The organism is Enterobacter cloacae complex sp. 277I4, assembly GCF_050031465.1.
Taxonomy (GTDB): Bacteria; Pseudomonadota; Gammaproteobacteria; order Enterobacterales; family Enterobacteriaceae; genus Enterobacter; species Enterobacter cloacae.
Genome location: NZ_JBLGWC010000001.1, coordinates 2,339,908 through 2,397,578, shown reverse-complemented (window position 1 = coordinate 2,397,578; position 57,671 = coordinate 2,339,908). Strand labels below are relative to the sequence as shown.

55 protein-coding genes and 1 pseudogene (2 of these 56 only partly in view) are annotated in these 57,671 nt (G+C 52.3%); 12 read left to right on the top strand and 44 right to left on the bottom strand.

Going from position 1 to position 57,671, the window contains the following annotated elements:
* The 5 genes in view from paaE to paaA are tightly spaced (at most 12 nt apart) and all read right to left on the bottom strand, a layout consistent with a single transcriptional unit that may run on beyond the window.
* On the bottom strand, positions 1–18 hold the 5' end (the start) of the coding sequence (gene paaE / locus ACQG19_RS11780) for a 1,2-phenylacetyl-CoA epoxidase subunit PaaE (protein ID WP_038419322.1). 1,053 nt of this gene lie to the left of the window's left edge; only the first 18 of its 1,071 coding nucleotides appear in the window; its start codon is at positions 16–18; the stop codon falls past the left edge of the window.
* A gap of 7 nt (positions 19–25) precedes the next feature.
* A complete protein-coding gene (gene paaD / locus ACQG19_RS11775; RefSeq protein ID WP_038980517.1) occupies positions 26–523 on the bottom strand; it encodes a 1,2-phenylacetyl-CoA epoxidase subunit PaaD in 498 nt (165 codons plus the stop codon).
* An 11-nt stretch (positions 524–534) separates the two neighbouring features.
* A complete protein-coding gene (paaC, locus tag ACQG19_RS11770) occupies positions 535–1,281 on the bottom strand; it encodes a 1,2-phenylacetyl-CoA epoxidase subunit PaaC (protein WP_023621630.1) in 747 nt (248 codons plus the stop codon).
* 8 nt (positions 1,282–1,289) lie between these two features.
* Positions 1,290–1,577 carry a 1,2-phenylacetyl-CoA epoxidase subunit PaaB gene (paaB, locus tag ACQG19_RS11765; protein ID WP_003857353.1) on the bottom strand — a complete coding sequence of 96 codons (288 nt, stop codon included), beginning with the start codon at positions 1,575–1,577 and terminating at the stop codon, positions 1,290–1,292.
* Positions 1,578–1,589: 12 nt separating this feature from the next.
* The gene (paaA, locus tag ACQG19_RS11760) at positions 1,590–2,519 is read right to left on the bottom strand and encodes a 1,2-phenylacetyl-CoA epoxidase subunit PaaA (protein WP_246931869.1); all 930 of its coding nucleotides are present in this window, start codon (positions 2,517–2,519) and stop codon (positions 1,590–1,592) included.
* A 284-nt stretch (positions 2,520–2,803) separates the two neighbouring features.
* On the opposite strand from paaA, the gene paaZ reads away from it, so the two are divergent.
* The 4 genes from paaZ to ACQG19_RS11740 all read left to right on the top strand — a co-directional run bounded on the left by paaZ (position 2,804) and on the right by ACQG19_RS11740 (position 11,102).
* On the top strand, positions 2,804–4,846 hold the full coding sequence (paaZ, locus tag ACQG19_RS11755; RefSeq protein ID WP_246931872.1) for a phenylacetic acid degradation bifunctional protein PaaZ: 2,043 nt from the start codon (positions 2,804–2,806) through the stop codon (positions 4,844–4,846).
* Between the two features lie 659 nt (positions 4,847–5,505).
* On the top strand, positions 5,506–7,782 hold the full coding sequence (gene tynA / locus ACQG19_RS11750) for a primary-amine oxidase (RefSeq protein ID WP_246931875.1): 2,277 nt from the start codon (positions 5,506–5,508) through the stop codon (positions 7,780–7,782).
* Between the two features lie 166 nt (positions 7,783–7,948).
* Positions 7,949–9,922, top strand: a complete 1,974-nt coding sequence (locus ACQG19_RS11745; protein ID WP_047352532.1) for an alkyl/aryl-sulfatase — start codon at positions 7,949–7,951, stop codon at positions 9,920–9,922.
* A 73-nt stretch (positions 9,923–9,995) separates the two neighbouring features.
* Positions 9,996–11,102, top strand: a complete 1,107-nt coding sequence (locus tag ACQG19_RS11740) for a GGDEF domain-containing protein (RefSeq protein WP_029882837.1) — start codon at positions 9,996–9,998, stop codon at positions 11,100–11,102.
* A gap of 94 nt (positions 11,103–11,196) precedes the next feature.
* On the opposite strand, the gene ACQG19_RS11735 is transcribed toward ACQG19_RS11740, so the two are convergent.
* Complete coding sequence (locus ACQG19_RS11735; protein WP_047023970.1) at positions 11,197–12,696, bottom strand: aldehyde dehydrogenase family protein; 1,500 nt, start codon at positions 12,694–12,696, stop codon at positions 11,197–11,199.
* 241 nt (positions 12,697–12,937) lie between these two features.
* Here ACQG19_RS11735 and feaR point away from each other — a divergent pair, with 241 nt between their 5' ends.
* Positions 12,938–13,846 carry a transcriptional regulator FeaR gene (gene feaR / locus ACQG19_RS11730; RefSeq protein ID WP_029882835.1) on the top strand — a complete coding sequence of 303 codons (909 nt, stop codon included), beginning with the start codon at positions 12,938–12,940 and terminating at the stop codon, positions 13,844–13,846.
* Here the strand turns inward: feaR and ACQG19_RS11725 are convergent, their stop codons facing one another.
* Genes ACQG19_RS11725 through ACQG19_RS11715 form a run of 3 tightly spaced genes read right to left on the bottom strand, consistent with a single transcriptional unit; the run spans position 13,847 to position 16,999 of the window.
* Entirely contained in the window at positions 13,847–14,164 is a 318-nt protein-coding gene (locus ACQG19_RS11725) for a YdbL family protein (protein WP_028028066.1), read from the bottom strand. It abuts the gene before it with no gap.
* Positions 14,165–14,171: 7 nt separating this feature from the next.
* A complete protein-coding gene (locus tag ACQG19_RS11720; protein ID WP_020688201.1) occupies positions 14,172–14,363 on the bottom strand; it encodes a YnbE family lipoprotein in 192 nt (63 codons plus the stop codon).
* Entirely contained in the window at positions 14,360–16,999 is a 2,640-nt protein-coding gene (locus tag ACQG19_RS11715; RefSeq protein ID WP_246931878.1) for a YdbH family protein, read from the bottom strand. Before ACQG19_RS11715 ends, ACQG19_RS11720 begins: the two co-directional genes overlap by 4 nt.
* A 210-nt stretch (positions 17,000–17,209) precedes the next feature.
* Between ACQG19_RS11715 and ACQG19_RS11710 the strand changes: the two genes are divergently transcribed.
* Positions 17,210–18,199 (top strand): 2-hydroxyacid dehydrogenase, encoded by a 990-nt coding sequence (locus tag ACQG19_RS11710; protein ID WP_013096773.1) that lies wholly within the window; start codon positions 17,210–17,212, stop codon positions 18,197–18,199.
* 39 nt (positions 18,200–18,238) lie between these two features.
* On the opposite strand, the gene ACQG19_RS11705 is transcribed toward ACQG19_RS11710, so the two are convergent.
* From ACQG19_RS11705 to dcp, 5 genes are all read right to left on the bottom strand, one after another.
* Positions 18,239–19,447 (bottom strand): MFS transporter, encoded by a 1,209-nt coding sequence (locus ACQG19_RS11705; RefSeq protein WP_161669801.1) that lies wholly within the window; start codon positions 19,445–19,447, stop codon positions 18,239–18,241.
* Between the two features lie 200 nt (positions 19,448–19,647).
* Entirely contained in the window at positions 19,648–22,230 is a 2,583-nt protein-coding gene (locus ACQG19_RS11700) for a bifunctional diguanylate cyclase/phosphodiesterase (RefSeq protein ID WP_426725914.1), read from the bottom strand.
* A 210-nt stretch (positions 22,231–22,440) separates the two neighbouring features.
* Complete coding sequence (gene asd, locus ACQG19_RS11695) at positions 22,441–23,559, bottom strand: aspartate-semialdehyde dehydrogenase (protein WP_058650370.1); 1,119 nt, start codon at positions 23,557–23,559, stop codon at positions 22,441–22,443.
* 330 nt (positions 23,560–23,889) lie between these two features.
* Complete coding sequence (locus ACQG19_RS11690; protein ID WP_058679416.1) at positions 23,890–24,693, bottom strand: DUF6694 family lipoprotein; 804 nt, start codon at positions 24,691–24,693, stop codon at positions 23,890–23,892.
* 222 nt (positions 24,694–24,915) lie between these two features.
* Complete coding sequence (gene dcp / locus ACQG19_RS11685; RefSeq protein ID WP_246931885.1) at positions 24,916–26,949, bottom strand: peptidyl-dipeptidase Dcp; 2,034 nt, start codon at positions 26,947–26,949, stop codon at positions 24,916–24,918.
* A gap of 143 nt (positions 26,950–27,092) precedes the next feature.
* Between dcp and ydfG the strand changes: the two genes are divergently transcribed.
* Together ydfG and ACQG19_RS11675 are read left to right on the top strand one after the other, a co-directional pair.
* Positions 27,093–27,839, top strand: coding sequence for a bifunctional NADP-dependent 3-hydroxy acid dehydrogenase/3-hydroxypropionate dehydrogenase YdfG (gene ydfG, locus ACQG19_RS11680; protein ID WP_020688209.1), 747 nt, complete (start codon positions 27,093–27,095; stop codon positions 27,837–27,839).
* Positions 27,840–27,930: 91 nt separating this feature from the next.
* Positions 27,931–28,617 (top strand): GntR family transcriptional regulator, encoded by a 687-nt coding sequence (locus ACQG19_RS11675; protein ID WP_246931886.1) that lies wholly within the window; start codon positions 27,931–27,933, stop codon positions 28,615–28,617.
* 32 nt (positions 28,618–28,649) lie between these two features.
* On the opposite strand, the gene ACQG19_RS11670 is transcribed toward ACQG19_RS11675, so the two are convergent.
* A complete protein-coding gene (locus tag ACQG19_RS11670) occupies positions 28,650–29,081 on the bottom strand; it encodes a universal stress protein (RefSeq protein WP_038419309.1) in 432 nt (143 codons plus the stop codon).
* 289 nt (positions 29,082–29,370) lie between these two features.
* Between ACQG19_RS11670 and ydfZ the strand changes: the two genes are divergently transcribed.
* Entirely contained in the window at positions 29,371–29,574 is a 204-nt protein-coding gene (gene ydfZ / locus ACQG19_RS11665; protein ID WP_013096785.1) for a putative selenium delivery protein YdfZ, read from the top strand.
* Positions 29,575–29,616: 42 nt separating this feature from the next.
* Here ydfZ and ACQG19_RS11660 read toward each other — a convergent pair whose 3' ends face one another.
* From ACQG19_RS11660 to ACQG19_RS11635, 6 genes and pseudogenes are all read right to left on the bottom strand, one after another.
* The gene (locus tag ACQG19_RS11660) at positions 29,617–31,080 is read right to left on the bottom strand and encodes a mannitol dehydrogenase family protein (RefSeq protein WP_246931888.1); all 1,464 of its coding nucleotides are present in this window, start codon (positions 31,078–31,080) and stop codon (positions 29,617–29,619) included.
* A gap of 224 nt (positions 31,081–31,304) precedes the next feature.
* On the bottom strand, positions 31,305–32,843 hold the full coding sequence (locus ACQG19_RS11655) for an MFS transporter (protein ID WP_246931890.1): 1,539 nt from the start codon (positions 32,841–32,843) through the stop codon (positions 31,305–31,307).
* Positions 32,844–32,870: 27 nt separating this feature from the next.
* The gene (gene uxaC, locus ACQG19_RS11650; RefSeq protein WP_058650374.1) at positions 32,871–34,277 is read right to left on the bottom strand and encodes a glucuronate isomerase; all 1,407 of its coding nucleotides are present in this window, start codon (positions 34,275–34,277) and stop codon (positions 32,871–32,873) included.
* Positions 34,274–35,581, bottom strand: a pseudogene (locus ACQG19_RS11645) (MFS transporter); the annotation flags it as partial. The gene uxaC and the pseudogene ACQG19_RS11645, both read right to left, overlap by 4 nt.
* A 141-nt stretch (positions 35,582–35,722) precedes the next feature.
* Positions 35,723–36,040 carry a hypothetical protein gene (locus ACQG19_RS11640; protein ID WP_426725913.1) on the bottom strand — a complete coding sequence of 106 codons (318 nt, stop codon included), beginning with the start codon at positions 36,038–36,040 and terminating at the stop codon, positions 35,723–35,725.
* A complete protein-coding gene (locus tag ACQG19_RS11635) occupies positions 36,040–36,279 on the bottom strand; it encodes a hypothetical protein (RefSeq protein ID WP_426725912.1) in 240 nt (79 codons plus the stop codon). The genes ACQG19_RS11640 and ACQG19_RS11635 overlap by 1 nt, the downstream gene beginning before the upstream one ends.
* 113 nt (positions 36,280–36,392) lie before the next feature.
* Here ACQG19_RS11635 and ACQG19_RS11630 point away from each other — a divergent pair, with 113 nt between their 5' ends.
* From ACQG19_RS11630 to ACQG19_RS11620, 3 genes are read left to right on the top strand one after another with little or no spacing between them, the layout of a single operon-like run.
* Positions 36,393–36,755, top strand: coding sequence for a GtrA family protein (locus tag ACQG19_RS11630; RefSeq protein WP_426725911.1), 363 nt, complete (start codon positions 36,393–36,395; stop codon positions 36,753–36,755).
* Complete coding sequence (locus ACQG19_RS11625; RefSeq protein ID WP_426725910.1) at positions 36,752–37,684, top strand: glycosyltransferase family 2 protein; 933 nt, start codon at positions 36,752–36,754, stop codon at positions 37,682–37,684. Before ACQG19_RS11630 ends, ACQG19_RS11625 begins: the two co-directional genes overlap by 4 nt.
* The gene (locus ACQG19_RS11620) at positions 37,671–39,029 is read left to right on the top strand and encodes a hypothetical protein (RefSeq protein WP_426725909.1); all 1,359 of its coding nucleotides are present in this window, start codon (positions 37,671–37,673) and stop codon (positions 39,027–39,029) included. The genes ACQG19_RS11625 and ACQG19_RS11620 overlap by 14 nt, the downstream gene beginning before the upstream one ends.
* Before the next feature lie 31 nt (positions 39,030–39,060).
* On the opposite strand, the gene ACQG19_RS11615 is transcribed toward ACQG19_RS11620, so the two are convergent.
* The 23 genes from ACQG19_RS11615 to ACQG19_RS11505 form a co-directional block, all read right to left on the bottom strand.
* Positions 39,061–41,451 carry a glycosyl hydrolase family 28-related protein gene (locus tag ACQG19_RS11615; RefSeq protein ID WP_426725908.1) on the bottom strand — a complete coding sequence of 797 codons (2,391 nt, stop codon included), beginning with the start codon at positions 41,449–41,451 and terminating at the stop codon, positions 39,061–39,063.
* An 8-nt stretch (positions 41,452–41,459) separates the two neighbouring features.
* Positions 41,460–42,461: a gp53-like domain-containing protein gene (locus ACQG19_RS11610; protein WP_426725907.1), complete on the bottom strand. Its 1,002-nt coding sequence runs from the start codon at positions 42,459–42,461 to the stop codon at positions 41,460–41,462.
* 1 nt (position 42,462) lies between these two features.
* Complete coding sequence (locus ACQG19_RS11605) at positions 42,463–43,050, bottom strand: DUF2612 domain-containing protein (protein ID WP_426725906.1); 588 nt, start codon at positions 43,048–43,050, stop codon at positions 42,463–42,465.
* The gene (locus ACQG19_RS11600) at positions 43,047–44,279 is read right to left on the bottom strand and encodes a baseplate J/gp47 family protein (RefSeq protein WP_426725905.1); all 1,233 of its coding nucleotides are present in this window, start codon (positions 44,277–44,279) and stop codon (positions 43,047–43,049) included. Before ACQG19_RS11600 ends, ACQG19_RS11605 begins: the two co-directional genes overlap by 4 nt.
* Positions 44,280–44,287: 8 nt before the next feature.
* Entirely contained in the window at positions 44,288–44,644 is a 357-nt protein-coding gene (locus ACQG19_RS11595) for a hypothetical protein (protein ID WP_044157974.1), read from the bottom strand.
* Between the two features lie 36 nt (positions 44,645–44,680).
* The gene (locus ACQG19_RS11590; protein ID WP_426725904.1) at positions 44,681–45,382 is read right to left on the bottom strand and encodes a Gp138 family membrane-puncturing spike protein; all 702 of its coding nucleotides are present in this window, start codon (positions 45,380–45,382) and stop codon (positions 44,681–44,683) included.
* Positions 45,382–46,236 (bottom strand): hypothetical protein, encoded by an 855-nt coding sequence (locus ACQG19_RS11585; RefSeq protein WP_426725903.1) that lies wholly within the window; start codon positions 46,234–46,236, stop codon positions 45,382–45,384. Before ACQG19_RS11585 ends, ACQG19_RS11590 begins: the two co-directional genes overlap by 1 nt.
* Positions 46,233–46,538, bottom strand: a complete 306-nt coding sequence (locus ACQG19_RS11580; protein WP_062676956.1) for a phage baseplate plug family protein — start codon at positions 46,536–46,538, stop codon at positions 46,233–46,235. Before ACQG19_RS11580 ends, ACQG19_RS11585 begins: the two co-directional genes overlap by 4 nt.
* On the bottom strand, positions 46,538–47,341 hold the full coding sequence (locus tag ACQG19_RS11575; protein WP_426725902.1) for a hypothetical protein: 804 nt from the start codon (positions 47,339–47,341) through the stop codon (positions 46,538–46,540). The genes ACQG19_RS11580 and ACQG19_RS11575 overlap by 1 nt, the downstream gene beginning before the upstream one ends.
* 1 nt (position 47,342) lies before the next feature.
* Positions 47,343–49,121 carry a hypothetical protein gene (locus ACQG19_RS11570; protein ID WP_426725901.1) on the bottom strand — a complete coding sequence of 593 codons (1,779 nt, stop codon included), beginning with the start codon at positions 49,119–49,121 and terminating at the stop codon, positions 47,343–47,345.
* A gap of 211 nt (positions 49,122–49,332) precedes the next feature.
* On the bottom strand, positions 49,333–49,737 hold the full coding sequence (locus ACQG19_RS11565) for a hypothetical protein (RefSeq protein ID WP_115181344.1): 405 nt from the start codon (positions 49,735–49,737) through the stop codon (positions 49,333–49,335).
* Positions 49,738–49,745: 8 nt separating this feature from the next.
* Positions 49,746–50,186, bottom strand: coding sequence for a phage tail fiber protein (locus tag ACQG19_RS11560; protein ID WP_234015586.1), 441 nt, complete (start codon positions 50,184–50,186; stop codon positions 49,746–49,748).
* Positions 50,187–50,197: 11 nt separating this feature from the next.
* Complete coding sequence (locus ACQG19_RS11555; protein WP_426725900.1) at positions 50,198–51,676, bottom strand: DUF3383 domain-containing protein; 1,479 nt, start codon at positions 51,674–51,676, stop codon at positions 50,198–50,200.
* Positions 51,677–51,679: 3 nt separating this feature from the next.
* Positions 51,680–52,228, bottom strand: a complete 549-nt coding sequence (locus ACQG19_RS11550; protein WP_072205311.1) for a phage neck terminator protein — start codon at positions 52,226–52,228, stop codon at positions 51,680–51,682.
* On the bottom strand, positions 52,225–52,593 hold the full coding sequence (locus ACQG19_RS11545; RefSeq protein WP_426725899.1) for a hypothetical protein: 369 nt from the start codon (positions 52,591–52,593) through the stop codon (positions 52,225–52,227). Before ACQG19_RS11545 ends, ACQG19_RS11550 begins: the two co-directional genes overlap by 4 nt.
* Positions 52,590–53,042 (bottom strand): hypothetical protein, encoded by a 453-nt coding sequence (locus ACQG19_RS11540; RefSeq protein ID WP_062676983.1) that lies wholly within the window; start codon positions 53,040–53,042, stop codon positions 52,590–52,592. Before ACQG19_RS11540 ends, ACQG19_RS11545 begins: the two co-directional genes overlap by 4 nt.
* Positions 53,043–53,044: 2 nt before the next feature.
* The gene (locus ACQG19_RS11535) at positions 53,045–53,488 is read right to left on the bottom strand and encodes a DUF4054 domain-containing protein (protein WP_426725898.1); all 444 of its coding nucleotides are present in this window, start codon (positions 53,486–53,488) and stop codon (positions 53,045–53,047) included.
* Positions 53,489–53,490: 2 nt separating this feature from the next.
* A complete protein-coding gene (locus tag ACQG19_RS11530) occupies positions 53,491–53,817 on the bottom strand; it encodes a hypothetical protein (protein WP_013098045.1) in 327 nt (108 codons plus the stop codon).
* Positions 53,818–53,820: 3 nt separating this feature from the next.
* Complete coding sequence (locus tag ACQG19_RS11525; protein WP_235123277.1) at positions 53,821–54,858, bottom strand: DUF2184 domain-containing protein; 1,038 nt, start codon at positions 54,856–54,858, stop codon at positions 53,821–53,823.
* A complete protein-coding gene (locus tag ACQG19_RS11520; protein ID WP_044157985.1) occupies positions 54,858–55,340 on the bottom strand; it encodes a structural cement protein Gp24 in 483 nt (160 codons plus the stop codon). Before ACQG19_RS11520 ends, ACQG19_RS11525 begins: the two co-directional genes overlap by 1 nt.
* A gap of 1 nt (position 55,341) precedes the next feature.
* Positions 55,342–56,529: a DUF2213 domain-containing protein gene (locus ACQG19_RS11515; RefSeq protein ID WP_426725897.1), complete on the bottom strand. Its 1,188-nt coding sequence runs from the start codon at positions 56,527–56,529 to the stop codon at positions 55,342–55,344.
* A 56-nt stretch (positions 56,530–56,585) separates the two neighbouring features.
* Positions 56,586–57,191, bottom strand: coding sequence for a hypothetical protein (locus ACQG19_RS11510; RefSeq protein WP_246932167.1), 606 nt, complete (start codon positions 57,189–57,191; stop codon positions 56,586–56,588).
* A 135-nt stretch (positions 57,192–57,326) separates the two neighbouring features.
* A protein-coding gene (locus ACQG19_RS11505) for a phage minor head protein (RefSeq protein WP_426725993.1) crosses the window boundary here: on the bottom strand, positions 57,327–57,671 show its 3' end. 351 nt of this gene lie beyond the right edge of the window; only the last 345 of its 696 coding nucleotides appear in the window; its start codon lies off the right edge, out of view; its stop codon occupies positions 57,327–57,329.

Genomic DNA, 57,671 nt, shown 5'->3' with positions numbered 1-57,671 from the left:
TGAATGAAACGTTGTCATGGCAACCTCAAATACATTTGAAATAGTCGAAGGGTTCGCGGCAGGTATTACAGCGATACAGCGCCTTACAGGCCGTAGAACCAAACTCACTGATAAGCGAGGTGTCGGTGCTGGCGCAGCGCGGGCAGCTCACCTCAGCGGGAACGTGGATATGACAGCTGTGCCCCACGGGTGGGCTGATGCCATACGCGCGCAGACGTTCACGCGCATCGGCGGTCATCCAGTCGGTCGTCCAGGCGGGTTCCAGCTGCAGCACAATGTGCACCGGCGTATAACCGTGCGCCGTCAGGGTGTCGCGGATGGCGCCAAGCAGGTGTTCCGTCGCCGGGCAGCCTGAATAGGTTGGCGTAAAGCCAATCACCCAGCCTTCGCCCTGCGCGGTGACGCTGCGCACCATGCCTAAATCGGTGATGGTGAGCACCGGCACTTCCGGGTCCGGGATCTGGCTTAACAGGGACCAGATGTGCGGAACCTGTGGGGGGGCGATGTCGACAAGACGTTGCATGGCGTTCTCCTTTACCACTGCTGACCGGGATACGCGCGCTGGAGATACTGCATCTCTGCCAGCATCGGGCCCAGATGCTCGGTATGCAGCCCGCGTTTTCCGCCGGTGCGATAGGCCGTCTCATCGGGCACGCGCAGGGTGGCTTCACGCAGTCCGGCAAACACTTCGTGTTCCCATGGCTGGCGCAGGGTGCGCGGATCAACCGCAACGCCGGACTCAATCAGTTCAAGCTCAACGTCATCCGCCTCGAACAACTCGGCCGTAAAGCGCCACAGGTTGTCGATGGCCTGCTGCATTTTTTGCGACGAGATTTCGGTACCGTCTCCCAGGCGCACCAGCCAGCCGCGGCTAAAGCGCAGGTGATAACGCGCCTCTTTAATCGCCTTGGCGGCGATAGCGGCAAGCTGACTGTCGCTGCTGTGGATCAGCCGCTCGTAGAGGGCAACATTCCACGCGTCCATCAGATACTGGCGGGCGATCGTGTCGGCGAAGTTGCCGTTCGGCTGTTCTGCCAACAGTAAATTGTGAAACTGACGCTCATCGCGGCCGAAGGCCAGGGTGTCTTCATCGCCCTGACCTTCCCGCTCAGCCGCGCAGGCGAGGAAGTTGCGCGCCTGCCCCAGCAGATCGAGACCGATGTTGGCGAGCGCAAGGTCGATTTCCAGCTCCGGCGCGTGTCCGCACCAGGCTCCGAGGCGCTGCGAGAGCACCAGACCGTTGTCGCCCAGACGCAGGGCGTATGCAGATACTGTTTTCATCCCTGACCTCACATATGCTCGATGCCATCAGGGATGGTGTAAAACGTCGGGTGGCGATAGACCTTGCTTTCCGCCGGGTCGAAGAACTCGCCGCTCTCTTCCGGCTGAGAGGCAACGATCTCGCTCGCCTTCACCACCCAGATCGAGCAACCTTCGCTGCGGCGAGTATAGGCGTCCCGCGCGTTTTCCAGCGCCATGCGATCGTCAGCGGCATGCAGACTGCCAACATGGCGGTGGGATAACCCTTGTTTGCTGCGTACGAACACTTCGTACAGCGGCCAGTAGACATTGCTCATCGTGATTTCCTCTTATGCGGCCTGACGGGCGCGTTGTTTTTCTGCATGCGCCAGTGCGGCTTCACGCACCCACGCCCCCTCTTCCCAGGCTTTGCGCTTGGCGGCCAGGCGTTCGTGGTTGCAAATCCCGCGTCCGTTGATCACCTCGTCAAACTCCTGCCAGTCAATCTCACCGAAGCGGTAGTGGCCGGTTTCCTCGTCAAAGCACAGGTCGGGATCGGGTACCGTCATCCCCAACATCTCCACCTGCGGGATGGTGTTGTCGACGAAGCGCTGACGCAGTTCATCATTGCCAAAGCGTTTAATTTTCCAGGCGAGACTGCGGGCGCTGTTCGGCGAGTTGTCGTCGTTTGGTCCGAACATCATCAGGGCGGGCCACCAGAAACGGTTGATGGCGTCCTGCAGCATCTGCCGCTGGGCGTCGCTTCCCTGCGCCAGCGCCATGCAGGCTTCAAACCCCTGACGCTGGTGGAAGCTCTCTTCTTTACAGATTTTCACCATCGCGCGGGCGTATGGCCCGTAAGAGGTCCGGCACAGCGCCACCTGATTGACGATGGCGGCACCGTCCACCAGCCAGCCAATTACGCCGATATCGGCCCAGCTCAGCGTCGGATAGTTAAAGATGGAGGAGTATTTCATCTTGCCGTCGAGCATTTTCTGGTAGATGTCTTCCCGCGCGCAGCCCAGCGTTTCAGCCGCGCTGTAGAGATACAGCCCGTGCCCGGCTTCGTCCTGCACTTTCGCCAGCAGGATCGCTTTGCGGCGTAGCGTCGGGGCGCGGGTGATCCAGTTCCCTTCCGGCAGCATGCCGACAATTTCAGAGTGGGCGTGCTGACCAATCTGGCGGATCAACGTCTTGCGATAGGCTTCCGGCATCCAGTCCTGAGGCTCAATCGCCGTCTCCTGCGCTATGCGCTGCTCAAAGCGTTGTTCTTGCGTCACGTCATCACCTATATGATTCGTTAGTTTGCAACTTAAAGCGTAATTGTGAATCACTTTGTTTTTTAAAAGTTACACAAAGGTTAAATATACCCCCAAGAAATGTTTCCTGATTTTGTGATGTCGCTCGCAGGGCTTTTGCGCAAAGGCCGCCACATGAGGGCTACAACCGCCGCACACCTTCCCTTGAGATCACATTGTTAACAATTCATTAAAACTCAGCTTGATTTTTATGATTCATGATCAAACTATTGATAGTGAAATAACGAAACATGTGGAGATAAGAGATGCAGCAGTTAGCCAGTTTCTTGTCCGGTGTCTGGCAGTCTGGCCGGGGCCGCGAACGTACTATTCATCACGCCATCAGCGGTGAAGCGCTTTGGAGCGTGACCAGCGAAGGGCTGGACATGGCGGCGGCACGTCGCTATGCCATTACCCATGGCGGTGAAGCGCTCCGCGCCATGACCTTTATCGAACGCGCGGCAATGCTGAAAGCGGTGGCGAAGCACCTGCTCAGCCTGAAAGAGACGTTTTATGCTCTCTCAGCCCAGACCGGCGCGACAAAGGCCGACAGCTGGGTAGATATTGAAGGTGGGATTGGCACGCTGTTCACCTATGCCAGTCTGGGGAGCCGTGAATTACCGGACGACACGCTGTGGCCCGAAGACGAACTGATCCCGCTGTCGAAAGAAGGCGGCTTTGCGGCGCGCCATGTGCTGACGTCAAAATCGGGCGTGGCGGTGCATATTAACGCCTTCAACTTCCCCTGCTGGGGAATGCTGGAAAAACTCGCCCCCACGTGGCTTGCCGGGATGCCGGCGATCATCAAACCCGCTACCGCCACCGCGCAGGTGACGCAGGCGATGGTGAAAGCGATCGTGGACAGCGGTCTGGTGCCGGACGGCGCCATCAGCCTGATCTGCGGCGGTGCGGGCGATCTGCTGGACCATCTCGACAGCCAGGATGTGGTGACGTTTACCGGCTCCGCCAGCACCGGCCAGACCCTGCGTGTTCACCCGAATATTGTGGCAAACGCGATCCCGTTCACCATGGAAGCCGACTCCCTGAACTGCTGCGTGCTGGGAGAAGACGTGACGCCGGAACAGCCCGAGTTCGCCCTGTTCATTCGCGAGGTTGTACGTGAGATGACCGCCAAGGCCGGACAGAAATGTACCGCCATCCGCCGCATTATCGTGCCGCAACACCAGATTGACGCGGTAAGTCAGGCGCTGATCGCCCGGCTGGAAAAGGTGGTGGTGGGCGACCCGGCGCAGGAAGGCGTGAAAATGGGTTCCCTGGTCAACAACGAACAGCGTGCGGACGTGCAGGAGAAAGTGGATCAGCTTGTGGCCGCAGGCTGCCAGGTTCGCCTGGGCGGAAAAGCCGATCTGCAGGCCGCCGGAGCGTTTTACCCGCCAACCCTGCTCTTTTGCCCGCAGCCGGATGAGACCCCGGCGGTGCACGCCACCGAAGCGTTCGGCCCGGTGGCGACTCTCATGCCATATCGCCACGCAGACCATGCGATGCAGCTTGCCCGCGCGGGCGGCGGTAGCCTGGCCGGGACGCTGGTCACGGCGGATCCCGCGCTCGCCCGTCAGTTTATTTCTGGTGCAGCGCGGGCACACGGTCGCATTCAGATCCTCAATGAAGAGTCAGCAAAAGAGTCTACCGGCCACGGTTCTCCGCTTCCGCAGCTCGTGCACGGCGGTCCCGGACGTGCAGGCGGCGGCGAGGAACTGGGTGGCCTGCGTGCGGTCAAACACTATATGCAGCGCACCGCCATTCAGGGCAGCCCGACCATGCTGGCCGCCATCGGCAAACAGTGGGTACGCGGCGCGACGGTACATGAAGATCGCGTTCATCCGTTCCGCAAATACTTCGAGGAATTGCAGCCGGGCGACAGCCTGCTGACGCCGCGCCGAACCCTGACGGAAGCCGATATCGTTAACTTTGCCTGCCTGAGCGGGGATCATTTCTATGCTCACATGGACAAAATTGGCGCAGCGGAGTCGATCTTTGGCGAGCGGGTGGTACACGGTTACTTCCTGATTTCCGCTGCCGCCGGGCTGTTTGTTGATGCAGGTGTGGGGCCGGTAATTGCCAACTACGGCATGGAAAACCTGCGCTTTATCGAGCCGGTGAAACCGGGCGATACCATCCAGGTGCGCCTGACCTGCAAACGTAAGACCCTGAAGAAACAGCGTACGGCGGATGAAAAACCCAGCGGCGTGGTCGAATGGGCGGTTGAGATTTTCAATCAGCACCAGCAGGCGGTAGCGCTGTACTCCATTCTGACGCTGGTGGCTCGCCAGCAGGGTGATTTCAGCTAACGTCCCCTCACCCTCTCGACAATGGCTGAGGGCTCCCCGGTAATTTGTAAGCAGAAGCAATAACGCTGCTTTCAGAAAGACTGAGGGCTCTCAGCGATACCCTGGTCCGGCTGTAAATCGCTGAGGCGTTTCCTGCAGGCCGGGGCGAGGCGCAGGGATGCGCCGAGAGGGCGGCTTTACAGGGACGTTACATCCGCCCGTCCCCGATAAGCCGGAAGGAATAAGCCGAAGGCACCGCGAAGCGGCGATTTACCGCCGGGAGCCCGGGTCGCCAGGGTGGTGGCGACTGAGCCGCCCTGGCACGTTCACAAGTCATGCCGTTACAGAGTAGCAAGGAACATAAAGTGAACGGAATGACCTCTACAGCCATATGTTCCCCCTCACCCCAACCCTCTCCCTCAAGGGAGAGGGGGTCCTCCGTGCAGGCATTATTTTATGGGGATCCCCCAACCCGATGGGAGAGGGAATTGTTCACTGCGCGTATCAATTTGTGGAGCCTCATCAGTGCGCCTGGATAGATGAAAAGGCTCGGCATGTGATTTATTCCCGGTCTTTTTTTAACCTGGCAAGACTGACAAATAACCTGGCAGATGCAGGCAAACGCTTTTTCCACGCGCCTGTCAGGATAAGACTCACAACACAACAAGATGAGGTCTACGATGAGAAGCAATTCTTCATTTTCTGCCCGTAGAACGGCACTGGCTCTGGCCGTTGCGCTCTGCTGTGCCTGGCAATCTCCCGTTTTCGCTCACGGCAGTGAGGCGCATATGGTCCCAATGGGCAAAACGCTGGCAGATTTTGGCGCAGAGGTACAATGGGATGATTACGCACAGATGTTCACCATTGCGAAAGACGGTGCGTTCGTAAAGGTTAAGCCAGGCGCTAACACCGCCATCGTTAATGGCAAACCCCTTGCGCTGTCGGTGCCGGTGGTGATGAAAGACAATAAAGCCTTTATCTCTGACACCTTTATCAATGATGTCTTCCAGTCCGGCCTCGACCAGACGTTCCAGGTTGAGAAACGCCCCCATCCGCTAAATGCGTTAACGGCGGATGAGATTAAGCAAGCCGTGGCCATCGTCAAAGCCTCAAAGGATTTTAAACCGAACACCCGCTTCACCCAGATTGCCCTGGCCGAGCCCGAGAAAGCCAAAGTGTGGGACTTTGTGCTGAACGGCACAGCGGTGGATGCCCCGCGTCAGGCGAATATCACCATGCTGGACGGCAAACACGTCATCGAAAGTCGTGTAGACCTGAAGGATAAGAAAATCCTGCGCTGGGAGGCCGTAAAGGATGCGCACGGCATGGTGCTGCTGGATGATTTCGCCACCGTGCAGCAAATCATCAACGAGAGCCCGGAATTTGCTGAGGTGCTGAAAAAACGCGGCATCAGCGATACGAAGAACGTGATCACGACCCCGCTGACCGTCGGCTATTTTGACGGCAAAGACGGCCTGAAGCAGGAAGACCGTCTGCTGAAGGTGGTGAGCTATCTGGATGTGGGCGACGGTAACTACTGGGCACACCCGATTGAGAATCTGGTGGCGGTGGTTGATCTCGAACAGAAGAAGATCCAGAAAATTGAAGAAGGCGCGGTTGTTCCTGTGCCCATGACTCCGCGTCCGTATGATGGCCGTGACCGCATCGAAACGCCGAAAAAACCGCTTGAGATCATCGAACCGGAAGGCAAGAACTACACCATTACCGGCGACATGGTGCACTGGCAGAACTGGAATTTCCACCTGAGCCTGGACTCCCGCGTTGGGCCGATGATCTCGACCGTCACGTACAACGACAACGGTAAGAAACGCCAGGTCATGTATCAGGGCTCCCTGGGCGGGATGATCGTCCCTTACGGCGATCCGGATGTGGGCTGGTACTTTAAAGCCTATCTCGATTCGGGCGACTATGGCATGGGCACCCTGACCTCCCCGCTGGTGCGCGGCAAAGATGTGCCGTCCAACGCCGTGATGCTTAATGAAACCATCCCGGATTACACCGGTACGCCGATGGAGATCCCACGTGCCATCGCCATTTTCGAGCGCTACGCCGGGCCTGAATATAAGCATCAGGAGATGGGCAAGCCAAACGTCAGCACCGAACGCCGTGAACTGGTGGTGCGCTGGGTAAGCACCGTTGGCAACTACGATTACATCTTCGACTGGGTATTCCACGAAAACGGCACCATCGGCATTGATGCCGGAGCCACCGGGATTGAAGCCGTGAAAGGCGTGCAGGCCAAAACGATGCATGACGCCACTGCCAAAGACGACACCCGATACGGCACCTTAATCGATCACAACATCGTCGGTACCACCCACCAGCACATCTATAACTTCCGTCTCGATATGGATGTGGATGGCATCGACAATAAACTGGTGGCGATGGATCCGCAGGTGAAACCGAACACGGCTGGCGGCCCGCGTACCAGTACCATGCAGGTCAATCAGTACGATATCGATACAGAACAGCAGGCGGCGCAGAAATTCGATCCGGGTACCATTCGCCTGCTGAGCAACACCCGCAAAGAGAACCGTATGGGGAACCCGGTCTCGTACCAGATCATCCCTTATGCGGGCGGCACGCACCCGGTAGCCACGGGCGCGAAGTTTGCACCGGACGAGTGGATCTACCATCGCCTGAGCTTTATGGATAAACAGCTGTGGGTGACGCGTTACCATCCTGACGAAATGTACCCGGAAGGGAAATTCCCGAACCGCTCCACGCACGATACGGGGCTGGGTCAGTACAGCAAAGACAATGAGTCACTCACTCATCAGGACGATGTGGTCTGGATGACCACCGGAACCACGCACGTTGCCCGCGCGGAAGAGTGGCCCATCATGCCAACGGAATGGGTGCATACATTGCTTAAGCCGTGGAACTTCTTTGACGAAACGCCAACGCTTGGCAGAAAAAAAGACGAACAGAAATAATCACCGACCGGGCGTAATGCCCGGTTTTTTATTCATTTATTTGCCGAATCTCTCAGCCTGATTATAGTTATTTAACCACTCATTCTAATGACATCTTTTCAAACATTTTCAGCCAGGACACGACGTTTAATCACCGTAACGTAGTACTTTCTCTGAGAGGTTTTAGATGAAATTGAATTTGATTGTCAGAAGTCTTGCTCTGGCTGGGCTTCTCGTTTCCGTCAGTCCCTCTTATTCCGCCGAAGCCCCAAAGGACGCGACCGCGGCGACGCAACAGGCGAATAATGCCCTTTTCAACCAACTCCCTTTCTCCGATAACACCGACTTCACCAATGCACATAAAGGGTTTATTGCCCCACTGCCGCAGGAGATTATCAAAGGGGAGCAAGGGAATGTTATCTGGGATCCGCAACAGTACGCCTTTATTAAAGAGGGTGATAAAGCACCGGATTCCGTTAATCCCAGTTTATGGCGTCAATCTCAGCTGATTAATATCAGTGGTCTGTTCGAAGTGACCGACGGGGTATATCAGATCCGCAACCTCGATCTGTCGAATATGACGATTATCGAAGGTAAAGAAGGAATTACCGTGGTCGATCCGCTGGTATCAGCAGAAACCGCAAAAGTCGGCATGGATCTGTATTACAAAAACCGGGGTAAAAAGCCGGTGGTCGCCATCATTTATACCCACAGCCATGTGGATCATTACGGCGGCGTTCGCGGCGTGGTGGATGAAGCTGACGTGAAATCCGGGAAAGTGAAAGTCTATGCCCCGTCCGGGTTTATGGAAGCCGCGGTGGCTGAAAATATCATGGCGGGCAATGTCATGAGCCGTCGCGCCAGTTACATGTATGGCAACCTGCTGAAACCCGATGCCAAAGGACAGGTGGGTGCAGGGCTGGGTACCACGACCTCTGCCGGTACCGTTACCCTGATCGCACCGACCAACATCATTGAGAAAGATGGCCAGAAAGAGGTTATCGACGGGCTGACCTATGATTTTATGCTGGCACCGGGCTCAGAAGCGCCTTCAGAGATGCTCTGGTATATCGAAGAGAAAAAGGTCATTGAATCTGCCGAGGATGTCACTCACACGCTGCATAACACCTATTCGCTGCGCGGCGCAAAAATCCGTGAACCGCTGCCCTGGTCGAAGTATATCAACCAGGCAATTGTCCGCTGGGGTGACAAAGCAGAAATCATCATGGCACAGCACCACTGGCCAACCTGGGGCAACGATAATGTGGTCAAGCTGCTGAAGAGTCAGCGCGATCTTTACCGTTACATTAACGATCAGACGCTGCGCATGGCGAACGAAGGTCTGACGCGCGATGAAATTGCCGCGAATTTCACCCTCCCTGACTCGCTGGCCCATACCTGGGCTAACCGGGGCTACTATGGTTCAGTCAGTCACGACGTAAAAGCCACCTATGTCCTTTATCTGGGCTGGTTTGACGGCAACCCGGCAACGCTCGATGAGCTTCCTCCTGTTGATGCCGCGAAGAAATTCGTGGAGTACATGGGAGGTGCTGACGCCATTCTGAGTAAAGCCAAAACCGACTACGACCAGGGCAACTACCGCTGGGTGGCACAGGTGGTCAGTAAAGTGGTCTTTGCCGATCCGAACAACCAGGCCGCGCGTAACCTGGAAGCGGATGCGCTGGAGCAGCTCGGCTATCAGGCTGAATCCGGGCCGTGGCGTAACTTCTACCTCACCGGTGCGCAGGAATTGCGTAACGGCGTCGTGAAAGGCCCAACGCCAAACACGGCAAGCCCTGATACCGTTCGGGCGATGACGCCGGAAATGTTCTTCGACTATCTGGCTGTGCATATTAATGGTCAAAAAGCCGGGGACGCAAAATCGGTATTTAATATCGATCTGGGCAGCGATGGCGGTAAATATAAGCTTGAGCTGGAAAACGGCGTGTTGAATCACACGGCCAATGCCGAAGCGAAAGACGCCGATGCGACGCTCACGCTGAACAGAGACACGCTTAACAAGATCATCCTCAAGGAAATCACGCTGAAACAGGCGCAGGACAGTGGCGATGTCAAAATCAGCGGTGACAGTACCAAACTTGATGCCATGCTTGGCTACATGGATAAGTTTGATTTCTGGTTTAATATTGTGACGCCGTAACATCGCGGATTTACGGGCGGTTTACCCGCCCGCTTTTATTTCTCTTTCTCCCTGGACGGGGTAAACATCATAAATGGAAAAAAGAAAAAACCTCCCCCCCGAAAGAGCCACCTGGCCTACACGTCAGGCCATGGTGCATCACGGGCTGGCGATGAACCTGCCCTGGCTGGCCTTTGTGAACGTCAGCTTTGCCCTGATGATCCTGCTGCGCCACATCCTGCTGGAAAACAGCGCGGTGCTGTACCCCGGTTCACAACACCTGACCCGGATTGTCGATGCCTCAATGCTGGGCATTATTATACTGTCCGCTGCATTAATTCTGATGGCCTGGCGCCGTATCGCCGGGATAAGCGTAGTGCTGTTTGTCTGCAGTGCCTTCTGGTCGATGTGCAGTTACTGGTTCATTACCGCCCTGCACCTTCCCCACGTCTGGCCGCTTTGCGTGATTTTATTGCTCTCCGGTTTGACGGCGCTCTATTTTTACCCGGAGGGATTACTCTCGTTTGTGCTCCCGCTCTGGCTCACCCTGCCGGTCGCCAGCTGGGTGCTGAATGATGGCCTTAATCTTCGCTTTGTCACCATCTGGAGCGTATTCACGCTGATTATGCTTTGCGGGCGGTTTATCCTGTTAAGCTGGTTTGACGAGGCCTGGCGGCGGAATCAGCAAAACCAGCTGTTGATCTCCAGGCTCGATGCGCTGGCGCACCAGGATCCCCTCACCAAAACCGCCAATCGCCGGATGATGGAAGTGGTGCTGGAGAATGCCGTTGAGCAGAATAAAGCCTTCTCGCTGATCATGCTGGATATCGATTATTTCAAGCTTTACAACGATACCTACGGACATCAGGCCGGTGACGACTGTCTGACACGCGTGGCGCAGGTGCTGAAGCAGGCCGTGCGCACCCCGGACGATGTGGTGTCACGCTACGGCGGAGAAGAATTTGTGGTGATCCTGTTTAATTGCCCGGAGAACGTTGCACAGCAGGTTGCCCGCCGCATTCAGGACGGCCTGCGCGCGGCGGCGATACCGCACGGTGCGTCCAAAGTCAGTGAGCATGTGACCGTCAGCATGGGGATTGCAGGAATTGCACCGGGCCTGGCGGGCCCGGAACTGATCGCCCGCGCCGATGCGGCGCTGTACCGCGCGAAAGAGGCCGGGCGGGATCGGTGGTCGTTGTAAATGTCGGGTGGCGGCTACGCCTTACCCGACCTACAAAACCGACCTGTTCCTCGATCCCGTAGGCCGGGTAAGCGCAGCGCCACCCGGCTTGTTTTTAATAGCGCACGCACACCGATTTGGTTTCACACCAGCCGTCCAGCCAGTCCGGGCCGAAGTCGCGTCCGGTGCCGGACTGCTTCATGCCGCCGAACGGCAGGTTGGCGTCAATCAGCGTATGGCTGTTCACCCAGACGGTGCCCGCCTGCAATCTGTCGGTATACTCCAGCGCCTTACTGATATTCTGCGTCCAGACGCTGGCGGTCAGGCCATATTCGGTATCGTTGGCAAGGGTTAACGCCTCTTCGCCGTCGGCTACGCGTACCAGGTTGACCACCGGGCCGAACACCTCTTCGCGGGTCAGCCGGAGTCCAGGATCCGGGTTGACCACCAGCGTCGGCGAGATGTAATACCCTTTGCCGTCCGGGCCACGGTTACCGGTGATCAGCTCTGCATTGCGCGATTTTGCTTCATCCAGGAAGGTCTGCACCTTGTCGCAGTGAGCGCGGGACACCAGCGGGTTGATAAACGCCTCCGGCGACATGCCCGGCCCCACGCTCAGGGATTTCACCGCCTGCTCAAACCCGCTGACCAGCGTGTCAAAAAGCGGCGCTTCTATATAGATACGCGAGCTCGCGGCGCAGACCTGGCCCTGATTAAGGAAGCTGCCGGTCATCAGCCCCTCAATCACCCACGCCGGATCGGCGTCTTTCAGCACGATGGCCGGGTTTTTGCCGCCCAGCTCCAGCGTCACGCCGGTCAGCGTGTCCGCCGCCGCGCGGGCAATCTGTTTCCCCGTCGCCGTGGAGCCGGTGAAGCTCACTTTGGCAATATGCGGATGCGAGGTCAGCGCTGCACCGCACACCGCGCCGCTTCCGGTCACCACGTTAAACACACCGTCAGGGATACCTGCTTCGCTCGCCAGTTCCGCCACCCGCAGCATGGTCAACGGCGTGGTTTCTGACGGCTTAATGACGATAGAGCAACCCGCTGCCAGCGCAGGCATCACCTTCCACATGCCGATCATCAGCGGGAAGTTCCACGGCACAATCCCGGCCACCACGCCCACCGGCTCTTTACGCGTCCACGCCTGATAGCGTGCGCCTTGCGGCAAGGGAATGGAGAGATCGAGCGTTTTGCCGGTTATTTTGGTGGTCAACCCGGCGGTATAGCGCATCCAGTTCAGGGTGCAACCCACTTCAAAGAGACGGGAAATATTGATGGATTTCCCCTGCTCCAGCGTTTCAAGCTGGGCCAGCTCCTCGCTGTGCTGCTCCACCAGGTCGGCAAAGCGCAGCAGGATGCGCTCGCGCTCTGCCGGTAATTTCCCGGCCCAGGTGCGGGCGACAAAGGCTCGCCAGCCGGACATCACCGCGCGGTCGACATCATCGACGCTGGCATCTGCCGTAGAGGCGATAACCTCCCCGGTGGCAGGGTTATAAATATTCAACCGTTTTTCACTCTCCGACGCGGCCTGCCTCCCCTCAATCCACAGCCCGTGATGTCGGTCCAGAAACTGCTGTACGCCTGGCTGGATGGCGACCTGTGATTCAGACATAGGGTACTCCTTCGTTATTATTCGTAGGGTGTTACTGCAGTCTAAGAGGCCTTTCGCATTCCCGCTTTTGTCTGTGTGACATTCGCTTTGCCACCTGTGACAGGTGCCGCAATTCGTGATAATTCCGCCTTATAACGCTGTTACCGGTGAGTGTTCTTTCCTATAGTCAGCCTCATGACTCTGACAAAACGCAACACAAATGCAACAATGTGAAAACATTGATGGCGCAGCGAGATAAACGATGGCATGTGTAAGCGAACAGGAACGGTATCAGCAGTGGCTGGCGCAAATTAACCATGTCTGCGGGCGCTTTAACGCGCGTCCTTTAGAGGGGGAATTCTTCGGCGAGCTGGAAACCAGCTACGCCCGAAGCCTGAAGTTAAGCACCGTCACCGCAGGCGGGGTTAACCTGTTCCGCTCCCGTCAGGAGATCGCTCAGAGCAATGATGCCTGGTTTTATACCGTGTTCCAGCTTGAAGGCAGCGCGCAGATTGAGCAGGACGATCGCCGTGCGGTGCTGAACGCCGGCGACATTACGCTTCTCGATGCCGCGCGTCCCTGCTCCATCAACTGGCAGCAAAAATCCCGTCAGATTTCCCTGCTGGTTCCCCGTCAGATTATTGAGCAACAGTGTCGTTTTCAGGAGGTAAGCTGCGCCCTCGCGCTCTCCCGCTCGTTGCCAACCGTACAGCTAAGCCATCGCCTGCTACTGGAGAGCATGGGAAATGCCAACCTGAGTGACCGGGAGAGCGAAGCCGCGTTGGAAGCGATGATCTGCCTCCTCCGCCCGGCGTTTCAGCAGCGCGACGCGGTGCAGCCGCGTAAGGAGCGCCAGTTCAGGAACGTTCTGTCACTGATTGATGACCATATTCAGTCGGAATCCCTGCGTCCGGAATGGATTGCCGCAGAGAGCGGCATGTCGGTGCGCAGCCTGTACCGCATGTTTGCCGATAAGGGGCTGGTGGTAGCGCAGTACATCAAAAATCGTCGGCTGGATCTGTGCGCGCAGGTGTTACGCTCCGCCAGCGACGAGGAAAAGCTGGCGGGAATTGGCTACAGCTGGGGATTTGCCGACCATAGCCATTTTTCAACGGCGTTTAAGCAGCGTTTTGGCGTCTCACCGGGCGAGTACCGCAAGCGCTTTCGCTGATTACTTCTTCAGCCATTTTCCGTTAATGCCCTTCACGTATTCTCCCGGCTGCGCGCGGGCCACCAGCTTTTGCCCGGCCATCTTCGCCACTTCATCAACCGGCAGGTTATTGCTGTCCGCCAGCTTCTGGTAGCTTTCCGTACGCGCCGCGTTGATGCGGCTCACCAGCGCCAGCGTTTCGGGGTCTTGTTTCACCGGGGCAAGATACCCGCTCAGGGTTTCCCCGACCCGCCCCTGCGCCCGGGCCTCGTTTAAGGTCAGGGTTGCCGCCTGCACGTTCATGCCCAGCGCCAGTAACATCAGAGCTAATCGTTTCATGGCGTCCTCAGAACAGATCGCTGCGCGATTTCAGCAGGGTTTCAACGTCTTTATCGACTTTAATGTGGATCTCATGTTCGATTTTGACGTTCATATTGATGGTGATCGGCTCCTTCGGCGCAGCGACTTCAATGCGCGGCGTACAGCCGGTCAAGAGCGCGGCAACGGCGACGGTGAGTACACCAGCCCTCATTTTCATTGTTGTTCCTCACTTTCCTTGCCAGTCGAACTGCGGATACCAGGTAGCGCCGCGTGTTGCTCAAACCAGGTTTGTAGATTGTCTCCAAAGCGCAGGCTACGCCAGAGAGTAAAGACGTTCTCGTCATGGGTGTAGTTAAGATTCACGGAGCTGCTTTTGCCATCAACCCGGCTGGTGCCTTTGAGGGTCGCCTGCATGGTTAATTCACCCAGATTATCTAAATTGAGTCTTGTCCACGACTGTGAAATTTCCATATAGCGGAGCCAGTTAATCGCTGCCCCTGCAACCATATTATCGTTAACGATGGCATCAGCGGTGTCTTTATCAATACGCAGCGTCATCGGCCCCGGGTTGGTTAGCCAGCCATCTTTAATGATCCATTTTTCATTGTCCAGCCAGAACGGTAGCGCCCCGCTTATCGGGCCAGACAGGGCAAACTGCTTAGGATTAATGGCGCTGATCAGCTCGCTGGAGGAGATATTGTCCACGCGCAGCAGCGCCGGGTCATGCTGCGGCATTCTGAGCTGCTGCATGGTGATTTTCCCGCCGAGGGTCTCCACCTTGACGTTGGTCAGCAGCAGCGGGTTTTCCTCGCTCCACGGATAGTCACCCTGCAGGTCTGCGGTAATGTTGCGCGCGGTCACCAGGTTTTCCACTTCGCCAATGCGCAGCGTAACGGGGCCGCGCGTGCCCAGCGACCAGGTGCCCTCGCTAAAACGGAACGGCAGCACAAAATCCACGCCGTTGATCTGGTTGTCTGGCATCCAGGCGCTACCGGATTTCAGCACGCCGTGGCCGCCAGCCTCAAAGCCCTGATCGGCAGCGGCAGAGAAGGCCACCTGCGCATAGAGCTCACCGTCGCGCAGCGTCATTTTCCAGTCTGGCGGGATCAGTGGCTGGAACACGGTAAGGGATTGTTTTGGCCACCAGGCCTGACCGCGAAGGCGTTCCCCGTCCCAGCGACCGTTGACCTGCACCGGGCCGATGGCCTCGGCATGCAGATCGCCTTTAAACTGGAATATCGTCGGGTCTGTTCCGTCAACGCTGAAGGTCAGCACCGACGGGGGCAACACGCTGCCGCCCGCAAAACGGGTCTCTCCGGCATTGAGCGACAGCGCACCGCTAAATGTCGGCGTGACAGGGTCACGAACCCAGCGTACCGGTTTATCCAGTACCAGACGCGGTTTACTGACTTCCATGGTGCCGTACTGCAGCTTGTCAAAGCCGGTTGAGAGCGCGGTCAGCTCGATGAGTTTGTCGCGCCATTCGCCTTTTCCGGCCACATCCCAGCGCGCGTTCATTGGCGTAAACCCGCCTTTGCCCCAGTAGCGCCACTGCCACAGGCCGTTATCGGGTAAAAAGTCGTTGGCCTGGCCGTCCAGGTGGAGTTCAAAATCCCCCATCTCGTTCTCATGGGCGCGCAGAATCGCCTGCAGACGACCATCCACGCCCTTCTGCGTGAGCTTCACGCCCGCCAGCGGCCAGCGAATTTCGTCGATATCCAGCGAATCAATAATGCGTCCGCGCGAACGCAGCAGCGCGCCCGGCTCAAAGGCAAGCTGCGGATCGTTCAGGCTGCCGGTCAGTCTGGCCGGGAGTCTGGCGTAAAGCACCAGATCGTCCTGTTTGGCCTCGCCGCTCAGGTGAAGCGGCATGTCGCTGTTTTCCAGGCTGAGCCTGCCCGGCCCGAGATTCAGCACGGCGTTACCTTTCCCGGCATCGCCCTGAGTCAGAACGTTGAGGCGTCCGGTAAAGGTGGCTTTTTCCAGCCCCTGCTGCCAGTTATCCACCCGGAGACCCACGCGGCCGCTCATCGGCATGCCGGACAGGTTCCAGTTCCAGCGTCCGTCGCTGATATTCAGCTGTTGTGCCGTGATCTGCCACGGTAAATCGAGCAGCGGATCGGGGTTGTCCCGCGCCATCACCAGCAGTTGCCCCTGATTCTCCTGCCAGTCCAGATCGGCATCGACCAGCGAGGTGAGCTGTGGCACGTTAAAAGTCGCGACCGCATGGCCTTTCACCGGCACGCCATCCGGCACCAGCGGCAGGGTAAACTCACCCACCAGTTTTACGGGCGGCACCTGGCCGGGGAGTTGTACATCAAGCTGACTGACCGAGAGAGTCTGGCCGCGTAGCTGCCCTTGGAAACTGACCTGCTCACCGTTGTAGGTCACCGCCTGTACCGCAGGCGTCAGTGAGGCATGCAGTTCCCCTTCCCACTGTTGCCAGGGAGACAGGGTAAGACGGCGGATAGTGAGCCAGGTATTTGGCAGCACCGACTGCCACTGTGCCAGGGTTTTTGGCGCAACGGTTGAGGGGGCTGACTGGGGAATTTTACTGAGGCACACCGTGTTAAGTTCAAGCGCACCAATATCCAGATTCCAGCGGCTGGGGTGCGACAGCGTGGCGTTTTCAACCCTGGCAATCTCGCAATCCTCAACCAGATAGCGCAGATTGGGGATCACCAGCGCGTGACGGGTCAGTTTGGGGCTTTCCTCAAAGGCGATACGTGTACCGACAGGCAACCAGATACCGGCGAGGGTCGGTACCCACTGGGCGAGCGTCATTAGCAGCGTCAGCGGCAATAAAATCAACAGCAATAAGAGCGCAATCGCGGCTTTGTATTTACCCTTCATGGGCAGTTAATATCCTGATTTAGCGAGAGAATTAAGCCGACAGTGCCGATCATTGTCGCATGTTTAGTCAATCAGTTGAAGTAAATGCCAGTTTTAAGAATAGATGCTCTAAAATAATTGATAGAACTTATTGATTTAAATAATATTTTATAAATTGTAAGATTATTTTAATCATGCTAACGTGGATGTAAAATCACTGGAGAAAGTCTTATGAAACTCGCGGTATATAGCACAAAGCAGTACGACAAAAAGTATCTGCAACATGTTAACGAGGCTTACGGGTTCGATCTTGAATTTTTCGACTTTCTGCTGACCGAAAAAACCGCTAAAACGGCGCACGGCTGTGAAGGCGTCTGCATCTTCGTGAACGATGACGGTAGTCGTCCGGTACTGGAAGAGCTGAAAAAGCACGGCGTAAAGTATATCGCCCTGCGCTGCGCGGGCTTCAATAACGTCGATCTTGATGCGGCGAAAGAGCTGGGGCTGAAGGTGGTTCGCGTTCCGGCCTACTCCCCGGAAGCGGTCGCGGAACATGCTGTGGGTATGATGATGTCCCTGAACCGTCGTATTCACCGCGCTTATCAGCGTACCCGAGATGCGAACTTCTCGCTGGAAGGACTGACCGGCTTTACCATGTACGGTAAAACCGCAGGCGTGATCGGTACCGGTAAAATCGGCGTGGCCGCCCTGCGTATTCTGAAAGGCTTTGGTATGCGCCTGCTGGCGTTTGACCCGTACCCAAGCGCCGCCGCGCTGGAGCTGGGCGTGGAATATGTCGATCTCCCGACCCTGTTCTCCCAGTCTGACGTGATCTCCCTGCACTGCCCGCTCACACCGGAAAACTACCACCTGTTAAATCAGACCGCGTTTGAGCAGATGAAAGACGGCGTGATGATCATCAACACCAGCCGCGGCGGGTTGATTGACTCTCAGGCGGCAATTGAAGCGCTGAAAACCCAGAAAATTGGCGCGCTGGGGATGGACGTGTATGAGAACGAACGCGATCTGTTCTTTGAAGACAAGTCTAACGACGTCATTCAGGACGACGTGTTCCGTCGCCTGTCAGCCTGCCATAACGTGCTGTTTACCGGGCACCAGGCATTCCTGACCGCAGAGGCGCTGATCAGCATTTCCGAAACCACGCTGGGGAATTTACAGCAGCTGGAAAACGGCGAAGCGTGTCCTAACGAGATAGTCTAAGCCTGGCATGCCGGGTGGCGGTTGCGCCCGGCACATACGCTACGCCCCGTCCGGGGCGTTATCGGTCTGCCAGGTCCGGTTCGGGAAGCGCCACCAGAGCAGGACCGCCGCCAGGGCAATGGCGCTCAGCACACTGAAGGCCGTCGCAAAAGAGTAGTGTCCGGCGATCGTCCCGGTTAAGGCAGGGCTCATCGATGCGCCAACCCCCTGCATCAGCATGACCACGCTCTGCCCGGCATTAACGTGCCCGCTCCCACGCAAAAGCACTACGATAAATGACGGCACCACCACGCCCAGGATCCCGGCGGCAAGACCATCAAGAATTTGTACCGGGATCATCATAAACGGTGCATCGGTAGACGCAGCCAGCGCCGCGCGTACCGGCATGATTAACAGCGCCAGCATGATTAAACGCCAGTAACCATCGCGTTCGATTCTCCTGGAGGCCAGGATAGCCACCGGGATCATCACCGCCTGCGAAATAATCACCGTCGCCGCAGCAAACACGCCGGGATTAACGCTGGCCGGTGTGGCAGCGACCCGCATGCTGAGCATCGGCAACAGGGCCGCATTCGCCAGATGGAACAACAGCAGCGTCAGCCCGGTCACAAACAGGGCTCTGTTTTTCATCAGTACCGCAAAACCCGGCACCGGCTGATGTTCTGACGCGTTCAGGCCGCGCGCCGCCTCGTTGTCAATATCCTTGTTGCGTATCGCCAACAGCGAACAGAGCGTTAACAGCGTTGTACAGGTCATCAGCAGGAAGATGCCCCCAATGCCCCAGTACCACGCAATGCACCCGGCGATCAGTGCCGTGAGGAAATTTCCACCGTGATTGAACGCCTCATTTTTGCCCATCTGCGCGCTAAACCCGCTCTGCCCCGTCAGCCCCAGAGTGATCCCGGTGATAAGTGGCCCCACGAACGCCGCGCAGATCCCGGTGACAATTTGCGAGAGCGCGACAACGCCACTCTGCTGGCTAAACCAGAGCAGCAGCGTACTCAGGGTGATCAGCAAACAGAGCAGCGCCAGAACGGAACGTTTGTTTTTGGTGGTGTCGGTGATGAACCCCGCCGGCAGCGTGGCCAGAAGTCCTGCCAGACCTCCGGCGGTCATCAGTAAGCCGATGTCATCCGGCGTCCAGTGCCGCTGCGTCAGGAAGATACCGAGAAAAGGACCGAGACCGTCACGGACGTCAGCGATAAAAAAACTCGTCAGGCACAACGCCCGCAGTGAACGAAGAGACATACTTCCTGCCTTTTGTCGGGATGGCTGGCTCGGTTAGCGGCGGCCTGAATCTCAAGTTCGCCCGGAAATCAAAACGTTGAGCCGAGTTTATCAGCCAGACGTCAGAGCGAAAACTACGCGATTTGATTACAGGCACGCCGGGTAACGCTGCGCTTACCCGGCCTACCGGATCAGCAGGCCCAGGCAAGCAGCATGTACCCTTAATAAATTACGTGGTTGGTTTTTAGATTTAAATCTGCAATCGCCGCCGGTTTGCCGAGTAAATATCCCTGGACTTCGTCACACTTATTTTTCTTCAGGAACGACAATTGTTCTACGGTTTCGACACCTTCTGCGGTGACCTCCATGGAATAGGCTTTACCCAGATCGATGATCTTCTCGACCACCGACTGGTTCTGTGTCGAATCCCCTAAAGAAAAAATAAAGCTTTTATCGAGCTTTAACCCGTCAAACTGGAACTTCCGCAGATAGCTCAGAGAGGCATAGCCGGTACCGAAATCATCAATCAGAATACGCACCCCCATTTTTTTCAGGGCCATCATGGTCTGCAACGTTTTCTCTGGATTAGAGAGCGTGACATTTTCAGTCACCGTTATTTCCAGCCGGGTAGGCTCAAGCCCGGTTTCATCAAGAATAGCTTTTATTCTTTCGGCGAGATCGCTTGCCTGGAATTCAATGGCTGAAATATTGACTGAAACCGAAAGCCCCGGCAGTTTCTCATGCGTCTCTGTACAGGCCTTACGAATGACCCAGTTGCTGAGGTTGATGATGAGCCCCGTTTCTTCAGCGAGTGGAATAAACTGATCGGGCATCATGTTTCCGCGTTCAGGATGCTGCCAGCGAACCAGGGCTTCTACGGCGTCGATGCGAGAATGTCTGAGGTTATAACGCGGCTGATAAACCAGATAGAGCTGGTCTTCCCGAATTGCAGTCTTTAGCGCTAATTCCAGCTTTCTGCGCTCGGTCAGCTTTTCCGACATATCCTGACGATAATAGACCCATCGGTTTCGACCGGATTGTTTAGCCTGATAAAGCGCAATATCAGCATAGCGTAAAAGGTCGTTTGCACTGGTACTGTCCTGGGGAGCCAGAGCAATGCCCATGCTGACGCCGATGGTCACATCATTGCCATCAATGGTGAACGGGCGGTTGAGTTCTTGCACGATGCGATGACACACCTCTTCTATGTGGTCCAGGTGCCGGGTGTTGTCGAGAAGCAGCATAAATTCGTCCCCGCCCTGTCGTGCGACAAAATCACCGCGACGAACACATTGTTTAAGCCGTGAGGCGACCTCGCCAAGCAGGGCATCGCCCGTTGAGTGGCCGAAAATATCATTCACCGGTTTAAACTTGTCCAAATCAAGGCAAATCATGGCAAAGGGGGAATTGTGGATATCCTCTTTAGCCAACTGTCCTGTGAGGAACTCCTTAATATGATACCGGTTGGGAAGGCCCGTTAATTCGTCATGGCGTGACAGAAATTCAACACGTTTGGTGGCTTCCACTTCCAGAGAAACATCCGATGCCGCCCCCCGTAAAACCACCGTGCCATCAGGCTGAGCAGAGAATTTTGCCAGAAGTGTGCAATACGAAGTCGACCGTTGAGCGTTAGTGTACGGGCAGTTCTTAAATTCAAAGCGCCCCGATAACTCACGCCGCCTGACGCACGTATTTAATAAACCGTTTGTCGAAGGAAAAAGCGCATCCAGCTTGCGTCCCAGCCACTGACTCTCGTCATAGCCCGTGACAGTCGTAAAACGCCCTGATAGCCAGGTGATCGTTAACGATAAATCCGTTTCCCAGAACCAGTCACTGGTTGTTTCACTGACATCCCTGAAGCGTTTTTCACTGGTAATCAGATTTAACCGAGCCTGCTCAAGGAGAAAGATATTTTCGTCATGAATTTTTGCCTTATGCAAAATATGACGCATCAGGATCACCGTCAGCACGAGGGTCAGAAGGACAGACAGAATGAGCAAGGGTAAAAAATAAATGATCAATGCCTGGCCAGGGTTTTCTGTGTCCCAGACAATGTGGACTGGGCCATTCTGGGTACGTAACGTTAATGCTGTCAGACTGTCTGTCTCAGCAAGGGCGTCAGAAGAGACCGCGCGGACGTTTTCGATCCCTGCATCGTGCCCAATCGCAAGCAGTTTCTTAGCCGTTAAGGTGTCGATAAACAACATGGTTGATGGCTTACCGGGCAACGGCTGCACGCTGGTATCATCTCCCGTCGTTATCCATGCCGCAGAAACTATGGCGGGGACGGAATGGATAAGCGTGAGCATGGAGACCGGCAGTCCATTTTTACTGCCCGTCTCACTGAGTAAATGGTCTATGGTGGATTGATCTAACCAGCGTTCCAGCTCTTCGTGCTTCAGTTTCCCGTCAAGCACGCTGTAACGGGTGGTTTCCTCCGGGGACAGCACAAACACGCCTTCGTAGCCAAAGTTATCATACAGAGGCTTGCCCAGATTCTGCTTATCCCATGCCCAGTTCAGGTCAGTTTTTTGATGAAGATGTTTGTAAGCATCTCCCCACTCAGCATTGTCTTTCAAATGGCTGCGCATGTTTTCCTGGCGGGCGTCTAATGCTTGCCTTAACAAAAACTCGTCATGTTTATCGCTGATTTTATTAACATTGTTTTTAATGATCAGCAATGACACTATCGCTGCGATAAAAATACCTATCAACAAGGTAACAATATAGGTAAACGTTCTATTTATCAGTCCTTTAGAATGCTCGCTATCCGTAAAGCCAGGGGTCTTCTGAGGTATGGTCATTCTTCGCCTTCTTAACTGCTATTACGTCATTTTTGTGCTATCCACAGTTATCGGCAAAAAAACACAAATTTTTATAGCGAAGCCTCCTTAAGCAAAACATTGTTTATTTTTTTAACTCAGATCAAATTATTCCGCCTTAACGCGCATAAAAAACCGGACTGTCCGCCCGGTTCTGTTTTCAGCTAATAATGAACAACAGGTCTAAACCCATTATATTCTGTTAAGCAAAATATTAAGCATGCGGCGTAATGGTTCCGCTGCCCCCCATAATAGTTGATCCCCCACGGTCAATACCGAATAAACAGGTTCATTATTTAGCGCCATTTTTTTATAACGCCCTACGCCAACCTTAAGCGTGCCGCTAATATGTGCGGGAGTAAGCTGGCTGACGCTGGCCTCTTTATTATTAGGGACGTATTTTACCCAGGGATGAGCATCGCTTACCCTTTTAGCAAATTCAACTTCATCCACTTCGCGTTTGAGTTTCATTGTAATGGCCGCACTATGGCACCTGATTACACCAACACGAATGCACAGACCATTAACCGGGATGGTGCCTTTTTTCAGGCCAAGGATTTTATTTGTTTCTGCTTCACCCTTCCACTCTTCGCGGCTATTGCCATCTCCCAGGTCGCTATCAATCCAGGGAATGATGCTCCCCATCAGCGGCGCGCCAAAATTCTCAACAGGCAAGTCACTGCTGTTAATCAGTTCGCTGACTTTATTGACCAGAGGAAGCACCGAGCCTGCGTTTTCCAGCTCATCGGGGGTTAAGTTTCGGGTGACAAATGCACTTTGGGCGATCAACTCGCGGACATGCTTTGCACCCGCCCCCGAAGCTGACTGATAGGTCATCACGCTCATCCATTCAATGAGATCGGCCTTGATCAAACCGGCGAGCCCCATCAGGCTTAAGGTGATTGAACAGTTTCCGCCTACAAAAAGTTTACCGCCCTTTTTGATGGAATCATCGATATTTTCACGGTTCACAGGATCCAGGATGATACAGGCTCTTTCGTCCATTCGCAGCGCTGATGCGGCATCGATCCAGTAACCTTCCCAACCATGATCAATTAATGATTGATACATCGATTTTGTATATTCACCGCCCTGGCAGGTAATGATGATATCCATTTCCGCCAGCGCATCCAGGGAATACGCATCTTTAAGTACCGAACGGACACCGTTAATGACAGGCCCAGGCGCTCCAACGGAAGACGTACTAAAAAAACTGGCTGCAATATCATTAAAATCATTTTCTTCGACCATGCGTTGCAGCAATACTGACCCAACCATACCGCGCCAACCAACAATGCCAACCTGCTTCACGGGTTTACCTCAATGACGTTACAAAAGTGTTAAGAGAGGTAAAGTTTATAACCCGTTAAATCCCGCGCGTCATTCTTTATTTTACTCGTTTTTGCAATAATAAGAATGTTTAATAAGGGGTTAGCGAAACTGATGAATATTGGTTTGTGTTCAAGTCAAAAAAAATAGATATCTTTAATTAGGCTGTTTAAAACGATTTTATGCCCCGGGGAAACATAAAGTCATAGTTATCAGCGAAGCCGATGCCCACACCGATGCGCCGTTTGCAACGCCACCTTTCCTCAACGCATAAAAAACCCGCCGGGTGGCGGGTCGGTTAGTCTTTAAAGATCAGAGATTTTTTTTCTTCAACTCTTCAAGCCTGCTGTTATCTTCCTCAGTGAAAATTGTTGCATCATACAACATCTGATTATCAGTACCGTCCACTCTTACGAGTGTCACAGTCAAAACAGCGTCTTTTGGGGCATAAAGTACACCCCATTCAGAATTCTTAGGGGGGGCAATAGCCCATGTGGCTTCTTCATTTGGCTTAAGCCCCTCAGGAATGTCATAGAAAAAATTACTTACCAGCCATGGTACTGAGTATCCCTCGCTTGCCATCACTCCGTGCAGGTACGCTCTGGAGATAACGGTATCAGTATTATTTTTAACAACCAGTCTAATTACGGGTTGTGGCTTACCGTCTTGCTCAGGCTCCATGGTAAATCTGGATGATAAAACCTGGATTTTCATCAACTCTTTTTTAGCCACGTCGGCGTCAGCTTTTTTCTGTTCCAGCGCTTTGATTTCCTGAGTCATCTTTTCTTTTAACTTCATCTCTCTCTCAGCAGTGACTTGCTGTGCGTAAGAGATTATTTCTTCACCCGTCTTACCAGACAGGCTTTCGCGCATCTTTTTGCTTATCTCTTCGTTATCATTATTTGAAGTGGAACGCATCAGGTCAGCCATATTGATGTTACTGAATGCCACAACCTTTAAGGCGCTATCGAATTCCTCCCGTTTATTTTCCGGAAGTGAATCTCTGACTTTGGCTATCGAGGATTTCATTGCAGCATCAGTTGAAGAATCAATTTTGGGTTTATCGCACCCGACGAGTAAGCAAGAAAGTAATAACACACCAACAATTTTCTTCATGTTCCTGTTCCATCAGTAAAAAATTAAGATTAATCCTACCAGAGTTTGACCACACTACAAAATCTACTTGTGCATGTTATTGGAAATTTGTTGCATACCAGACGAAACCCTTAGCTTTAACTGCTTCGCCAGTGCGGAGCAAAATTAGAGGCGTTTTCGAGAAGAGAAACTGGACAAAAAAACCGGGCTTCCGCCCGGTCCTGTTTAAGCCAAAAAATGACGCTACTCGCTCAGCCCGCGATTCTCCAGCATCGGCTCAATCTTCGGATCGTGCCCGCGCCAGTTTCGGTACAGTTCTGCTAAATCCGTGCTGTTCCCGCGCGACAGAATCGCCTCACGGAATTTTTGCCCATTCTCGCGAGTTAAACCGCCCTGCTCGACAAACCACTGATAGCCATCGTCCGCCAGCATCTGCGTCCACAGGTAGGCGTAATAACCTGCCGCATAGCCGCCGCCGAAGATATGCGCGAAGTAGCTGCTGCGATAACGTGGCGGTACGGCGGGCAGATCCAGCCCCTCTTTTTCCAACGCTGCTTTTTCAAATTCCTCTACGCTCGAAACGGCCTCACGAATGCCGTGCCAGTTCATGTCCAGCAGCGCGGCGCTGAGCGTTTCCGTCATGTCATAGCCTTTGTTGAAATGCGTTGCGTTGAGCATGCTTTCGCGCAGCGCGTCCGGCATCGGTTCGCCGGTCTCGTAATGGCGGGCATAGTGGGTAAATACCTGCGGGTGGCTGGCCCAGTGCTCATTGATTTGCGACGGGAACTCAACAAAATCACGCGGGGTATTGGTCCCGGACAGCGTGGCGTAGCGCTGACTGGCAAACAGGCCGTGCAGCGTATGACCAAATTCGTGGAACAGGGTTATTACATCATCCCAGGAGAGCAGCGCGGCGCCTCCGTGGCTGGGTTTTTGATAGTTACACACGTTGTAGATAACTGGACGGGAGGCAAATTCATATGATTGCTCGACGAAATTCCCCATCCACGCTCCGCCCTGTTTGGAATCGCGAGCGAAGAAATCGCCGTAGAACAGCGCCATGCCTTCTCCGGTGTGGTCGAAAATTTCCCACACGCGGACGTCCGGGTGATACACCGGAATATCGAAGCGCTCGACGAAGCGGATGCCAAACAGCTGGCTGGCCGTCCAGAATACGCCATCATGCAGTACGTTATTGAGCGCAAAATACGGCTTAATTTGCGACTCATCCAGGGCATATTTCGCCTGACGCACACGCTCGGCATAAAAGGCCCAGTCCCAGGCCTGCACGGTGAAGCCGCCCTGCTCATCATCAATGACTTTCTGGATATCGGCCTGCTCCTGCACCGCACGGGTGCGCGCCGCAGGGACAATTCCACGCATAAAGGTCAGTGCGGCCTCCGGCGTTTTTGCCATCTGGTCGGCGATGCTCCAGCTCGCAAAGTCGTCAAAGCCCAAAAGCTGCGCCTGGCGCGCACGCAATGCCGTGAGACGAAGGATCAGCTCGCGGGTATCATTTTCATCGCCTTTCTGCGTACGCAGCCAGCCTGCGTTGAACAGATTTTCACGGGTCTGTCGATTGCGAAGCAGTGAAAGCGCAGGTTGTTGGGTGGTGTTCAGGAGGGGGATTAGCCAGCGATCCTTCAGCCCTTTATCGGCGGCGGCCTGAGCAGCCGTGGCGATCTCCTCTGCGCTTAACCCCTCAAGCTGGTGAACATAATCCACCACCAGCCCGCCCGCCTTATCTGCGGCCAGCAGTCGCTGGTTGAACTGGCTGATCAGTGAGGCGACTTGTGTGTTCAGGTCTTTCAGTTCAGCTTTTTCAGCGTCGTTCAGTCGCGCCCCGGCCAGCACGAAGCGCTGGTGCGTCACCTCGACCAGTCGGCGGGACTCAGCATCCAGCGCCTCACGATCCTGCCAGACGCTCTCCACGCGGGAAAATAACGTGTCGTTGAGCCAGATATCATTTGCCAGCGCGGCCAGCTCGGTTGAGAGCTGTTCTTCCAGCTCCTGAAGGCGGGCATTGGTGTGCGCCGACGTCATGGCAAAGAAAATACTGCTGACGCGCGCGAGCATGGCACCGCTTTTCTCCAGCGCCAGTACCGTATTATCGAAATCGGGTGCTGCCGTTTGCGCGACGATGGCGTCAATATCTGCCTGCTTCTGGCGTATGGCCTCATCAAATGCCGGGCGATAGTGGCTGTCGTTGATTTCATCAAAACGCGGGGCCTGATAAGGCAGCAGGCTAATGTCAAAAAAAGGGTTACGGGTTGACATCTTTTACTCCTGATAACGGTTAACTTTCCCAGAGTAGGCCAGGCCGCCATTGACCGCAATGCGGTCATACAAATGATGCCTTAACGCACCCTCTCAGGGCGTGCTATGTTAGTACAACACAAAAAGCGTTGAGGAACAGTGAGATGATTATTTTAGTTACCGGGGCAACGGCAGGTTTTGGTGAATGCATCACGCGTCGCTTCGTCGCCAACGGCCATAAGGTGATTGCCACCGGCCGCCGTCAGGAGCGTCTGCAGGAGCTGAAAGAAGAGCTGGGTGACAATATCCTGACCGCGCAGCTTGATGTGCGCAACCGCGCCGCCATTGAAGAGATGATTGCCAACCTCCCCGCGCAGTGGCGTGCCATTGACGTGCTGGTCAACAACGCCGGTCTGGCGCTGGGTATGGAGCCCGCGCACAAAGCCAGCGTGGAAGACTGGGAAAACATGATCGACACCAACAACAAAGGGCTGGTGTATATGACCCGCGCCGTGCTGCCAGGCATGGTGGAGCGCAATCGCGGCCACATTATCAATATCGGCTCGACCGCCGGAAGCTGGCCGTATGCGGGCGGCAACGTCTATGGTGCGACAAAAGCGTTCGTGCGTCAGTTCAGCCTGAACCTGCGTACCGATCTGCACGGCACCGCCATTCGCGTCACGGATATCGAGCCGGGCCTGGTGGGCGGTACCGAGTTCTCCAACGTGCGTTTCAAAGGCGATGACGCGAAAGCAGATAAAACCTACGAAAATGCCAACGCGCTGACGCCGGAAGATGTCACCGAAGCGGTCTGGTGGGTCGCGACGTTGCCAAACCACGTCAATATCAACACCGTAGAGATGATGCCTGTCAGCCAGAGCTTTGCCGGACTTAACGTCCATCGAGGCTGACTCTGCCCTTCCCGGCCTGCGGGCCGGGTCTGTATCAGGGTATAAAAGAATGGTAGTATGTTCAGGCTAACTCTCTGAGAAATGACAACTCATGGCCGCTGAATCGCAACTCAATCCCACCCAGCCCGTTAACCAGCAAATCTATCGCATATTACGACGTGATATTGTGCATTGCCTGATCCCGCCAGGTACCCCGCTTTCAGAAAAAGAGGTATCCGTGCGTTTTGACGTTTCCCGTCAGCCCGTACGTGAGGCGTTTATCAAGCTTGCTGAAAACGGCCTGATTCAGATCCGCCCGCAGCGCGGCAGCTATGTGAATAAAATATCGCTTTCTCAGGTCCGTAACGGCTGTTTTGTCCGTCAGGCCATTGAGTGCGCGGTGGCCCGGCGTGCGGCCACGCTGATGAATGACAACCAGTGTTACTGGCTGGAGCAAAACCTGCATCAGCAGCGTATTGCCATCGACCGCAAACAGCTTAACGACTTCTTTCAGCTCGATGATGAGTTTCACCAGAAGCTGGCGCAAATTGCCGATTGTCAGCTGGCCTGGGATACCATTGAAAACATTAAAGCCACGATCGACCGTGTGCGGTATATGAGTCTTGACCACGTCTCGCCACCGGAAATGTTGATTCGACAGCATTATGATATTTTCAGCGCGCTGGAAAAACGCGACCCTGACGGTGTGGAAAAAGCGATGACCGTCCATCTGCAGGAGATCAGCGAATCCGTACAGCTTATTCGGCAGGAAAACAGCGAGTGGTTTAGCGAAGATTAAATTCGCCGCACCCTTTCGGCGCGGCGGAGAGATTAGCGTACAACCAGGACCGGAATAGTGGCGTAGCGCAGGATAGATTCCGCATTTGAACCCAGCAGATGCGTGGTGATAGTCGGGTTTTTTGAACCGATAACAATCACGTCATATTCCCCTTCTTTGCTCATCCTGATAATTTCATCGCGCACGTTGCCGAAACGCACCTCACAATGAATGTCCTCCGGGGAGAGATCGAAGAGACGCGTTAACTCCTTCATCTTTTTGCTGGATTCCGCAGTCATATACTCTTCAAACTTCCTGATATCTGCATTGAATCCGCGCAGTAACGAGCGGCTGCTGTTGGGCAGAATGTTGACCAGGGTTATCGATGCACCTTCAGCCTTCGCCAGGTTAGCCGCGTGCCGCACCGCTTTATCGCTTAAATTCATTTCAAACACATCAACAGGCATCAAGATTTTCTTATACATAAGCCTGACTCCTTATTTCCAGGAAACGTTATTTACTGCATCCAGAGTGCCATCAGGAATATAAACCAGACTTAAACGCTCACTGGTTGAAATTATCAATTAAAGAAAATAACTGTCCGCTTTGTAAATTACCGTCGTGAACCGTCATCGCCCTGCCGAAATGAAGAAAAAAGTGTGAGTTTGATCAAAAACAAAAAAAAGACGTCCAGAGAGGCGTATTTATAGTGCCCCGTGGACGGCACAACCTGAAATAGCGCCGTAACGGATGTGTTAGCGAGGAGAAAATACCATGATGACTTACGACCGTAACCGTAATGCAATTACCACCGGCAGCCGCGTAATGATTAACGGCACCGGGCATACCGGGGTAATTAAAGCGATCCACAGCGAGGGACTGGATGCCGCGCAGGTACGTCGCAGCAAAACGGTGGAAGTGGAAGGATGCGAAGGTAAGTTCGAACCGATTGAACTGATTCGCCTGGGTATGCACTAACAGGTGCGACATCATGCCGCCGCGAACGGCGGCATGACTGAATTACAGCTGTGCCGCGTACTGCGCAACTGTGGCTTTCGCGCCATTTTGCAGAAGGGTCTGATACGCCGTCATGACCGCCTCCACAAAGCACGTGTCGTGCGGCAGTTCCTTACCGAAGATGGCTTCAATGCCCAGCAGGGCTTTCACCCGACTTTCCCCTTCCGCGCTCCCGTTGACCGCTGCCTGAATCACCGCCAGCTGAGGATCGCTCACGTCGATGGCGTTCCCCTGTTCATCCACCCCGCCGACATAGCGCATCCAGCCCGCCACACCCAGCGCCAGCAGTGGGAAAGGTTTCTGATGCACCAGATGCCAGCGCACGGAATCGAGCATACGCTGCGGAAGTTTCTGGCTGCCGTCCATCGCGATTTGCCAGGTCCGGTGGCGCAGGGCCGGGTTGCTGTAGCGCGCTATCAGCAGATCGGCATAGTGGCCTAAATCAACCCCTTTTACTTTCAGCGTCGGCGCTTGCTCTTTCAGCATCAGCGCGTGGGCGGCACGACGGTAGTGTTCATCTTCCATACAGTCGTTAATGTGCTGATAACCCGCCAGATAGCCAAGGTAGGCCAGGAAAGAATGGCTGCCGTTGAGCATCCGCAGCTTCATCTCTTCAAACGGAATAACGTCGGCCACCAGCTCCGCCCCCGCCTTTTCCCACTGCGGACGTCCGGCGACAAAGTTATCTTCAATCACCCACTGACGGAACGGCTCGCAGGCCACGCCCGCCGGATCACGTACGCCGGTCAGCTGTTCGATTTTATCCAGCGTTTCCGGCGTCACCGCAGGCACAATACGATCCACCATGGTTGACGGGAAGGTGACGTTGGCCTCAATCCACGCGGCCAGCTCCGCGTCGACCGCGCGGGCATAGGCGCAGGTGACATTGCGCATAACGTGGCCGTTCTCCGGCATGTTGTCACAGGACATAACGCTAAAGGCAGGCACCCCCGCCGCTTTGCGTCGCGCCAGCGCTTCAACCACCACACCCGGCGCAGATTTGGGCTGATGCGGGTTTTGCAGGTCGGCCGCAATCAATGGGTGATCGAGCATCAGTTTGCCCGTGGCCGGTGAGTGGCAGTAGCCTTTTTCGGTGATGGTGAGCGACACAATCGCCACCTGCGGCTCACACATCGCCGCCAGTACGGCCTCCAGCCCGTCAACCTGCGCGTGCAGCGCATTTTTGACCACACCGACGACCCGTGATGTCCACGCGTCCGCCGACATTTCGGCCACGGTATAGAGGTTATCCTGCGCGTTCAGATCGGCAATCTGCTGTTCGCCACCAATCAGGTTCACTTCTGTGTAACCCCAGTCGCTGCCGTGTTCAGCGGCCAGAATATCGGCGTACACCGCCTGGTGTGCACGGTGGAACGCGCCAAACCCTAAATGAACAATGCGTGCCTGGAGGCTGCCGCGATCGTACTGAGGCAGCGTCGCTTTCGCCTGTAATAATCGGTTTTCCATGGTTGAGACTCGTTTAATTAATGAAGCTGAGTTCTGCGACCGCACGTTGGCGCGCGGCCGCGCATGTTGACTACACCAGCCAGAATGGCAGTAACCCCCTGGTGCCTTGCCCACCACCATACGGGTTATGTTCAGCGGAACATTGATTTACATTAACTTTGCGCTAACTGGTGTGATATCAAAATTAAGTTGTGTGACATCTTTCAAAAAGATATATACCAACGTCACACAAGATTACGCGCCGGTTCTGCGCCTGAACGGCCAGCGGGCTCACGGCACAGCCTGTCGTAGGAATACCCCGTCAAATCTTCCACCACACGGCGTGCTTCGGCGGAAACCAGCTGGGGAGAACCGTTTGCTTTCAGGAGGTCCAGTTCATCCACGAAGATCTTGTGCGTACGCTTGTTCAGATGGAACGTTAATGCCTGCCACAACGCCAGGATGAGTAAGCCCGCAGTCCCGATGAACATCAGCATTGCGATGGTATGAATGGCCTCCTCCGGCTGTGTCTGGCTGCCCTTCACAAAGCCGCCATTCTGTAACAGCAGCCCCACAATAAAGGTGGCGATGGCCACGGTCGTTTTGCGGGAGAAGGTCATCACCGCCGCGAACAACCCCTCGCGACGCTGGCGGCTAACCATCTCGTCAATATCGGGGATGAAAGGGAAGACGTTCCATGGCGTAAACTCCAGCACACAGCGACCGACCTGATATAACCCGGCCAGAACAACCAGCGTCGCGACGGTATTAAGTGCCGGAATTTGATACACAGCGAAAAAGCCGCCCAGGCAGAGCATCATCAGCGAGTAGGCAAACACATACAGCTTCGACGGCCCGAATTTAATGATCCCCACTCCCGCAATCAGCGTGACAGGCAGGCCGACGATACTCATCGACAGCAGTGTGCCGGCAAGCGACGAAGAGACATTCAGGCAGTAAACACAGAAGAAGACAAATACGGTGTTGTAGACATCTTTCCCGGTAAACGACAGCAGGTAGATGGCAAGGTGTTTTCTGAAGGCCCGGATTTTCAGCGTTGAACCATACTCTTTAAAGAGACGACCAAAGGCAGCCAGCTTTTGCGTCAGCGTTCGGGGCGCCGTGCTTGTTTCAAGCTCGGCCAGCATTTCCGGGGTTAACTCGCGTTCCCAGCTCACCTTCCACGAGATAAAGACGCAAACCATAAACAGGACGGCAAAAATAACGCCGTTAATCAGATAAGCATGGGCGCTGTTTTCCCCAAAATAGCCAATCAGCAGCCCCGGAATGAACGTCGCAAGGAAGGTACCGGACGCAGAAAGGAACATGCGACAGGTAGAAAGTTTGGTGCGCTGGTTAAAGTCTTTTGTCATTTCCGATGGCAGCGTTTCCCAAGGGATCAATACCATCGCGGCGATAATTTCAAACGCCAGATAGACCGCGAGATAAAAACCGTAGGTCATGCCATCAAGCCACAGTAACGCATAGACCAGCATTAACGGCGCGCCGATCAGCAAAAAGAAGCGTCGACGACCAAATTTTTTACCAAAATAGTTTTTGTAAAAATGATCGGTGAAACTTCCCATAAACAGACTGACAATGGCATCAACAATACGCGCGATGGCGACAATGGAGGCTGCCTCAACCGGCGATAGCCCAACGAATGTCGTATAGAAAAATAACAGCCAGGCGCCGATCACGGTAAATGCACCGCCACCCATAATATCCGTTAGTCCGTAGCCGATACTAACCGGAATGGTAATTTTTTTAGCCGCACGAGACATATTTCATCCCCACTTGATGAAGTGAATTTAAAATTTGAAATAATTCTTAGCGTTGTCGTGGCAAATATTTTTAATCATCCGCGTGAGAATATCGTTATTATCAGGGACTTCTCCCCGCTCCACCCAACCGCCGATCATATTGCATAGAATGCGGCGAAAATAATCGTGACGGGTATAGGAGACCAGGCTACGGGAGTCGGTCAGCATGCCGACAAAATTCATTAACAGCCCCTGATCTGCCAGGCTGTTGAGCTGGTTTTCCATCCCGCGACGGGTGTCGTTAAACCACCAGCCGGAGCCGAATTGCATCGGTGATTTCACTCCCAGTTCTGCACTCTGAAAATTGGCGATCGTCGTCGCGACAATATCGTTGTAGCTGGGGTTGAGGTTATACAGAATGGTTTTCGGCAGCGCGTCTGCAAGGGCCATGGCATCCAGCAGCTGATTAATATTCGCAGCAAGATTGACCTGATCCGTCAGTGAATCAAACCCGATATTTATGCCCAGGGCACGGTACATGCGGGTATTATTATTGCGTATCGCACCGAAGTGTATCTGCATGGCCCAGTCATGCTGTCGGTAATAACGCGCCAGCATGATAAAAATAGCACTGTCAAGAATCGCGCTATCTCGCGCGTTGAGATGTTCACCCTGCCGTTTACGGACAAATATCGATTCCACGATACTTTCATCCGCAGCCTGATAATGGATCTCCACAGGGCCATGATCCGAAATACGGCACCCCATGTCGTGGAACCAGGCAATACGCTCACCGAGCGCAGCAGCAAAATCGCTAAAGGCGTGAATGGACCGCCCCGTCAGCTCCGCTAGTCGATCGGTAAAGTCGGCGAACTGATGCGCATCCGACGTAAAAACGTCATCCGGGCGGAATGTCGGTAATACCTTGACGTTGAATGTTGCGTCATCGCGCAATAACTGATGGTAACGCAGGTCATCCAGCGGGGCATCTGTGGTACAAATGACCTCCACCTTTGAGCGTTTAATCAGTTCGCGGGGCGTAAAATCAGGCTGTTGTAATAAACGATTACAGCGCTCCATTATTTCACGCCAGTTATGGCTGCCCAGCGGTTCATCACAGGAAAAATAGTGATGCAGTTCTAAATGCGTCCAGTGATAGAGCGGATTGCCATAACTGGCGTCGACAGTCTCAGCCCACGCCGCAAATTTTTCTTCCGCGGTGGCGCTGCCCGTAATGTATTTTTCATCTATACCGTTGGCGCGCATAGCGCGCCATTTGTAGTGATCGCCTGCAAGCCAAAGCTCGGTAATGTTCTCCAGCGGTTTATTTTCGAAAATATCCTTCGCAACCAGATGACAGTGATAGTCAATTATCGGCAATTCTTTCGCGACGTCGCGATATAACGCAACGCCCCTGGCGTTGCTAATCATAAAGTTATCATTAATGAAACTCATAGCAGCGCTCCATATTTGCGTGACTCACCAGCCTTATCGTTCAGCGCCTGTGGTTCAGCCGCGTCTTGTGCCGCGCTCAAATCACGGTCGCGCACTTCCGGCATGAAAATGGCTGAAACCAGACCAATCACGGAATAGGCAATCAGCATCGCGACAATCGGCCACCAGGAGCCGGTCATGTTGCAGAAGATCCCCGCCAGCACCGGACCAAAGCCCACCGCCACCAGACCGCCCGCCTCTTTGGAGATGGCCATGCGGGTAAAGCGATTACGCGAGCCAAACATCTCCGCCATGGTGATGTTTTCCAGCGCGAACAGCCCCAGCACCGCGAAGTTATGAATGACAATAATCGAGAGCATAATGACGCCCGGCGCATAGCTTTTATCGACGATAATCGACAGCATCGGGTACGCCAGAATGATGGCGGAAACGTTGAGGAGGATATACGGCAGACGGCGCCCGACTTTGTCCGACAGCCAGCCCAGCAGCGGGATAGAGATAAACCCGAGGATTGAACTTATCATCAGCGCATCGGTGGGGATCGCTTTATCAAACAGCAACGTCTGTACCAGATACCCGGCAAGGAACGTCTGGATCAGACCGGAGTTACCCGCCTGACCAAAACGCAGCCCGGTGGCCAGCCAGAAGGATTTGCTTTTCACCATCGCCCCAAGGGAGGTATCCGGCTTCGCCACCGGTACGGCAGCTTCAGCGTCGTTCACTTTTTCGAAGACCGGGCTCTCTTTCAGGTTCATACGCAGCCAGATGGCAAAGATCATCACGACGACGCTGGCCAGGAACGGCACGCGCCAGCCCCATGCCACCAGTTCTTCACGATCGAGAGCAAAGAACATCACCGCCCAGATCGCCGTGGCACTCAGGGTTCCGCAGTTGGTCCCCATCGCCACCAGCGAGGAGATGATCCCGCGTTTGCCCTTTGGCGCATACTCGGCCAGCATGGTTCCTGCACCGGAGATTTCTGCCCCGGCACCCAGCCCCTGAATAATGCGCAGCGTCACCAGCAGAACCGGCGCAAAAATGCCAATCTGGCCGTAGGTCGGCAACACGCCAATCAGGGTGGTACAGATCCCCATCATGGTGATGGTAATAAACAGCACCTTTTTACGACCGATCCGGTCGCCCATTCTGCCGAAGATAAAGGCGCCGACGATGCGCGCAATATAGCCTGCGCCGTAGGTCCCCATCGCCAGGATCAGCGCCATGGCCGCGGACTGTTCCGGGAAAAAGATCTCATGGAAGACCAGCGCGGCCCCCAGCGAGTAGAGCTGAAAATCCATAATTTGCGGCACTACAAACAGGATGTATGCTGATGTAAGTTGAAAGCAGGCTTAAACCAAAACATTAGCGCAAGATGAATCACTACCCTCCACGGTTTTGAGTTGTTTTGCGCTAATTTTTTGCCCCAACCATGCCCCATTGCCCCATCACACCACCCTGTCATCCTGCATCACGCTGTTGATGAAGAATGTCACCCGCCCCATCACCTCAACCTCTTCCGCAGCCTCCCCCTCTATCGCTTCACCATCATCACAAATCAGCGCCCCGCCCATGACCCTGGCAAACTGAGTCCGTCCGCCGCTGAGGATTAGCAGAACCTGATTCTGTACCAGTCTGGTGCACGGCTCGACAACCGCAAAGCCAATATCTGTCTCAAGCAATCTGCTATCCGCTCCAATGTTACACAGCACAACAGGTGAAAGCTGTTGCTCAACGTAATCCAATGCCGGTGATGGAAAGCCCATTATTGCACCCTCCCCATGTTACGCAGGATCCAGTACCTGTTGTCGCTACCGTCTGTCGTCTTGCCAGCGAAGCCTGGCTGATTGCGCTCTATCCATGCATTGGCATCGGACATGGAAAAGTGCCAGTTGTACTCACGCAGCTTCTCTATGAAGCTATCGGTGCGCAAATACTGGTAACCCTTAGGATTTAGCTGTATTGCCGCAACAAACGCGGTCTTTATGTCTGCTGTGCGTGGCATGATCACCTCACAAATATAACTGTATGTATATACAGTATCGTTTAATATGAGGGTCGATCAAGTGCATGTGTGATGCTACACTTCAGACCTTTCCGAATTCACTGATTTCTATAATGTTAAAGTTATTCGCCAGGTACACATCGATAGGTGTCATTAACACGCTCATTCACTGGGTAGTGTTCGCCATTTGCATCTACGCATTTCATACAGGACAGGCACTTGGCAACTTTGCCGGGTTCGTTGTTGCTGTGTCATTTAGCTTCTTTGCAAATGCCAGGTTCACTTTCAAGTCATCAACCACGACCATGCGCTATATGCTGTATGTCGGGTTTATGGGTTCTCTTAGCGCTGCAGTTGGCTGGGCGGCGGATAAGTCTGGCCTGGCACCTATCATTACCTTAATTCTGTTCTCCGCCATCAGTCTGGTGTGCGGCTTTATCTATTCAAAGTTCATTGTCTTTAGGGATGCGAAATGAAAATTTCTCTGGTCGTTCCGGTGTTTAATGAAGAGGAAGCAATCCCAATCTTCTATAAAACCGTTCGCGAGTTTGAAGGGCTTCAGCAGCATGAAGTAGAGATGGTATTCATCAATGACGGCAGCAAAGATGCGACAGAATCAATTATTAATGCGCTGGCTGTTGCTGACCCGCTTGTGGTTCCGCTGTCATTCACCAGAAATTTCGGTAAAGAGCCAGCGCTCTTTGCTGGACTAGACCATGCCACCGGTGAAGCGGTTATTCCGATTGACGTTGACCTGCAAGACCCAATAGAGGTCATTCCGCATCTGATAGAGAAGTGGCAGGATGGTGCTGACGTGGTTCTGGCGAAGCGTTCTGATCGCTCCACAGATAGCAGACTGAAACGTAAATCAGCCGAATGGTTCTATAAGCTGCACAACAAAATAAGCAACCCGAAGATTGAAGAGAATGTTGGTGATTTCCGCCTGATGTCTCGCGAAGTTGTGGACAATATCAAGCTTCTTCCAGAGCGCAACCTGTTTATGAAAGGAGTTCTTAGTTGGGTTGGTGGCAGAACAGATGTTGTTGAATATGCGAGGGCTGAGCGCATAGCTGGAAGTACAAAGTTCAACGGCTGGAAGTTATGGAACCTGGCGCTTGAGGGAATAACCAGCTTCTCGACATTCCCGCTACGCATGTGGACTTATATCGGCCTTATCGTGGCCGGAATGGCGTTTCTCTATGGTGCATGGATGATTCTGGACACGCTTGCTTTTGGTAACCCTGTGCGTGGATATCCTTCGCTCCTGGTATCAATCCTGTTCCTTGGTGGCGTTCAACTGATTGGGATCGGGGTTCTTGGTGAATATATCGGAAGGATTTATACAGAGGTGAAGCAAAGACCTAAGTATATTTTGAAGGCAAGGAGAAGAAGTGAAAAGGTTTAACACAGCGGGATATGCATTTCTGGTTTACGCTATTGTTATACTGGCGTTAATAATATTCTCAGGTAGAGCATCTCATGTTTTTATAGAGCATGATGACTGGATATTTATGTCAAACCCACCATCATGGTACGGTACATACGGAAGCCCTTGGGCAAAAACCCTATCTGAAGGTAGGTGGATTAACTTCTTGTACTCTTTTGTGCAGAAAGAACTTGATTATAGAGTGATATACTATATTCAGGTTTCATTGTACGCTATCTTGTGTTGGGTGTTCTCATACAAAACGATCGCCAACAATATTGCAAGGATTGCATTTTCTACCTCATTATTCTTGTGCATGCCAATCATTGAAATAATGGGATGGCCTGCCACTCAGACACCTTTTATTCTTATAACGATAGCATTCATTTATTCGTTTGAAGTAAAAAACATATACCTTAGAACATTTTTAGGGTATATCCTTGGGATAATGGCAATACTGACATACCCTGTTGCTATAGCCATTATGTGCATATATATGTCCATAAAGGCATCATGCGATGTTAAATGCAACACGTCAAAAACTATAAAGTGGTTCTTATTCATAGGAGTATTTTATTTCCTGACCTACCTATCAGGTGTTTTAATAATTTATACATTAAACAGTAACTTCCATGGTGTTTTTGGGGTTGTGATAGAAGCATGGAGGAATCCAAAGCCTGTACATGATTACGCCTCGCTGATGGATAACATAAGAAGTACATCACTGTATTTCTTGGATCTTGTTGAGTACTACGGGTTTCTTCTCGTTCTTCTTCTTATCTCAGTCGCTGTAGTTTTAACCACTTCATTTAGATATGCATTAGTTTTTATGTGCCCTATTGTTCTGTCAATGACAATAGATATATTAATACATGTTTATTCTGGTGTTGATGTTCCCGCAAGAAGCACTGCATGGCTCTGGTTTGGGTTTGCTTCCATCCTGATTTTACTTTTAAACAGTAACACCTCTGGCTTCAAAAAGTTTCTTGTTGCCGTGTCTCTTGCATCATTAATATATATGGGAATGTCATACTGGTTCGATATATACAAACCAAGATATATAACAGAGGTTACTGAAAATAGCCTATACAAAGAGATATCAACATACGGCGATACGTCTTTTTACTTATGCACAAAGTCAATGTCTATAGACGGCATGCCTAAGCGTGGCGTACATGCATTCATGTTATCAATGTACAAAAAACACAACATTACAACCAGACTTATTCCATGGGATATTTGCGTTAAGCAGGCAAATTATGGAAATGGGTTTATCAGAAAAGATTCACTTGGTAGACCGTACATATTCCTGAATAAGCCATAAGTATAGCCCTCCATAATGGAGGGCTTTTTTGTTACTGTAGCTTTCTTCGCATCCCTTCAAGAAGAATATTCTGCCAGTCAGCATATGAAAGACCATAGTATTGACCGAAGTTCTCTGAATCAGGGTCATCAGCATCACTATGGCCTACCAGCATACCCATTAGGTCAAAGTCATCTTCTTCCTTAAGCCTGCTAATCCATTCTTTAGTGATAACAATGCCATAATGAACCTTACCAGTATCATTCAGAACATAGCGCTTTATAGGGGTTTCTATGGCAAGCTGAATAAGGCTTTCAGGAATATCCCTGATGTCTGATTTTAACCTTTCATCGGAGCTAACATTGGGGTTTGTGGTGAGATATGCGGTTATATATCTGAGGCCGGCATCTCCTAGATTTGATACTCCTGATTGTGTAGGTCTTATCGTTGGTGCCTGCAGACCATCACTTCCTGCATAGACTTCAAACGGAGCTCCAGAACCAACTGCTAACTGAAGGCTCCTATTAGCGTATGCTCTAAGGGTGTTGGTGTCTCTTTGCTGGATAAATCCTGTGTTTACTCCATTCCCCCAGAAATCTATTAATTTTGTAATAGACCCAAGTTCAGTACTAACCCTTAATACATCCTGTCCGTCTATTCTGCTGTAAAGTTGATTAGTTAAACGCTCAGCCCCTATGATTAACGTAGAATTCTGAGATGCGCTTGTATCATATTGCGGATCTCCAATCATAGTTCCTGAAGATTGTCTAAAACCTACAAATCTGTTGTTTTTAGCATTTGAAACAAGCCACGCCCTAATCTGATTAGTTAATCCTGCCCGTCCATCTGTACAAGCATTAAAAGAGGTATCGCTAGCTACCAATATGCAGTTTACCATTGTGTTATTCCAGGCATTTGGCTGAATGAAGAACCCAACCCCACCATTTGGAATCCCATCAAATGTCGTTCCGTTGCTAGCCGTATAATCCTTTTTGCTAGGCGAGTCAGCCTGGCACATGTTTAAGTTATTGTTGGATGCATTGATAAGGAACGCAACCCGCATTTCTATACCAGCAGTTCCTGTGTCGTAACCGTTATTGTAGTAACCAGACCAGCAGTGAATCTTGTCAAAGAGATTTGAACCGCCACCGATATATACACCTACAGGGCACCACAATATAGCTCCATTAGAATAATGCCCATCACCTGCTGTTACGTTAAGTCCTGAGACAGCTGCCTGATACGTTTCTCCTGACTGCCTAGGAACTGCTGACAGTGTCAGCCTAAAATTGCTGAGGAAGAACTCATACCCTGGTGGAGCCACGCTAAAGCACTCTAGAGCAGTGTTTACAACGATAATACTATCCCATATTGCACCGTAAGCATTTGAGATATATACGCCTTTACACTTCTGGTTGTTTCCATCAAGTGTTATGTTTTGTGCTCTTCCCCAGTACCTGTTTGAATCTGTTGAAATCATTGGCTTACTCGCCCAATCAACAGCGGTTGATGCTCTTAGCGTAATGTTTCTTAGGTTGACTCCACCTCTAATAGTGATGGTGTTTGATATCAGCGCAATACCTGACCCACCATCCAAAACATACGTGCTGTATTCGCGGTTTGCTCGTGGAATTTGAGTGTCGTTAATGAATGCATTGTACGGAATTGCATTGATGGCAGCCTGTATAGCTGCTGTGTCATCAGTCACACCATCGAGTTTCGCGCCAAAATCCTTAAGGCTAACCACCTGTAGGTTAACGCTTTGCTGATTTCTCGATGATCCATTCCAACGAGTGTTTTTATATCCAAGAAGTGACGCCCCTTTTCCATTTTCTGTGCTAGACAGATTAGAGTTAATAGCATCAATATTGCTTTGAAGGCTGGATTGTACGTTTGCAAGCTCAGTGTCGCTTGCGGCACCACCGACAAGATTAACGCCGTTTGGCTCTGCCAGTTGATTAAGTACATCCTGTGCTGACCCGCTCGCAGGCGCAACTACTTGAATATTTCCTGTTGAATCGAAACTTATGACTTTGTTAGCGCGTTGAGCGGCAACCGGTAAAGGAGAAAGGTTAACGTCTGTTGATCTTACCGTTTTACTAACTGCATTGGATGCAATAGTTGCGCTATCTTGAGCTGATGCCGCGCTTGCCGCTGCGGCTAATTGTGATGCCGATGCTGACTGGGAGCTACTTGCTGCGCTATTGGCTGAGCTTAATGCGGAACTGGAACTTTGCGATGCTGAAAGCGAGGATTGAGACGCTTCCTGAGATGCTGTTTGAGCTGATGCTGAAGCAGCAATTGCTACTTCAGACGCCTCTTTTGCTTCGCTTGCATAATCAGGAGATTTTCTTGCCTCCTCAGTGTAGTTTTTGCACTGAGCCGCTGCCACTTCAGCTATTGATGCATACTTTTTTGCATCATTAGTGTTTGATATGCTCATTTAATACCTCAATAGCCAAATGCTCGCCAATAAAAAGGAACGGTTTCAGATGCCCTTCTACAAGAAACATAAAAGCTGAAGGAGCTTGAATTAAATGAATTCAGCCATGCCGTTTCCTGAAGACCCGCTCCAAGGACATCTGCAACAGAGAAATAAACACCAGTACACGCAGTAGGGAAAGGTTCAGGGAATCTAATCAATATCCCCTGGCTTTCATATACTCCAGAATATGAAGTGGTACCTGTCACCCCTGATGAACTTCCCCACATTTCAATTTCACCGTTGCTTCTATATGAAATTTTTGATGATGAGTTTAATTTTGGCCGATAAGAAATCAGATAAATTCCAGATGCGTCACCGTATATATCGATACTAGCAATTCGATAAGAAAGGTTTACGCTCGCCCCCCCTGGCGAGCTTAATGAAATGGTGAAATTGCCTGTAGTATTATTTACTATGGTCCATTTCTTAGACCATGCAGGGAAGGTTATGCTTATATTTGACGTTAGCAATCCGTTTATGACGATGGTATCTTTTGCTGCCTGCAAAGAGCTTAAAATTAATGAAGAAGAACCAACAGACAAAGTTGTAATGCCGTACGCTTCAACGGGGACCCATCCTGTAGATGCTCCAGTTGATGACTCTGGAGCGGTAGAGTTTCCTTCTATAACATTTAACCATTTATTTGATAGGGATGAAGAATTTATTACCGCTCCCTTTGGGTAACCTGATACTGAATCAGCAAAGTCAGTATTAAATTGATAACCCCCTCCAGCATCCGCCCATCTTTGTTTCTGTGTTATTTGATATAACACACCATTCATATCCTTGCCTGATGGAGGAATTCCACCTGCGCTCAGCGGTTGCATTGTGATGTCTGGGAATCCTTTATCGAAAGTTGCTATTCCGCTGTTGTCAGTTGTCGTGCTTGAATCAACTGGAATGGTATTTTTTAGACCATTCACACCAAATGCTTTCGTAATTCTTAAGGGGGTATCAGAAGAGTTCATGTCATACCTGCTGAACGATGTTAACTGTCACCCCAATAGGGGCAGGAAGTGCGCCTGAGCTCTGGACAATTGCAAGCTCTGCTGTAGTAAGTTGAAACTCAAATACGTAACTCATGACCATTTCACCATCATTTCTGACGTAGCATTTGCCATTGTCGCCGAACATAAACATCAGTAATTTATTCAGGTTTGGAATGGTGCAGTCTGAGATATTTGCCGCAGCTTTCATCATGATTAACTTGCGGTAAATATCATTTGTGAGGGTTACAGTTGAAGTTAAAAGTTCGCCAGAATAAAACGGTGCCTGATTAAACGGCTGTGGATCATCTACAACAGGTGGGTCTGATGACGCCTCATTGAATCCGAAGTAAATCTTGTTTTCTGTCACCGTCAACTGTCTGCTGACAACCACGATTTTTCCCCACACATCAAGGCCGTAGGTATCTGCCGTCTGGATGTTCCATATCACGTCATAGAAATCATCGAGAAAGCTTTCAATGCCTACTGCTTCATTGAACGAGTAAATCAGGGATTTGAGTTTTGGGCTGTCGGCATATTGCGTCAGGATGGTATCCGCGACGTTTATCATGCCAGTGTCACCGAGATGTTAGATGCGTCCAGTGTAGGTACTTCATCAATGCCAAAGGATGCAGATGTTTGATATGTCGTTCCGTCACGACTGATGGTGATGCTAAAGATATCTACGTTGTCACTATCAATGGCCTGAACGCCTGCGTAGTAACGGCCTGCATAAATGGTTGAGCCAATACGTGCTCTTGTTCCACCATCCTCGCCATTGAAAGAGCTAAGGATGGCGGATCTAACTCTGTTGACGATATCACCAGGTAATGCGTTATTGTCTGCCAGTTCAACCTTGAAATAGACGCTTACCGCTGATGGAGTTTCCCATTTAATTTCATATTCAGGGTAAGGCTGAACGTAGTTAACATCGTCCACCACCGTGTATGTGGTGTTGCCAACCATTGACGGTCCCGGAGGAAGCTTCTGCCAGATCGCTTTTGCGATATCTTCCGACGCGCCACCGTACACGCATACGTAGAGCGAATGAGGCTCCAGAGATACGTTAGTGAATCCCTTCGTAACCGTCAGGCTGGTGTTGTTCTGCGTCACGTATGCATCAGTGACACCACTGACTGCCAGTACGTTGGCGTATACCGCTCCGAGTTGATTGTTGGAGTTACCAGCAACCGACTGCTTGCGGCGATACTCAAAGTTAGCCCTACTCTCTACTTCATTACCCAACACCCCGGCAGTAGCATTGGTGATACCTGACCATCCCTGTATTGCACGGTAAATCGTGTTTAAAGCACCAATGGGACATGCAATGGGGCCAGATGCCTGATTCTGGAACACGACATCGACAGCGCCAGACGATGGGATAACAGCATCAGCCAGAGAGAAGTACAGGTAACCGCTGGTATCCTGCGCAATGCTGTTAGCCGGGATAACCGTTCCGACAAGACCGGTACACGTAGCAGTTACCGTTGTGCCAATTGCTGCGATACGGTCAATGAAGTAAATCTGTCCAATCGCATCCTGCATGCGACCTTCAGCAAAGTCAGGGTTAATCTGGTTAACCAGCCATGCCAGGTTGTCGTTCTTGTCTCCGATGATTGCCGTATCGCTCATGGCAATCTGTCCCTGCGGAGTCGTCAGACTCTTACTCATCCCTCCGCCCATGGCGGTATCAAGGTCAGTTAATCGCCCGTTGAGAATGTCTATCTCATCAGGAACGGCAATGCCGGTAGCGGAAAACGTGACAGAGGGGACGGCTGTGCTAACTGTTACTTCAGCCATTTGTTACCTCAGAATTGGATTGTGGTCCGAACGTTGTTCGTGTCGGTTATAGTCATGACGCCGGATGCAAGGCGATCTGCTTTGCCAACAGTTGTGGTGCAGAATGCAGCCTGAACGTAAGGGAGTTTTTTGGCCTCAGTTGCCATTTTGGTATTGATGAGCTGAGTGCCTGGCCAGTGACCGAGAATTCGCTCGTAATACGGAATCCCCAGCGTGGTGTCATACCAGGGCTCACCGAGGAATGTTGAGCACGCGCACGCTACATCCTGCGCTACTGCGTAAGGATTGGCTGTGATTGCCATGCTTCCGGTGTCGTCTAGCGTGATATCCCACTGGTCAGTCAAAAGCAGTGATTTGGTGAGCATGTAAACTCCGGGCAATAAAAAACCCGCCGACGCGGGTTAGTTTGTTGGCGTTCCGGTGTTTCCGGAGCCTGTTTGTACGCCGCCATGTTTATGCGTACTGAGGTGAATGCCGTTCCCCGTGACTTCTCCTGTCGCGGTAATCGTTCCACCAAATGTCGCGTTACCACCGAAGCTACCAGAACCCTGAGTAAGCTGCCCGTTTGCCTCAATGATTGGAGCATTGAGAGATATTTTGTCATCAGCATTGACTACAACGGTGTTCCCATTAACCTGGACAACCAACGGCGAGACGATGTCTATTCCATCATTGGCGAACTTCACATACTGGCTTGGCTCTGCATTCAGCACGCCGCCTAGATAGATGGCATCAGAATAGCTGTGCGTGCGATTCGACCCTGGCAATGCGGATTGTTTTGTCTTCTTCACGGCCGTGATATCGCGATCGCAAATGGCAATCATACCAATATCACCTTCGACGGGAGGCATTATCACCGCGCTGGCACCGCGCTGCAGCCTCCAAACCGGAACGCCGTGAATCACTGAGTTAGGAATCAGATCGCCGCCACCTGTAAAGCCTTCTACCATCGGCTTCACAGAAACAACCTCTCCCGACTCGCTAACCGAAGTTACTATCGCCAGAGTGATGAATGATTTTCCCATCAGAAACTGATGCATCAGGAATTGCTGTGAGTTGGCATCGGTTGCCGTGTCCTGAGGCCGCGTAGTAAATAGGTTCATTACTGCCTCACTGTTAGCTGTCCGATTGATGCCCACACGATGGTTGCCCACGGAGCGCCTTCAGTCCATGTCGAAAGATAGTGAATTGCCGACTGTACCGTATAAACCCCGCTTCCGTTCGGTAATGAGGTTTCTATCTGCACCTTGCGACCGCGCAAAATCAGATCGCTGTACTGGCACTGGAAGTTAATCCCGTAGTTACTGAATACCGGGTATCCAATTAAGCCGTGCTCTGGTGATATGAGAGGTATTGTGTCGTCGATGCTTCCACCCTGCGGCCAGATATAAATAGCACCCAACCTAAAATCAATCTCGATTCCTGCAGCGTGAGCGCACTGCTGAATCTGCGCTATCGGGTTTCCTTCAAAATAAGGATTCTCAAGCTTCGCCAGAACGCCGTTGTTAACCACCGTATAGCCGATGCTTGCGGCTATAGTCGTGATGATTTCAGCAACACTTGCAATACCTTCCTTTGAGAAAGGCGGTGCAGTGATTGACTGGTCGAACCCGGTAGAAAAGGCACTGATTATCAGTGGCGCATCAGGCATCTGGTTAAGGTCGGCAAAGCAGTTAGTGATAGAGCCGAAGAATACCGGCCTGTCATCTGCCCATACCTTCATCATGTTCTGCTTGGCACCGTTTAACTGGATGCCCTTGTAGCTCAGCAGAGCCATGTTTTCGATGCTCAGCCCAAACACCCTTGCTTCCAGTGTTGTTCCTGATATGCCGCCGTAAGCGCCTATCTCTATTTCCGCCTTGATATTGTCGATGGTCAGAATGTTATTTCCTGACTCATCGAAAGCACCGTCTTTCAGCGTGAACTGAAATTTCAGCGTTCTCTTTTTATAGGTCATGCTGCCATCTCATCTGCTGTGGCATAGAACAGCTTGAATCGCGTCCCAAGCTCGTCATAAACAGGGTCGAGGCTTCCTTTGGTATCAGCGAAGAAAAGCTCACCTTTGAAGCCAAGATAGGGATAGCGGACTATCTTGTTGCAGTTATGGCAAAGAACTCCCTGAGCTATCCACAAATTATCCAGGCCAACATCGATAAACAGGCCTGTAGAGCGCTGTACGATGCGCAAAGTTACTGACTGACCATCAAGGTTGACGCTTACTTCCTGAGCCTTGAGAGGCTTGAGAGAAATGTTCTGCATCAGGATAGCCCCGCTACCAGTTCATCTACCGTTGTCGCAAGGTTTTTAATGGCCGATGTTGCCGCCCCATTGATGGCACTAGTCGCTCCTGAAGTTGCATTGCTAACGGCATTCGTTACGGAGGTGGCTACTGTTGTAGCGGCACTGGATACTGACTCTTTCAGGCCAGTTAACGCACCTTTGACATCTTCAAGCGTGGAGTTTGTCGCCGTTGAGTTAGCCTTCTCCGTAACGACGCTGGCTGCCTTGCTTGTGCCGTTTGATGTGGTGTTGCTGTTTGCCGTGGTACTTGTGAGGGTGACTTCAGCTTCCTGCAAAACAGCCTGGAATATGGCTTCCACCGTCAGAAGGGTCACATCGCGATCTGATGTCCGGTAATTGTATCGAACCAGGTCATAGTCTTCATATGTCGTGTCCGGCGTCTCTATATCGTACACCTGCGCATCAGCAACCATCGCATCAAGCGCCGCCAGCATGTCTGAGCGACTCGTCAACGTGAAGTTGGTCAGATTGGGGATGCTACCGCTAAATCCCGTCCATCCTTCCAAAGTAAACAGCACCCGGATAATAGGCGGTCGTTTTACCTTGTTAAAACTGCTGTAAGAACCCTGCTCAATTGGAGCCGACACCACTGATGCATCAGCCCCATACTCAATTCCAAGGAATGAGGACGGAGACAATGCCATTAAGCCTGATTTCAGGTAAATCCCGTAACCAGGCGAAAGGGTACTGTTGATTATGGAGAAGATATTGCCGCTGTTTATCGCGCTGAGTAGCGTTGTTTCGTTCAGTGAAAAGGCCATATTATCCCTGCCCTGACATTGCTGGATTCACCAGGCGGTTTCTCTGAAGGTTTCTCTGGATATCAGCACCCAGAGCATTGGCGTTTCCGGCCGATGTCTGCATGTCGATTTTGCCGATGTTGATGTTGGTCTGGCTTCCGGCAGCAGCTGGCATATTGCGTGAAGCAGATGAACCTGCACCTAACTGAATGCCTCCCATGATGTCAGACGAACTGATATAGCCCTTACCGTTCTCATGGTCGACAATACCTTTCATCAACCTTGCAATTGTCGCTGTGTCGCCTGAATCCAGCACCTCGTTAGCACCTTTCCCTGTCGCTTTGGTAAGCGCAGAAATATAGGCGTCGACATTGTTATTGTCCGATGCTGGGGCATAGGTTTTGACGATTGAGGAAAGGGTATTGATGCCGCGCTTAAAGTACAGTTGAAGCTGCTTGTAGAGCGCTGCAACACCATGCTGCATTGACTCGAACACCGCAAATCGACCGCCTTCACCACCTTCAGGTGTCGCTCCAGCCTGCCCGGCATAGTTCAGGTTTCCGGGGTTGTTGTTGCGGATGCCACGAGGTGCTGATTTGTAACCATCGCCACGGGGTAACTCAATGCCCGTTTTGTCGAATATCCAGTCGTGAAGTTGCTTACCCCATTCCGTGGTTGTGTCTGTTCCTGCGCTTCCATTCAGGAAGTTTGTCACCGGATTGTCAGTCAGCCATGAGTATTTCTTTTCAAGCTGCTCTGCGTACTTTTGAAGTTCAACCAGACCGGCGATCATGCTCACGCGACCGAGCGCTGTGAGAGCGCCTCTGACGCCTCCTATAGAGCTGGTCATGCCTAACAGCCACTTCCCGCCAACGAACACCAGAAGAAGTTTGAGTGCGTTTTCCAGACCGCCCACAGCATCAACTACTTTGTTGATTTCATCTGCTGTGTCGGAGAAGAATTTGCTAATTTCTGGTCCGTGAGTGCTAATCCATATCCCGAACTTCTCAATCAGGGGAATGAGCTTCTCGATGTATGGAATTAGCGCCTCATAGAGCACCTGAGATGCCGCAGTAAAGTTCTGCTTCATCTCCTGCAGGCGGCGGTTAAACTCCAGCGCCTTTCTGGTTGCTTCGTCTGTGGCTCTTGATATCTTCGCGAAACGGTCAGCATCCTGAACCAGCGAGCCGTTAGCAAGCCCCTGCTGAGTGGCATTATCAAAGCCAAACATACCACCAAATCTGCGCTGAGCATCTTTGCTTAACTTGCCCCAGTTGCTGGCAATCTTGCGCATGATTTTTTCGGCGTTGTCATTCTGGTAGTCGAAGTTAGCGCCTGTTGCACCGGCGAATGATGCCAGGGCACCGAAAAGCGGGTCATCCTGACCGCCACCGGTACGAATGTTTGTCAGCGTCTTCTGGAAGTTACCCAGCGTACCTGCCATGCGTTCTGCAGTTGAACCGGCTGCTGCTGCTGCTCTCTCCCAACCATCAAGTGATTTAGCCGAGATATCCAGAGCGCGTGATTCAATCCCCAACCGCATCAGGTCTGATGTCATGTTGGTGATGAAGGTCTTGATACCCTGCGCCGATAAGGTAACGCCTACCAGTGCAAGTAATTCTGTTCGGATTGAGCCAAAAAATGAGGCCGCTCTTTTACCTGCGGCCTCCATGTCTTTAGCTGTCTGGTCAGCATTCTTTCTGGTATCGTCCAGGCCTTTTTTTACTTCTGTCTGGCCTTTCTTGAATCCGGAAGAGTCAAGACCAAGAGTGACTACCAGTGAGTCAATAATCGTTGGCATCAGCCATTCTCCTGAGCCCTGTTGATGACCATTTGGTTGTAATTGTCGACTGTGATTATCTCAAGCCACCACCATAAATCCTCTACGCCAAGCGTTGTGCTTAGTTCTGTCAACGAGCATTTGCCCGATGACAGGACCGTCGCTATTGTTTTAGGTACGTTGGCATAGTCGGTCAGGCCAGCGATTTGCTGCCCCATTACCGGAGGGATGTCTAACTGGCGGCGGCGGTCAAAAAATCGACGTGCAGCTTAAAGACTTCACCGCGAAGCTTCAGGCGAGTCATAACTTCTTCAGTGTCATCATCAATCAGTGGTCGCTTGATGTTTTGATCTGCTGGGTTTGGCACCGCCTGAACGCACTTCATCAGCTCGTCCAGGAGAGGCCGTGCATCCTCTGGAGGGATTTTAGCCACCATTTCGAGGCCGACTTTCGCCATGCCTGCCATACCCATATCTGAAAAGTTATCCGGAAGATTAACGCCGTTTTTAGCCATTGCCAGTCCGGCACGAATTGCCCACCACTCAGCCTGAGTAGCTGACATTTCGCGAATGTAGAAAACCTTCCCATGGTCTCGGCCTTTATCTTCGACGGTGTAGAAAATCTCTTTGCGTGCCATGTTAGTCCTTATGCGTTGTACGCTTCGCCCACGACTGATTCCCAGTTAATCTGGAAGGTCATTGCCTGCAGTACGCGCTGCGCATCAGGGATAGCTTTAACTCGCTGCAGGATGCCGTTGGTCAGTGTGAACTTGCGACTAATCGCCGGGAGAATGATTGTTGCGTTGCAGCGGAATACTGCCTTTGAGGTCAGAGACGTCAGCTGCCAGGTCTCGAACAGTTCACGAGATGGACTGTCAGGCATGATTGTGATCGTCTGCAGATATTCACCGAAAACGAAACCGCCAGAGAGCTTACCGTCAGCGCCACGGACGGAAACCGCCATTTCTGTATCACCCAGAGCAAACATCGCGTCCGCTGCATACCCCTCAAGCGTTTGAGCGCTGGGGAACAGGTTGGTAACAGTGAGGGCAAAAATAGAGTCTGCACTCGTAATTGTGTTAGACATTGATTTGCTCCTTACTGAACTTCAATTGAAGCGAGAGTGATTTTCTGTACGCAACCACCGTCGCAGTACCACAGGGTCATGCTCGGGCTTGTGCGCTCATGACGCTGCGTAGGCGTGGCATCTGCGATATACAGGTAATAACCCTTAGCAATCAGCGATGGAGAGATATCAGAGCCTACGGCATTCTGAATTTCGGAAATCTGAGAGCTGGACAGCGTTACGCCAGTGCGGATTGCGCCAAACACAATTGCCTGGTTCAGGGTGTCTGCAAATGACGCCTCGATGATCGCCTTGCCGCGTGCGTTATAAGGAATGCTGCGATTGGACTGGAACAGTTCGATAGCGTCCTGCATCAGGTTGGCATTCAGCCAAATCTGGAAGCAGAAGGAGTCAAACCACTTGAAGTCACCGGTAATGGTGCCGTCAGCCCAGTAACGGGTATCGTAGTTATTCGCCGTGTACGCGCCGTAGAAGTTGTAGCCGTTGGCAATCAGCGCATCGTAATTTGCTGACGTAGTTACTTCCGGAAGCAGGCCGCCCAGAGAGCGGAACTTGAATGGTACGCGGCCTTCCTGACGGTCGAAGTCAAGAGATGCGGCGTAACCAATAACGCTAGCTGCATGGGTCTGGTCACCGAACACCGGTACGACGTTGGAATAGTCGTATGTGCTGATGATTTTGTACGCCAGCGTGTCAGTTGAGCCAGATACCAGCGCGGATTCTTCCAGCGTGAATGGCACATAGCCGAACCGGTAATTCTGACCGTTAACCCATGCCGAAAAGTCCAGCGCCTCTTGCTCAGTCGGCGTGAAGGATGTAGTGAAGATTGCCCAGTTCTGAGAGCTATCAAGCACTGACTGCATCGCCGTGGTCACTACTGCTGCATCTGCGCCCTGTGACAACTGAGCGCCGGTAGCGGCTGTCAGTTTCAGGCCAGCAGACAGCGTTCCTGTTGCGTAGGTGATGGTGCTCGCTGCACCATCAGTTGCGCTGGTGATGATAAAGCGCTTCTGAGTGGTGTCGTACTCCACTGTTACGCTTGAACCGATGCCTGTTTCAATCAGGTCAGCAGCCATGGCAAAGCTTGTTGCTGTGCTCAGGTCAATACTGGCTGATGTCACCGCAGTGCCGTCAACGGTCATGGTCAGTACACCGCTCAGCAGTTTGAGCTGGTCTAACGTTACTGCCGCCATTGAACCTGAGCGCAACCATGCTGCCGCTGCTTCCGGGTTAAACCGTGCAAACAGCAACGCTCCTGGTGTTTTTGTGGAATTGTCGTATCCCTGAAAATACACTTCAGCCATGCTGAATTCAGCTGATGCACTACCGAAATAGGCCGATACGTCTTCTTTATTCGTGAATGTGATAACACTCCCAACCGGAGCATAAGCGCTGTCGGTAAGGATGAGGCCATTCAAGTCAAGCGCTGAACCGCCAGCAGGCAAAACGCCAGGGTTAATCTGGACGTCCTTTCTTAATGGGATTGCCATTTATTAACTCTCCGGAGGGTATTTTAAATCTGCGGCAATAACGCCGACTGTAATGCTGTCCATGAAGTCCTGGCGTGTGGTAACAGACGGGTTAAATTGCCCGATAAATTCCATCGTCCAGCGGCCTTCGTATTGTTGCTCGCCGTTTATCATCGTTGTCTGATGAGGGTCAGAGCAGTAAAGAGGGGTGATGACGTTGCCGTTTTGTCTGAACCACTCACAGGCAAAGTCTGAGCGGATTAACGTACCGATGATTGCAGCGTTATCTGCCGCGTTCTCGCCATAACAGTCAATCTGACAAGGCCATTGCGTGCTGCGCTGGTTGAGTTGCTTGCCCTCGCCATACACGCCGTTGTCGTCGTATTTGACGCGGTTGGTAGACAGGCCTATCTGCTTCAGCGGCGTCATGATGATGAAGTCATGAAGCGGCATTGGCGTGAGGTTCTGCTGACCTACCAGCACGTTATCTATGGTGAGTCCGGTGATATCCATCAGAAACGCCTGCAGGGCAATACGCAGGTCAAGCTCTGTGATGTCTACTGTGGCTGTCATGGTGACCTCTGCAGGTTAACAATCACTCGGCACCAGTCATGCCACAACTCAGGAACCTTCACTACCAACCACTGCTGACCATTAACGATAAGAATGTCTCCACCATTTTGCTCTGGTCGATTCACGCCGTTGAAGTTTCCATTCAGATACGCGCTTTTTAAGATGCCCTGAATGTTGATGGCATCTACCTGACGTAAGTCTGTGGACGATAGCTCCTGCATCTGCACTTCAACATCAACGTTGCTGTACGTCTGCTCTCGCTTTCCGCCAGGTAACGTAGTGAATCCGGTATTAATCCGGAACACTCCATTTACGTTGGGGTTTATTGCTCTCGTGGCGCTATTGGCTATGCCTCTCAGGTTCATACGCCATCCTTAATGTCGTAATCGACGCTGTTTAGCATGTGGGATGTTTCAATGAGTGGCTTAGAGAAGCCCTTTTTGGCGATCGTAACTGGAGATAACGCAGGCTCCATCAAATCCCTGATTGAGCCTTGCAACTGGCCTTTAATGTGCTCACCCATCAGCCCCAGCATCGTTTCTGCGTCGTAACCGGTAGCCTCGGCTATCTTCGCAATATCCTGCGGCCATTCGGGTGACTTTTCGGCGATCATGTTTCGGAAGAATGGGCGTGGCGGCCTGTTCATTGCCGGGTCGCCATATTCGTTGGCTGCGGCAACCATTGGTACAGATTGTCCGTCAGGGTATGTTGCCCCTTCAAGGAATCCGACCCTTAGCGTTTTACCATCACCAAGCTTTTCCGCCAGTTCAGCAAGTTTCGCCTCTAAAGCTGCGCCACCACTAAACGTGGTCATGCTCACCTCCGGGTAACTGGCCTGCGGTAATAATGTCCTGGATATAATGATGGTGATGCGCCAGGGACATATTTAAACGTCCTGTAAGGAGCGGTAGCCTGCCAGTAAGCAGCGCCGTAAGGTGTCTGCAGATACCACCATGAAGATGGGCTTACAGGAACCTCACCGGTAGACACAGACACAGACCCTTCAGATGCGCTAGCAACCCTTCCTACAAGTCCGGATGGCTTCTGACCACCCACACCTGAATTAAGGGCGGCAATGTGCGCCACGAGCATATTAAGATACACCGCACGCACATTTACATCGGTAACAGGACTGCAATCAGTGTTATCAAGGTAGACCGTTGCCTCAACGAAATACGCATTCAGCAGCGTGTCACTTACCGTGTCAAACTCGGGGTAACGCTCACGGAATGCGTTAATGTCGAAAACAACGATCGCCATGATTACTTACCGTCCGATTTTTCGATGCCAGGCATCGGCTTGTCCTGAGGAAGCCCCTCAAGGCCAGACTTGACCTTGGCGTTCTCGGACGCTTTTGCCTGTGCGCTGTTGGCTTTTGCTTGAGCAAAAACGAGCTCATTCACGACATAAGGTTGCTCTTTATGAACTGAAAGCCACTTCTCGAACGCATCCTTGTCTACGCCATCGGTCAGACCATAACCGCCAATGACATTGGCAGAATTGGAGCCATTCAGCGTTACCGTGTAGCCATCCTGCTCAACAATCAGGCCATTAGGAAGTTTGCAACCTACTACGATAGTCTCTGCCATGAATTAAACCCCGATCATGCTGGCGATACCCAGCGGTTGACGAATGATTGCACCCCATGTGCCGCCTGATTTCTTCTGCTTCCAGCTGGATTCTTCAACCACAACTGCGTGCGCACGCATCTTCTCGGTGAATGCTGCATAAGCGGTATCCTGCTCGCCAAGACGATCTGCAATCAGCTGTACGAGCTCACCCGCATCAGTTGAATACTCAACTGCAGTTTCAACACGCAGATTAGGGAAGTTTTTCTTCAGCAGGTCAGACACGTTGACGTTGTACATGTTGGTCTTGGTCAGGTTCACCTCTGAGGTTGGTGACATCGCAAGAGTCATTGGGTCGGTACGCGAGATAAGACCTTTGGTCTGAGAAACGAGCTGTGCATACAGGCGACCCGCGATATCGTCGTACACTGCCTGACCATCTTTAGACGCCCATGTTACTGCGCCGCCTGAACCAGTCGCCCCGGGGGTGATAGGAGCTGAGAGTGCAGGATCGTTCAGCAGGCCATAGTTCATCAGGCCGTCGATACCGAAGAAGTAGGACTTGTTCTGGAACTTATTCAGCACCAGAGCAGATGCTACGTTAAGCTCTGCCGCGTAACCGATACGCGCAGCGCCGTACATATCCAGCTCACGTTCACCCCAGCGGGTATGAGTCTGGTAATGGTAAGACTGGCGAGGAACCCAGTTAACGTTCGCTGCAGTCATGCCGTTGTTGTTGAAGTCGCCATATGAGCTGGTCTCACCGGTGCTTTCAACGATTGGGAACTGCGCGGTCAGGGTAGTCCAGTCGCCTTTCTTCACTTCACCAATGATTTCAGCTGCTTTCATTGGCGTGACCAGAACGCGAATCAGTTCAGGGTCAACGTAGTTGGTGAAGTAGGCAGGGATACCTGCGTTATTCGCGGTAACCATGGTTGGCTGAGCATCCATAGCCAACTGGAAGTTTTCTGCGAAGTCAGGCTTCAGGTAGTCTTTCGCGCCCGGCAGAATGATGCCGTATTTGCCGCTAGCAGCGGAATAGTGTTTCTGAAATTCGTTCATTACTTGCTCCAGGTGCTGATTTTGACCAGTTCGCCTGCATCACAAGCGCTACCAGCATAGAAAGGCGTTTCGACTGCGCCGGAAATAGTTGCTCCTGCAGCACCGGTCTTAATGGTGCCATCAGCAAGCACAGCAAAGATTTTCTGTCCACGAGTTGCTGCAGTTGCGGTACGTGCCCAGAAGTCGCCAGCGGTCATCAGGGTTACTTCACGGCCTGGCTGAATGAGCATTGAAGCTTCACCAAGCCATACAGTGATTGAAGCCTGACCATCGCGATGAACGAATCCTGAAGGAGCGCCGGTGCCGGTATTTGATGCGACACCATCGACAGCCCACGCAAAGCGCCCTACGGTCAGACCGCTAGTGCCAGCTACCAATGCTGCTTCGCCTGCCAGGAAAGTGGCGTGAGGGTTGGTGCTCGCAAAGCCACCTTCAACACCCGGTGCTGGGTATTGGTTAATTACACTCTGAAAACCTGCCATGTTAGAAACCTCGTTTCAGTTTGCCAGCGGTCGGGAAAGCTTTCTCAAATTCGCTGTGAGATGCGGAATCCTGCGCAATGACAGGGCGTTTGTTGTTCTGCTGCTCGATAGCCATTTTGACCATCTTAGGGAAGGCCGAAGGGTGAACGCCTTCGATATCCACGCCAGCCTGCTCAAGTGCAGTGCGGTAGACATCATCAGCGGAGTCCATTGCAACGACATCGCCAATCAGTGGGCGCACAGCCTGCTCAGCTTCACGCACTTTGCGGAAGTTCTCAGCCGCACGTTTGGTTGCGCTGTCTGCTGCTAAACGGATCGCACTATCCATTGCCGTTTTGGAGACTTTGTCGTCTTTTTTATCGTCTTCATCGCCTTCGTCTTCGGCTGGCTTTTTCTTTTTATCATCGCTGTCTTCGTCATCTTCGTCGTCAGCGGTTTTCTTCTTATCGTCGTCCTTGTCGTCATCCTCGTCTTCAGCCGGTTTCTTTTCTTTCTCATCTTCTTTTTCAGCTTCATCCAGCGCCAGAAGCGCCTTCCGTACTTCAGCCTCCAAATCAGCATCAGCTGCCAGTAACGGCTTCAGCGTTGCGCGAATAATCGCGGCTTTACGTTTGCTCATGAGCATTAACTCCGGGGGTAATGAATCTGCGACCAATACGTCGCTTCCTGCGCGGCCTCTTTCAACCAGCGCTACGTGGTTCCCGATGATGTCCCGCATGATGCCGTCATACGGCTCTCCATTCGGTGTAACTCCGGGGGTCATGTCAGCGACGTATTGGTACGACGAAGACAATTCTTCCTGCTCTTCCGTCTCAATACCGGCGATTGCGGAGTCGTCCCAAACTGATAAACCGTTTGTCAGATACGTTCCGTCAAAGTCTGCATTTGAATGCGTTACACCTACGCGATACTCGCGTGGTGGGTCGCCGGGGAAGTCAGGGGTATGGATTGATAAAAGTGGGATGTTGTTGAATGTTGCAGCGGCTTTCTTCAGTTCATCAGGGTGTCGCCATAACTGGTAAATCTTGTCCGGCTCTAACCCGAGCTTTTCAGCATTTGGAATCTCTCTCCCGAAGTAGGGGCAGACATTAGCCTTGCTGATATTGCTAACCTTTACCTGAAGCCTGCCGTTGCCATCAAACGAGCGCATTGAAGCGCGGTCAAATGCCAACCGTTCAGTTGTTTTCATTGCTTTCTCTGATTTCAGGCAATAAAAAAGGCCGCCTTAGCGACCTTGTTCGTAAATTACTTTCTTTTGTATCTAACTGGCTGGGTGGTAGCCCTATTTATATCCCAACCTTTATCGACAATTCTTGCTCTCAGGGTGTTTGCCGGGATACCACACCGCCTAGCAAGCTCAGCCATAACCACTGTCTCACCTTTGTATTCAACATAAAGCGAGTTCCTGCGATTTGACATTTGCTGTTTAGGGGTCGCCCATCTGCAATTATCTGGAGAGTAACCTTTGTCGTTGTCTATCCTGTCAATAGAATGCAGTGTTGACGGTCTGGGACCCATGTCTTTCAGGAATGCTTCGAAGTCTTCCCATCTTTCGCAGATGTCTATACCCCTTCCGCTATAAGAGGCATGTCTGCGGTTATTTGGGTTTTTAACTCTCTGCCTCATGCTTTGCCAGATCACATACTCTGAGCTTTCTGTTAGGCCGTGCTTTTTGCCTTTTAGGCTGGACATCTCTTTATTAAAACATCCGCAACTAACACTAGAGCCATTCCTAAGACTATTTTCAAGAACAACCCTTTCAGTTCCGCACGAGCACTGACATTTCCATTTTCTCTTTACCCTAACCACTCCAAATTTATCGGTGTGATAATTAGGTTCTGCTGCGTTCATTACGGACCATCGCCCGAATTGCTGCCCGATGTTAATTGGTGGTAGTCTACTGGCACCCATCATTACCTCCACATAGGTTTTGCTGGTAGAAGCCCGGATGTGTTAGCGCACTCCGGGCTTTGTCATTTTACCAATTCAACCATCTTTCAGGAAGCTTAAAACGGGACTCCACGTACAACGGCAATTTATTTCCTCTCCGGGCATCACCCATTTGCCATCCAGGTACATTCCCTTGCTTAATTCAAATACCTTTCCATCAGCCTTAACGTGTGATGGTCTTGGCTCTTTGCCAGCATGAGAGTGCTTCCAGACACCTTGAGTGATACCAAGTGACTTCTGCCTTGCCGCCTGCATTACAGAGGTTGCTTTGTTGTTCTGATCGCGTGCTATGAGAGCTGCACGCCTGCGCGTTATGCCATAGCGCTTCTGAAGCTCGTCAGTGAGGTAAGAAAGATCGCGTCCTCGCGCAACCGAGCGCAT

Coding starts and splice junctions, on each gene's coding strand:
- paaD (WP_038980517.1), bottom strand. CDS start 523: ATGCAACGTCTTGTCGACATCGCCCCCCCACAGGTTCCGCACATCTGG.
- paaC (WP_023621630.1), bottom strand. CDS start 1,281: ATGAAAACAGTATCTGCATACGCCCTGCGTCTGGGCGACAACGGTCTG.
- paaB (WP_003857353.1), bottom strand. CDS start 1,577: ATGAGCAATGTCTACTGGCCGCTGTACGAAGTGTTCGTACGCAGCAAA.
- paaZ (WP_246931872.1), top strand. CDS start 2,804: ATGCAGCAGTTAGCCAGTTTCTTGTCCGGTGTCTGGCAGTCTGGCCGG.
- tynA (WP_246931875.1), top strand. CDS start 5,506: ATGAGAAGCAATTCTTCATTTTCTGCCCGTAGAACGGCACTGGCTCTG.
- ACQG19_RS11745 (WP_047352532.1), top strand. CDS start 7,949: ATGAAATTGAATTTGATTGTCAGAAGTCTTGCTCTGGCTGGGCTTCTC.
- ACQG19_RS11740 (WP_029882837.1), top strand. CDS start 9,996: ATGGAAAAAAGAAAAAACCTCCCCCCCGAAAGAGCCACCTGGCCTACA.
- ACQG19_RS11735 (WP_047023970.1), bottom strand. CDS start 12,696: ATGTCTGAATCACAGGTCGCCATCCAGCCAGGCGTACAGCAGTTTCTG.
- feaR (WP_029882835.1), top strand. CDS start 12,938: ATGGCATGTGTAAGCGAACAGGAACGGTATCAGCAGTGGCTGGCGCAA.
- ACQG19_RS11725 (WP_028028066.1), bottom strand. CDS start 14,164: ATGAAACGATTAGCTCTGATGTTACTGGCGCTGGGCATGAACGTGCAG.
- ACQG19_RS11720 (WP_020688201.1), bottom strand. CDS start 14,363: ATGAAAATGAGGGCTGGTGTACTCACCGTCGCCGTTGCCGCGCTCTTG.
- ACQG19_RS11715 (WP_246931878.1), bottom strand. CDS start 16,999: ATGAAGGGTAAATACAAAGCCGCGATTGCGCTCTTATTGCTGTTGATT.
- ACQG19_RS11710 (WP_013096773.1), top strand. CDS start 17,210: ATGAAACTCGCGGTATATAGCACAAAGCAGTACGACAAAAAGTATCTG.
- ACQG19_RS11705 (WP_161669801.1), bottom strand. CDS start 19,447: ATGTCTCTTCGTTCACTGCGGGCGTTGTGCCTGACGAGTTTTTTTATC.
- ACQG19_RS11700 (WP_426725914.1), bottom strand. CDS start 22,230: ATGACCATACCTCAGAAGACCCCTGGCTTTACGGATAGCGAGCATTCT.
- ACQG19_RS11690 (WP_058679416.1), bottom strand. CDS start 24,693: ATGAAGAAAATTGTTGGTGTGTTATTACTTTCTTGCTTACTCGTCGGG.
- dcp (WP_246931885.1), bottom strand. CDS start 26,949: ATGTCAACCCGTAACCCTTTTTTTGACATTAGCCTGCTGCCTTATCAG.
- ydfG (WP_020688209.1), top strand. CDS start 27,093: ATGATTATTTTAGTTACCGGGGCAACGGCAGGTTTTGGTGAATGCATC.
- ACQG19_RS11675 (WP_246931886.1), top strand. CDS start 27,931: ATGGCCGCTGAATCGCAACTCAATCCCACCCAGCCCGTTAACCAGCAA.
- ACQG19_RS11670 (WP_038419309.1), bottom strand. CDS start 29,081: ATGTATAAGAAAATCTTGATGCCTGTTGATGTGTTTGAAATGAATTTA.
- ydfZ (WP_013096785.1), top strand. CDS start 29,371: ATGATGACTTACGACCGTAACCGTAATGCAATTACCACCGGCAGCCGC.
- ACQG19_RS11660 (WP_246931888.1), bottom strand. CDS start 31,080: ATGGAAAACCGATTATTACAGGCGAAAGCGACGCTGCCTCAGTACGAT.
- ACQG19_RS11655 (WP_246931890.1), bottom strand. CDS start 32,843: ATGTCTCGTGCGGCTAAAAAAATTACCATTCCGGTTAGTATCGGCTAC.
- uxaC (WP_058650374.1), bottom strand. CDS start 34,277: ATGAGTTTCATTAATGATAACTTTATGATTAGCAACGCCAGGGGCGTT.
- ACQG19_RS11640 (WP_426725913.1), bottom strand. CDS start 36,040: ATGGGCTTTCCATCACCGGCATTGGATTACGTTGAGCAACAGCTTTCA.
- ACQG19_RS11635 (WP_426725912.1), bottom strand. CDS start 36,279: ATGCCACGCACAGCAGACATAAAGACCGCGTTTGTTGCGGCAATACAG.
- ACQG19_RS11630 (WP_426725911.1), top strand. CDS start 36,393: ATGTTAAAGTTATTCGCCAGGTACACATCGATAGGTGTCATTAACACG.
- ACQG19_RS11625 (WP_426725910.1), top strand. CDS start 36,752: ATGAAAATTTCTCTGGTCGTTCCGGTGTTTAATGAAGAGGAAGCAATC.
- ACQG19_RS11615 (WP_426725908.1), bottom strand. CDS start 41,451: ATGAGCATATCAAACACTAATGATGCAAAAAAGTATGCATCAATAGCT.
- ACQG19_RS11610 (WP_426725907.1), bottom strand. CDS start 42,461: ATGAACTCTTCTGATACCCCCTTAAGAATTACGAAAGCATTTGGTGTG.
- ACQG19_RS11605 (WP_426725906.1), bottom strand. CDS start 43,050: ATGATAAACGTCGCGGATACCATCCTGACGCAATATGCCGACAGCCCA.
- ACQG19_RS11600 (WP_426725905.1), bottom strand. CDS start 44,279: ATGGCTGAAGTAACAGTTAGCACAGCCGTCCCCTCTGTCACGTTTTCC.
- ACQG19_RS11595 (WP_044157974.1), bottom strand. CDS start 44,644: ATGCTCACCAAATCACTGCTTTTGACTGACCAGTGGGATATCACGCTA.
- ACQG19_RS11590 (WP_426725904.1), bottom strand. CDS start 45,382: ATGAACCTATTTACTACGCGGCCTCAGGACACGGCAACCGATGCCAAC.
- ACQG19_RS11585 (WP_426725903.1), bottom strand. CDS start 46,236: ATGACCTATAAAAAGAGAACGCTGAAATTTCAGTTCACGCTGAAAGAC.
- ACQG19_RS11580 (WP_062676956.1), bottom strand. CDS start 46,538: ATGCAGAACATTTCTCTCAAGCCTCTCAAGGCTCAGGAAGTAAGCGTC.
- ACQG19_RS11575 (WP_426725902.1), bottom strand. CDS start 47,341: ATGGCCTTTTCACTGAACGAAACAACGCTACTCAGCGCGATAAACAGC.
- ACQG19_RS11570 (WP_426725901.1), bottom strand. CDS start 49,121: ATGCCAACGATTATTGACTCACTGGTAGTCACTCTTGGTCTTGACTCT.
- ACQG19_RS11565 (WP_115181344.1), bottom strand. CDS start 49,737: ATGGCACGCAAAGAGATTTTCTACACCGTCGAAGATAAAGGCCGAGAC.
- ACQG19_RS11560 (WP_234015586.1), bottom strand. CDS start 50,186: ATGTCTAACACAATTACGAGTGCAGACTCTATTTTTGCCCTCACTGTT.
- ACQG19_RS11555 (WP_426725900.1), bottom strand. CDS start 51,676: ATGGCAATCCCATTAAGAAAGGACGTCCAGATTAACCCTGGCGTTTTG.
- ACQG19_RS11550 (WP_072205311.1), bottom strand. CDS start 52,228: ATGACAGCCACAGTAGACATCACAGAGCTTGACCTGCGTATTGCCCTG.
- ACQG19_RS11545 (WP_426725899.1), bottom strand. CDS start 52,593: ATGAACCTGAGAGGCATAGCCAATAGCGCCACGAGAGCAATAAACCCC.
- ACQG19_RS11540 (WP_062676983.1), bottom strand. CDS start 53,042: ATGACCACGTTTAGTGGTGGCGCAGCTTTAGAGGCGAAACTTGCTGAA.
- ACQG19_RS11535 (WP_426725898.1), bottom strand. CDS start 53,488: ATGGCGATCGTTGTTTTCGACATTAACGCATTCCGTGAGCGTTACCCC.
- ACQG19_RS11530 (WP_013098045.1), bottom strand. CDS start 53,817: ATGGCAGAGACTATCGTAGTAGGTTGCAAACTTCCTAATGGCCTGATT.
- ACQG19_RS11525 (WP_235123277.1), bottom strand. CDS start 54,858: ATGAACGAATTTCAGAAACACTATTCCGCTGCTAGCGGCAAATACGGC.
- ACQG19_RS11520 (WP_044157985.1), bottom strand. CDS start 55,340: ATGGCAGGTTTTCAGAGTGTAATTAACCAATACCCAGCACCGGGTGTT.
- ACQG19_RS11515 (WP_426725897.1), bottom strand. CDS start 56,529: ATGAAAACAACTGAACGGTTGGCATTTGACCGCGCTTCAATGCGCTCG.
- ACQG19_RS11510 (WP_246932167.1), bottom strand. CDS start 57,191: ATGAACGCAGCAGAACCTAATTATCACACCGATAAATTTGGAGTGGTT.